General features: G+C 72.4%; 41 protein-coding genes and 5 pseudogenes. 18 read left to right on the top strand and 28 right to left on the bottom strand.

Features of this window, described 5'->3' with window-relative positions:
- The first annotated feature begins 551 nt into the window (after positions 1-551).
- The gene (locus tag NQU54_RS28725) at positions 552-1760 is read left to right on the top strand and encodes a type ISP restriction/modification enzyme (protein ID WP_257633601.1); all 1209 of its coding nucleotides are present in this window, start codon (positions 552-554) and stop codon (positions 1758-1760) included.
- Positions 1761-1990: 230 nt separating this feature from the next.
- On the opposite strand, the gene NQU54_RS28720 is transcribed toward NQU54_RS28725, so the two are convergent.
- Positions 1991-2254 (bottom strand): hypothetical protein, encoded by a 264-nt coding sequence (locus NQU54_RS28720; RefSeq protein ID WP_069868903.1) that lies wholly within the window; start codon positions 2252-2254, stop codon positions 1991-1993.
- A 222-nt stretch (positions 2255-2476) separates the two neighbouring features.
- Here NQU54_RS28720 and NQU54_RS28715 point away from each other — a divergent pair, with 222 nt between their 5' ends.
- The 4 genes from NQU54_RS28715 (at position 2477) to NQU54_RS28700 (ending at position 9050) form a co-directional block, all read left to right on the top strand.
- Positions 2477-3991 carry a DUF4331 domain-containing protein gene (locus tag NQU54_RS28715; RefSeq protein WP_079257087.1) on the top strand — a complete coding sequence of 505 codons (1515 nt, stop codon included), beginning with the start codon at positions 2477-2479 and terminating at the stop codon, positions 3989-3991.
- Between the two features lie 173 nt (positions 3992-4164).
- Entirely contained in the window at positions 4165-5526 is a 1362-nt protein-coding gene (locus NQU54_RS28710) for a tetratricopeptide repeat protein (RefSeq protein WP_257633600.1), read from the top strand.
- Positions 5527-5780: 254 nt separating this feature from the next.
- On the top strand, positions 5781-7355 hold the full coding sequence (locus NQU54_RS28705) for a HoxN/HupN/NixA family nickel/cobalt transporter (RefSeq protein ID WP_372506066.1): 1575 nt from the start codon (positions 5781-5783) through the stop codon (positions 7353-7355).
- Positions 7356-7400: 45 nt separating this feature from the next.
- Positions 7401-9050, top strand: a complete 1650-nt coding sequence (locus NQU54_RS28700; protein WP_257633598.1) for a serine/threonine-protein kinase — start codon at positions 7401-7403, stop codon at positions 9048-9050.
- Here NQU54_RS28700 and NQU54_RS28695 read toward each other — a convergent pair.
- Complete coding sequence (locus NQU54_RS28695; RefSeq protein WP_257633597.1) at positions 9039-9845, bottom strand: SGNH/GDSL hydrolase family protein; 807 nt, start codon at positions 9843-9845, stop codon at positions 9039-9041. The two genes, NQU54_RS28700 and NQU54_RS28695, sit on opposite strands and share 12 nt — an antisense overlap.
- Before the next feature lie 458 nt (positions 9846-10303).
- Between NQU54_RS28695 and NQU54_RS28690 the strand changes: the two genes are divergently transcribed.
- The 3 genes and pseudogenes from NQU54_RS28690 to NQU54_RS28680 all read left to right on the top strand — a co-directional run.
- Positions 10304-10657, top strand: coding sequence for a hypothetical protein (locus NQU54_RS28690; RefSeq protein ID WP_257633596.1), 354 nt, complete (start codon positions 10304-10306; stop codon positions 10655-10657).
- On the top strand, positions 10657-11760 hold the full coding sequence (locus NQU54_RS28685) for a GNAT family N-acetyltransferase (RefSeq protein ID WP_257633595.1): 1104 nt from the start codon (positions 10657-10659) through the stop codon (positions 11758-11760). Before NQU54_RS28690 ends, NQU54_RS28685 begins: the two co-directional genes overlap by 1 nt.
- A 163-nt stretch (positions 11761-11923) precedes the next feature.
- Positions 11924-12460, top strand: a pseudogene (locus tag NQU54_RS28680) (lipopolysaccharide biosynthesis protein); the annotation flags it as partial.
- A gap of 20 nt (positions 12461-12480) precedes the next feature.
- Here NQU54_RS28680 and NQU54_RS28675 read toward each other — a convergent pair.
- A pseudogene (locus NQU54_RS28675) lies at positions 12481-13814 on the bottom strand (xylan 1,4-beta-xylosidase).
- 247 nt (positions 13815-14061) lie between these two features.
- On the opposite strand from NQU54_RS28675, the gene NQU54_RS28670 reads away from it, so the two are divergent.
- On the top strand, positions 14062-15174 hold the full coding sequence (locus tag NQU54_RS28670; protein ID WP_257633610.1) for a DUF5925 domain-containing protein: 1113 nt from the start codon (positions 14062-14064) through the stop codon (positions 15172-15174).
- A 273-nt stretch (positions 15175-15447) separates the two neighbouring features.
- Here NQU54_RS28670 and ddaH read toward each other — a convergent pair whose 3' ends face one another.
- Positions 15448-16236, bottom strand: coding sequence for a dimethylargininase (ddaH, locus tag NQU54_RS28665; RefSeq protein WP_257633609.1), 789 nt, complete (start codon positions 16234-16236; stop codon positions 15448-15450).
- Positions 16237-16357: 121 nt separating this feature from the next.
- A pseudogene (locus NQU54_RS28660) lies at positions 16358-16726 on the bottom strand (GntR family transcriptional regulator); the annotation flags it as partial.
- 148 nt (positions 16727-16874) lie between these two features.
- Between NQU54_RS28660 and NQU54_RS28655 the strand changes: the two are divergent.
- The gene (locus NQU54_RS28655; RefSeq protein ID WP_257633594.1) at positions 16875-17804 is read left to right on the top strand and encodes a GNAT family N-acetyltransferase; all 930 of its coding nucleotides are present in this window, start codon (positions 16875-16877) and stop codon (positions 17802-17804) included.
- 5 nt (positions 17805-17809) lie between these two features.
- On the opposite strand, the gene NQU54_RS28650 is transcribed toward NQU54_RS28655, so the two are convergent.
- The gene (locus tag NQU54_RS28650) at positions 17810-18403 is read right to left on the bottom strand and encodes a TetR/AcrR family transcriptional regulator (RefSeq protein ID WP_257633593.1); all 594 of its coding nucleotides are present in this window, start codon (positions 18401-18403) and stop codon (positions 17810-17812) included.
- 112 nt (positions 18404-18515) lie between these two features.
- A complete protein-coding gene (locus NQU54_RS28645) occupies positions 18516-19055 on the bottom strand; it encodes an NUDIX hydrolase (RefSeq protein ID WP_372506065.1) in 540 nt (179 codons plus the stop codon).
- A 98-nt stretch (positions 19056-19153) separates the two neighbouring features.
- On the opposite strand from NQU54_RS28645, the gene NQU54_RS28640 reads away from it, so the two are divergent.
- Positions 19154-19498, top strand: a complete 345-nt coding sequence (locus NQU54_RS28640; protein WP_257633592.1) for a helix-turn-helix domain-containing protein — start codon at positions 19154-19156, stop codon at positions 19496-19498.
- A gap of 19 nt (positions 19499-19517) precedes the next feature.
- Here the strand turns inward: NQU54_RS28640 and NQU54_RS28635 are convergent, their stop codons facing one another.
- Both NQU54_RS28635 and NQU54_RS28630 read right to left on the bottom strand, forming a co-directional pair.
- Complete coding sequence (locus NQU54_RS28635) at positions 19518-20264, bottom strand: SAM-dependent methyltransferase (protein WP_257633591.1); 747 nt, start codon at positions 20262-20264, stop codon at positions 19518-19520.
- Between the two features lie 339 nt (positions 20265-20603).
- Positions 20604-20762: a hypothetical protein gene (locus tag NQU54_RS28630; RefSeq protein ID WP_257633590.1), complete on the bottom strand. Its 159-nt coding sequence runs from the start codon at positions 20760-20762 to the stop codon at positions 20604-20606.
- A gap of 153 nt (positions 20763-20915) precedes the next feature.
- Between NQU54_RS28630 and NQU54_RS28625 the strand changes: the two genes are divergently transcribed.
- From NQU54_RS28625 to NQU54_RS28615, 3 genes are read left to right on the top strand one after another with little or no spacing between them, the layout of a single operon-like run.
- Complete coding sequence (locus tag NQU54_RS28625) at positions 20916-21782, top strand: helix-turn-helix domain-containing protein (RefSeq protein ID WP_257633589.1); 867 nt, start codon at positions 20916-20918, stop codon at positions 21780-21782.
- Positions 21742-21951, top strand: a complete 210-nt coding sequence (locus NQU54_RS28620) for a DUF397 domain-containing protein (RefSeq protein WP_257633588.1) — start codon at positions 21742-21744, stop codon at positions 21949-21951. Before NQU54_RS28625 ends, NQU54_RS28620 begins: the two co-directional genes overlap by 41 nt.
- Positions 21948-22676, top strand: coding sequence for a type 1 glutamine amidotransferase (locus tag NQU54_RS28615; RefSeq protein ID WP_257633587.1), 729 nt, complete (start codon positions 21948-21950; stop codon positions 22674-22676). Before NQU54_RS28620 ends, NQU54_RS28615 begins: the two co-directional genes overlap by 4 nt.
- A gap of 9 nt (positions 22677-22685) precedes the next feature.
- Here the strand turns inward: NQU54_RS28615 and NQU54_RS28610 are convergent, their stop codons facing one another.
- From NQU54_RS28610 to NQU54_RS28585, 6 genes are all read right to left on the bottom strand, one after another.
- A complete protein-coding gene (locus NQU54_RS28610; RefSeq protein ID WP_257633586.1) occupies positions 22686-23462 on the bottom strand; it encodes a sulfite exporter TauE/SafE family protein in 777 nt (258 codons plus the stop codon).
- A 509-nt stretch (positions 23463-23971) separates the two neighbouring features.
- Positions 23972-25198 (bottom strand): type III PLP-dependent enzyme, encoded by a 1227-nt coding sequence (locus NQU54_RS28605; RefSeq protein WP_257633585.1) that lies wholly within the window; start codon positions 25196-25198, stop codon positions 23972-23974.
- A complete protein-coding gene (locus tag NQU54_RS28600; protein WP_257633584.1) occupies positions 25195-27096 on the bottom strand; it encodes an IucA/IucC family protein in 1902 nt (633 codons plus the stop codon). Before NQU54_RS28600 ends, NQU54_RS28605 begins: the two co-directional genes overlap by 4 nt.
- A gap of 100 nt (positions 27097-27196) precedes the next feature.
- Positions 27197-29443 carry an IucA/IucC family protein gene (locus NQU54_RS28595; protein ID WP_257633583.1) on the bottom strand — a complete coding sequence of 749 codons (2247 nt, stop codon included), beginning with the start codon at positions 29441-29443 and terminating at the stop codon, positions 27197-27199.
- A complete protein-coding gene (locus NQU54_RS28590; RefSeq protein ID WP_257633582.1) occupies positions 29440-30759 on the bottom strand; it encodes an ATP-grasp domain-containing protein in 1320 nt (439 codons plus the stop codon). The genes NQU54_RS28595 and NQU54_RS28590 overlap by 4 nt, the downstream gene beginning before the upstream one ends.
- 100 nt (positions 30760-30859) lie before the next feature.
- The gene (locus NQU54_RS28585) at positions 30860-32962 is read right to left on the bottom strand and encodes a carboxyl transferase domain-containing protein (protein WP_257633581.1); all 2103 of its coding nucleotides are present in this window, start codon (positions 32960-32962) and stop codon (positions 30860-30862) included.
- Between the two features lie 230 nt (positions 32963-33192).
- On the opposite strand from NQU54_RS28585, the gene NQU54_RS28580 reads away from it, so the two are divergent.
- The gene (locus NQU54_RS28580; RefSeq protein ID WP_257633580.1) at positions 33193-34254 is read left to right on the top strand and encodes a lytic polysaccharide monooxygenase; all 1062 of its coding nucleotides are present in this window, start codon (positions 33193-33195) and stop codon (positions 34252-34254) included.
- Between the two features lie 284 nt (positions 34255-34538).
- On the opposite strand, the gene NQU54_RS28575 is transcribed toward NQU54_RS28580, so the two are convergent.
- On the bottom strand, positions 34539-35060 hold the full coding sequence (locus NQU54_RS28575; RefSeq protein WP_257633579.1) for a MarR family winged helix-turn-helix transcriptional regulator: 522 nt from the start codon (positions 35058-35060) through the stop codon (positions 34539-34541).
- Positions 35061-35181: 121 nt separating this feature from the next.
- On the opposite strand from NQU54_RS28575, the gene NQU54_RS28570 reads away from it, so the two are divergent.
- Entirely contained in the window at positions 35182-35598 is a 417-nt protein-coding gene (locus tag NQU54_RS28570) for an organic hydroperoxide resistance protein (protein ID WP_093705889.1), read from the top strand.
- Positions 35599-35726: 128 nt separating this feature from the next.
- On the opposite strand, the gene NQU54_RS28565 is transcribed toward NQU54_RS28570, so the two are convergent.
- The 3 genes from NQU54_RS28565 to NQU54_RS28555 form a co-directional block, all read right to left on the bottom strand.
- The gene (locus NQU54_RS28565; protein WP_257633578.1) at positions 35727-36638 is read right to left on the bottom strand and encodes an esterase/lipase family protein; all 912 of its coding nucleotides are present in this window, start codon (positions 36636-36638) and stop codon (positions 35727-35729) included.
- Positions 36639-36943: 305 nt separating this feature from the next.
- Entirely contained in the window at positions 36944-38095 is a 1152-nt protein-coding gene (locus NQU54_RS28560) for a DNA polymerase Y family protein (RefSeq protein ID WP_257633577.1), read from the bottom strand.
- Positions 38092-41679 (bottom strand): DNA polymerase III subunit alpha, encoded by a 3588-nt coding sequence (locus NQU54_RS28555; protein ID WP_257633576.1) that lies wholly within the window; start codon positions 41677-41679, stop codon positions 38092-38094. Before NQU54_RS28555 ends, NQU54_RS28560 begins: the two co-directional genes overlap by 4 nt.
- Positions 41680-41942: 263 nt before the next feature.
- Between NQU54_RS28555 and NQU54_RS28550 the strand changes: the two genes are divergently transcribed.
- Positions 41943-42395 (top strand): PPOX class F420-dependent oxidoreductase, encoded by a 453-nt coding sequence (locus NQU54_RS28550; RefSeq protein WP_231981509.1) that lies wholly within the window; start codon positions 41943-41945, stop codon positions 42393-42395.
- A 385-nt stretch (positions 42396-42780) separates the two neighbouring features.
- Complete coding sequence (locus NQU54_RS28545; protein WP_257633575.1) at positions 42781-43224, top strand: subtilase-type protease inhibitor; 444 nt, start codon at positions 42781-42783, stop codon at positions 43222-43224.
- Positions 43225-43356: 132 nt separating this feature from the next.
- On the opposite strand, the gene NQU54_RS28540 is transcribed toward NQU54_RS28545, so the two are convergent.
- The 9 genes and pseudogenes from NQU54_RS28540 to NQU54_RS28500 all read right to left on the bottom strand — a co-directional run bounded on the left by NQU54_RS28540 (position 43357) and on the right by NQU54_RS28500 (position 53865).
- The gene (locus NQU54_RS28540; RefSeq protein WP_257633574.1) at positions 43357-44433 is read right to left on the bottom strand and encodes a S1 family peptidase; all 1077 of its coding nucleotides are present in this window, start codon (positions 44431-44433) and stop codon (positions 43357-43359) included.
- Positions 44434-44777: 344 nt separating this feature from the next.
- Positions 44778-45728, bottom strand: coding sequence for a slipin family protein (locus tag NQU54_RS28535; protein WP_257633573.1), 951 nt, complete (start codon positions 45726-45728; stop codon positions 44778-44780).
- Positions 45729-46017: 289 nt separating this feature from the next.
- The gene (locus NQU54_RS28530) at positions 46018-46923 is read right to left on the bottom strand and encodes a S1 family peptidase (RefSeq protein WP_257633572.1); all 906 of its coding nucleotides are present in this window, start codon (positions 46921-46923) and stop codon (positions 46018-46020) included.
- Positions 46924-47266: 343 nt separating this feature from the next.
- Positions 47267-47914 (bottom strand): annotated as a pseudogene (locus NQU54_RS28525) (LLM class flavin-dependent oxidoreductase); the annotation flags it as partial.
- 220 nt (positions 47915-48134) lie between these two features.
- Positions 48135-49109, bottom strand: a pseudogene (locus NQU54_RS28520) (LLM class flavin-dependent oxidoreductase); the annotation flags it as partial.
- Complete coding sequence (locus tag NQU54_RS28515; RefSeq protein WP_257633570.1) at positions 49106-50068, bottom strand: ABC transporter substrate-binding protein; 963 nt, start codon at positions 50066-50068, stop codon at positions 49106-49108. The pseudogene NQU54_RS28520 and the gene NQU54_RS28515, both read right to left, overlap by 4 nt.
- Positions 50069-50109: 41 nt before the next feature.
- Positions 50110-50862: an amino acid ABC transporter ATP-binding protein gene (locus tag NQU54_RS28510; RefSeq protein ID WP_251773662.1), complete on the bottom strand. Its 753-nt coding sequence runs from the start codon at positions 50860-50862 to the stop codon at positions 50110-50112.
- Positions 50863-50867: 5 nt separating this feature from the next.
- Complete coding sequence (locus NQU54_RS28505; protein WP_069868818.1) at positions 50868-51758, bottom strand: amino acid ABC transporter permease; 891 nt, start codon at positions 51756-51758, stop codon at positions 50868-50870.
- Between the two features lie 223 nt (positions 51759-51981).
- Positions 51982-53865 (bottom strand): FAD/NAD(P)-binding protein, encoded by a 1884-nt coding sequence (locus NQU54_RS28500; RefSeq protein ID WP_257633569.1) that lies wholly within the window; start codon positions 53863-53865, stop codon positions 51982-51984.
- Positions 53866-54023 lie beyond the last annotated feature (158 nt).

Below are 54023 nucleotides of genomic sequence, written 5' to 3'. Positions count from 1 at the left end.
CCGGGGTGGGCCTGGGCCCAGGGGCCAGAGGGCTGGGGCCCGTGGCCGGTCGCGCCCGCAGCACGGCGGAGCCGCACATCGACACAGCCCGCGCCCCTTCGTGGCCACCGGAGGGCGGCGGACGATGTCGCTCCGGCAGCTCCGCTCGCCCCAGCCGCGTCCAGCGGCGGCCGCGGCGCCTGCGGCGAGCCATTCCCCTCCCCGCCCCTTCCCACAACCGGGGCTCCACCCCAGACCCCGGGGCCCAGGGCCCAGGGGCCAGGGGCCAGAGGGCAGAGGGCTGGGGCCAGGGGGCTGGGGCCTGGGGGTCTGGGCCCAAAGGGCCTGGGGCGGAAGCCCCCGGGCCTGAGGCAGAGCCCCCCGAGCCTGGGGCGGAGCCCCAGGGGGCTGGGGCGGAGCCCCAGTTTCGGGAAGGGGCGGGGAGGGGAAAGATCCCAGCCGGTCCGACGCCCCTCACCCAGCCTCTGCCGTGGCCACGGCGGGCGGAGCCACCGAGCGGCGACCGGACGACGTCGGGCAGCCCCCTGGAAGGACAGGGCGGCATCGATACCATGCCGGGCGTGGGAGAACGTGAGGCGCCGCCGCTGGGGGACCTGATGCCGTGGGCCGTGGGGCCGCTGCGGCTCGGGCGGGCCTGGGTCATGGGGCCGGACGCGGCCTCGCTCGGGGCGCGCTGGGAGCGGCTGACACGGGCCGGGGACGAGGCCGGGCGGGCCGCGCTGTTCCGCCCGACCCGCGCCCGTACGCTGCACAGCTCCGTACCGCAGCTGCCCGGCCAGGCCACCTCCACCGCCCGGCTGGCGCGCGCGGACGGGCCGTGCCCCGAACCGGTGCGGATCGCGCACGGGCCGTTCGACCAGCAGTGGCTGATACCGGATCACCGGCTGATCGACGCCGCCCGCCCCGAGCTGTGGCGGGTGGCGGACGACCGGCAGATCCATGTCGTCGAGGCCACCGGACCGGACCCGGACCCGGTGCTCACCTTCTCCGCGCTGCTGCCGGACGGCCACTCCCCGGCGGGCCGCCCCGGCCGTATCCGTCCGCTCTACCGCCGCCCCGGCGGACAGGAGCCCAATCTCGCCCCCGGGCTGCTGGACCACCTCACCGCGCGGCTCGGCCGCCCGGTGACCGCCGAGGACTTCCTGGCCTGGACCGCCGCCTCGGCGCGCGGCGCCCCGTGCGCCGTCCCCCTGACCGCCGACCCCGAGGTGTGGGAGTCCGGCGTGGAGCTGGGCCGCCGTGCGCTGTGGCTCCATACGCGCGGGGCGCACAGTGGCGAACGCCCGCGTATGCCGGGCGGCAGGCGCCCCTATGTCCGTGCCGCGCTTCCGTCGAGCGGGCTGCCGGACTCCCTGGACTACGACCCGGACGAAGAGGCCCTGCTGCTGGGCGAGGGCCGGATCTCGCCGGTGCCACGGGCCGCCTGGGAGTTCCGGGCGGCCGGGGTACGGGTGCTGGAGACCTGGTTCGAGCAGCGCCCCGCCCCATATGAGCCGGGCACGCTGGAGGCGATCCGCCCGGCGGACTGGCCGTCCGTCTGGACCTCGGAGCTGCTGGAGCTGATCACCGTGCTGGCGCTGCTCGCCGAGCTGCGCCCGGAGCTACGGGCGCTCGCCGACCGGCTGGCGGACGGCGCGCTGATCGACGCGGAGGAGCTGCGGGAGGCGGGGGTGCTGCCGGTGCCCGGGGCGGCCCGGCGCCCGGCGTCCGTGCTGGACCACCACGAGGAGGGCCCGGAGGGGCAGTTCGCCCTGCTCTGAGCCCGCATCTCGCTGAAACTCCGAGATGTGAGCGGAAACTCTGAAATGCGGGCGGCGCGCCCGTCACCGGCCACGGCCGCGCGGTGGGGGCGCGGCCGTATCCGGCCTCTCGTCGGCATCCCACGGCAGCAGCATGGGGTGGATCACAGCACGGACTCACCGGCTGGAGCGAACCGGATGACCCCGTGCCTGCCCGGGATGACGACGAAGACGCCTACGGGCCGGCTGGATCAGCCGTGATTGCCGAACAGCGAACGGCGCAGCCGGCGCAGCGGCGCGAACAGCGACACCCGCGCACCCCGGCTGTTCTTCGCGCGCGTGTGATCGCGCGCGATCAGCTCCTGCATCAGCACCGCAGCACTCTCCGCCTCCCGCTGTGGGACGGCAGGGCCGCCCATCACCGCGAGATGGCGCTCGAGGCGCGCGCTTGACGCACCGCTTCCGCAGTTGATCGCAGGCACTCGTGGCCTGCTCCGTACCGTTATCTGCTCCATGACACTCCCCACCCGTACGAGGGCACCCGCCCCGGGCAGAGTAACCCTACCTCCCCGAGCCGTCACCCACGCATCCCAGGTTCCGGATTCACCACCACGTCAAGGGTGTTGACGATACCTATCACGCGCAAACAAATTCCCGGGCAGACCAATCCATCCGCTCACCAGGCCCGAATAGCCGTTTGAAGGACTGCTCCAACAAGCGTGCGAAGGACCTACAGGATGACCGCAATCACCAAGAGCCTGGCCGCGCTGGTCAGCTGTGCACTGGCCGCCGGCGGGCTCACCGCCGCCGGTGTGGCCGTACTCCAGCCGGGGACGGCGCAGGCTTCGAGCCACCGTGAGGCGCCGCTGATCTCCGGTCAGCCGCAGTACGACGCCACGGATGTCTACGCGTTCGTCAGCCCGGACAAGCCGGACACGACCACCATGGTCGTCAACGTGCTGCCGTTCCAGGACCCGGCGGGCGGCCCCAACTTCTACAAGTTCGCCCATGACGCCCGCTATGACCTGCACGTCGACAACGACGGCGACGGCCAGGGCGATCTGCTGTTCCGGTGGACCTTCAAGGACCACGTCAAGAACGGCGACACGTTCCTCTACAACACCGGCCCGGTCAACTCGATCGAGGACGCGACCCTCAACTTCACCCAGACATACGACCTCGAGGTCATCAAGCTGAGGCAGCAGAAGGCCGTCGCGCGCGCGACGCTCGGCCACGATCTGCCGGTCGCCCCGTCGAACGTCGGCAAGGCGTCCATGCCCGACTACCAGAAGCTCCGCGACCAGGCGGTGCGGAAGATCGGCTACAGCGGGGGCTCGACCGCCTTCGCCGGCCAGTCCGACGACCCCTTCTTCCTCGATCTGCGCGTCTTCGACCTGCTGTACGGCGGCGACATGTCCGAGGTCGGCAATGACACCCTCAAGGGCTACAACGTCCAGTCGATGGCGCTCCAGGTGCCGACGTCGGCGCTGGCCGAGTCCAAGGACCAGCCGGTGATCGGCGTATGGGCCACCACCCACCGCCAGACCGCCGACGGCGACTGGACACAGGTCTCCCGGCTCGGCAGCCCGCTGGTCAACGAGGTGGTCATCCCGCGCAAGGACAAGGACAAGTTCAACGCCTCCGCGCCATGGGACGACGGGCAGTTCCTGAAGTTCGTCCAGGACCCCGAACTGCCCAAGCTGGTCGAGCAGATCTACAAGATCAAGGCGCCCGACGCCCCGCGCGACGACCTGGTGCAGGCGTTCCTCACCGGTGTGCCCAAGCTCAACCAGCCGCCCGACGTCCGCCCCGCCGAGATGCTGCGCCTGAACACCTCCATCCCGCCCGCGGGCAGCCCCAAGCGGCTGGGCGTCCTGGACGGTGACAACGCGGGCTTCCCCAACGGCCGCAGGCTCTCCGACGACGTCCTGGACATCGCGCTCCAGGCCATGGAGGGCGAACTGCTCGGCAAGAAGAACGACCTGGGCGACGCGGTCGACGAGAACGACCAGAAGTTCGGCGGCTCCTTCCCGTATCTGGCGCCGCCCAGCTCCGGCTCGGACGCCAAGGCCGTCCAGAAGAGCGCCGGGCAGTCGTTGCTGAACGGCGGTTCGGGCATCGATTCCTCCTCCGACGACAACATGCTGCTGGCCGGGTCCGCGGCGGCCGGCGGCGGGGCCGTGCTGCTGCTGGGCCTCGGATTCCTGTGGATGCGGTCGCGCCGGCGGGCTCCCCGTCCGCGCCGGCACTGAACCACGGGTGCCATCGGGCCCGTACCACCGGGCGCGGCCCCGCCGACACCCGCGCGGCGGCCGCGCCCACGTTCCTCCCTTCCCCGGCCTGTCCCCCATCCCCTCCTCAGCCCATCCCCTCCGTTCGCCCGCCCCGCCGCGCGTTCGTGCTCATGCGAAAGGCAGCTGTCACCATGGCTCTTCGGCCATTCCTCCCCCATACGGCCCGCACCGCGGCCGTGGTGGTCGCGCTCGCGGCGGGGCTGACCGCCGCCTCGGTCGGGATCGACGCCTCGGACGGATCGGGCGGGTCCGGCGACGGCCAGGCCACCGCCCGCGCGGTGCGCCCGGCCGCCGCGCGGTACGAGCAGCTCAGCGGCGACGGCCTCGCCCGGCAGATCGACGCGATGCAGACCCATCTGCGCGCCGAGCCGAAGGACGCGGAGAGCTGGGCCGGGCTGGGCTCGGCCTATGTGGAGCAGGCCAGGACCAGCGGCGACCCCACCCGCTATCCGCAGGCGGACAAGGCGTTCGCCCGGTCCCTGTCCCTCCAGCCGCGCGACAACGACGTGGCGCTCGCCGGGCGCGCCTCGCTCGCCGCCGCCCGCCATGACTTCCACGGTGCGCTGCGCGACGCCGACAAGGCCCTGAAGGTGAACTCCTACAGCCAGGGCGCGCTGGCCGTCCGGGTGGACGCCCTCGTGGAGCTGGGCCGCTACAGGGACGCGTACACGGCCGCCGAGAAGGCCGACTCCCTGCGCCCCGGCATCCCCGTCTTCACCCGCCTCGCCTACGTACTCGAACTGCGCGGCGATCCGGCCGGGGCGCGCCGGGTGCTGCTGCGTGCGCGGGACTCCGCGACCTCGCCGAGCGATATCGCCTACGTCTCGACGGCGCTCGGCCAACTGGCCGGGAACCAGGGCGAGTACGACGCGGCACGGCGGGCCTACGCCACCGCGTTGCGCGCTGTGCCCGGCTATCTCCCGGCGGTGGAGGGCCGCGGCCGCACCTCGGTCGCGGACGGCCGTCAGAAGGCGGGGATCCGCGATCTGGAGGCGGTCGTACGGCGCTATCCGCTGCCCGCGGAGCTCGCGGCGCTGGGCGAGGCGTACGAGGCGCGGGGCGACCGGGCCATGGCCCGCCGGCAGTACTCCGTGGTGGACACCTGGTTCGCGCTCGCACGGGCCAACGGGGTGGCGACCGACCTGGACAGCGCGCTGGTCGCGGCCGACCACGGCGATGCGAAGGAGGCGCTGAAGGCGGCCCGCGCCGAATGGGACCGGCGGCGGACGGTGCACACCGCCGACGCGCTGGCCTGGGCGCTGCACCGCAACGGCGAGGACGAGGAGGCGCTGGAGTACGCCGAGCGCGCGGCCGAGCCGGGCTACCGCAACGCGGCGTTCCTCTACCACCGGGGCATCATCGAGAAGTCCCTCGGCGACGGCCGGTCGGCGCGCCGCCATTTTAAGGCCGCGCTCGACCTGAACCCGGGGTTCTCGCCGACGGGGGCGCGGGCGGCGAAGGCGGCGCTGAAGGGGCTGGGGGGTGCCCGATGACTCTCCCCCACCCCGCCCCTCCCCGAACCGGGGCCCAGCCCCCGACCCCCCACCCGGGGCTCCGCCCCCAAGCCCCCACCGGCGAAAACCCGAGCACGACCCCGAAACGGCACATCCGTTGTCGGCTGACAAACCCTCCCCAAACCGAGGACGAGGCCCCTGCCACCCACCCGAAGCCCCGCTGGCCAAGCGTCGGCGGAGCGCGGAGCACGGCCCCGAAGCGGAGCGGGCGTTGGCGGGTGGCGGCTGCCGGGGTGTTGGTGGGGGGTGTCGCGCTGGTGGTGTTGTCCGCCGGGAGTGCCGAGGCGCATCCGCTCGGCAACTTCACCGTCAACCGTTACGACGGGCTGGTGGTCGCCCCCGGCACGCTGCGGATCGACCATGTCGAGGACCTCGCCGAGATCCCCTCCGCCCAGGCGAAACCGGAGATCGACCGCGACGGCGACGACGCGCTGTCCGGGCGGGAGTTGGGCGCATGGGCGGCGCGGCGGTGCGCGGACGCGGCGGAGGGGGCGCGGCTGACGGTCGACGGACGCGAGGTGCCCGTACGCGACGGGCGCGCCCTGGCCCGTCAGCGCCCCGGCCAGGCCGGGCTGCCGACGCTGCGGGTGGAGTGCCGGCTGACGGCCGCCCTGGGGCACGGCGAACGGGCGGCGGTCGGGTATCGCCCCCGGGACATCGGTACGGGCCCTGGCTGGCGGGAAGTGACCGCGCGGGGCGACCGTATGACGCTCACCGACTCCGATGTCCCCAGGGCGTCCGCCTCCCACCGACTGACCCGCTACCCGTCGGGGCAGCTCTCCTCGCCGCCCGATCAGCGGTCGGCCACGCTGAACGTCACGGCGGGCGGTCCCGCGCTCGCCGCCGCGGCGGAGGCGGATTCCGGCCGGGACGGCGCGGTGGGCTCATCGGTGCTGCCGCGCGGTGTGGACCGGTGGACGCAGGCGCTGACCTCCATGGTGGCGCGCCATGACATCACCTTCGGCTTCGCCCTCACCGCCTTCGCCACGGCTGTGGTGCTGGGCGCGATGCACGCCCTGGCCCCCGGCCACGGCAAGACGATGATGGCGGCGGCCGCGGCGGCGGGCGGGCGCGGCGCGCTGCGCGATGTGCTGGCGCTGGGCGCGTCGGTGACGGTGACGCACACCTTGGGGGTGTTCGCGCTGGGGCTGCTGGTCACGGCGGGTTCGGCGGCCGCCCCTTCGGTGATCTCGTGGCTGGGCATCGCGAGCGGCGCACTGGTGGCGGTGGCCGGGGCGGGGCTGCTCCGCAAGGCGCTGCGCCGCCGTCGGCACGTACAGGCCCATCACCACGGCCACGACCATGCGCACGGCCATGACCATGAGCACGGCCACGGCCATGAGCACACGTACGGCCACGACCGCCCACACGACCATGCGCACCCCCACCCGCACAGCCACGCCCATACGGTCACCCATGACCACGGCGACGGCCACGCGCACACCCACGAGGTGCGCCCAACCCTGCGCGGCACGCTGCTGCTCGGCTTCGCCGGGGGCATGGTCCCCAGCCCGTCGGCCGTCATCGTGCTCGTCGGCGCGGCCGCGCTGGGGCAGGCGTGGTTCGGCTTCGTGCTGGTGGTGGCGTACGGGCTCGGGCTGGCGCTGACGCTCACGCTGGCCGGGTTCGCCGCGGTGCGCCTGGGGGCGCGGGCCACGGAGCGGCTGGCGGCGCGCAAGGGGTCCGGGGGCCGGATCGACCGGCTGCTGGGTGCGGTGCGCCGTGCCTCGCCCGTGGGGACCGCCGCCGTCGTGCTCGCGCTGGGGTGCGGATTGGTGTTGAGGGGGGCGGCAACCACGCTCGGCTGAGGTAGATTCAGCCCGAATTGCTCGGTTGAGAGGGAGGGCTCGGCCATGAGCGAAGAGGGTGCCGGGCGGCGGGGCGAGTGGGTGGGCGGGGGACGTTACCGTCTGCTGGGCGAGCTGGGCCGGGGCGGTATGGGCGTGGTGTGGCGGGCGTACGACGAGGCGCTGGGCCGCGAGGTCGCCATCAAGGAGGTCCGGGCTCCGGCCGGGCTCGGCGACCGCGACATCGAGCGGCTGTACGCCAGGCTGGAGCGCGAGGGCCGGGCGGCGGCGCGGGTCTCGCACCGCAATGTGGTCACGGTGTACGACGTGGCCATGGAGGGCCGCCCGTGGATCGTGATGGAGCTGGTGCGCGGTCTTTCGCTGGCCGATGTGCTCGACGCCGAGGGGCCGCTGCCGCCCGCGCGGGCCGCGCGCGTCGGCGCGGAGGTGCTGGCAGCGCTGCGCGCCGCGCATGCGGTGGGTGTGCTGCACCGGGACGTCAAACCGGCCAATGTGCTGATGGCCAATGACGGCCGGGTGGTGCTCACCGACTTCGGGATCGCGGTGGTGGAGGGCGATTCGGCGCTGACGCTGACGGGCGAGCTCGTGGGTTCCCCCGAGTTCCTCGCCCCGGAGCGCGCCCTGGGGCGGCCGCCGGGGCCGGAGGCGGATCTGTGGTCGCTGGGCGTGCTGCTGTACGCGGCGGTGGAGGGGGTCTCGCCGTTCCGCCAGGACACCCCGCTGAGCACGCTGCGCGCCGTGGTGGACGAGTCGCTGCCCGAGCCGCGCCGGGCCGGGCCGCTCACGCCCGTACTGGCGGGGCTGCTGGACAAGGATCCGCGGCGGCGGCTGCCGGCGGCGGAGGCGGAGCGACTGCTGCGGCTGGTGGCCGCGGGAGGCACGCCGGGCGGCGGCTCGGTGTCAGCCGCGGGCGCGTTCGGACGGGCTCCCACGGCGGAGACCGAGCCCCTGGGCCGGTTACCGGGGCCCGGTGCGGCGCCCCCGTCTCCTCCGCCCGGTGCGTATCCCCCGGCTCCGGACGGCCCAGGGCCCACCGATGAGCCGCCGCCTCCACGGCGGCAGCGGGCGGCGGTGGCCGCGTTGGTGGCCGGGGCGCTGCTGGCCGTGCTGGCGCTGACCGGGCTGGCCTGGGCGCTGCTGCGGGACAACGGCTCGGGCCATGAGGGCGGCGGGGGCGGCGGCACGGGCACGGCGAGCCCTGCGGACGGCGGGTCCGGGGACGACCGGGGCGAGGACGCGGAGAGCGGGGACGGCGGGCGCAACGCCTCCGACGCCCCTTCCGGCGGTACGACCCGGCCGCCCGCCCTGTCCGTGACGGTCGTGGTGAAGCCGGTGCGGGCGGAGTATCAGGGCAGTTGTCCGCCCCCGGAGGGGAGCGCGCCGTCCTTCACGGCGACGATCACCGTGAACCGCGCGCCCGCGACGGTGGAGTACCGCTGGATCACCGGGAGCGGGAAGGTGTCCGATCCGGGCTGGAAGACGGTCGCGTTCGGCGGCGACAGGTCGCGGACGGTGCGCCACACCGAGCTGTCGTATTCGGCGGGCGGCAGCCATGAGGACTGGATCGCGGTGGAGACCAGGACGCCCGAGGACGGCACCTCCGGGCATGTCTCCTTCTCCACGGTCTGCGAGGAGGCCCCGGCGACCGAAACCTCCTCCCCTGCGAGTCGTGGCGAAGGCAGGTCAGGCGGCTGAGCTGAAGACCGGGAGGTAGCCACCGGAATGTCCGGCGGCGTTGGGGTGGTAGGACTCGTCGATGGGGATGGTGACGCTGTTCAGCCAGGCGCTGCCGGAGCAGATCTCGTGTCCGGTGAAGGTCGTGGTGACGTCGCCGAAGCTGAAGCCGTGGTCGGCGGCGCGCTTGGCGGTGACGGAGTTGAGCGCATCGGCGCCGCTGTTGATGGCGGCGCGCTCGGCCTCGCTGAGGCCCACGATGCAGGAGCCGTTGAGCTTGTAGAACCGCGGGTAGCCGAGGACGACGACATGCGCGGAGGGGGCCTTGGCGCTGATGGCGTTGTAGACCTGGTCCAGCTTGCCGGGCAGGGTGTTCTGGACGAAGGTCTTGGCGCTGTTGACGGCGTTGATGCAGGTGGACTCGGACTGGAGCACACAGGTGGTCATGATGTCGGCGAAGCCGGCGTCATTGCCGCCGATGGAGATGGAGACAAGACCGGTGCCCGAGCCCAGCGGACCAAGCTGGTTGTTCAGCACATCGCCGGTCTCGGCGCCGGAGCAGGCGGTGAAGTTGAAGCTCGAGGGGGCGTGCGAGGCGGCCCAGAGCGCGGGGTACGCCTTGGTGCTGCGCTTGCAGCTGCCGCTGGCGCTGTCGTAGCTGCCCGCGCCGACGCCGGACGCATAGGAGTCACCCAGCGCCACATAGGCGGGGCCCGCGCTGTTCTCGGTGGCCTGGGCCGAGCCGGCCCCGGTGAGGGCGAGGACGGCACCGACGACGAACGCACCCATCGTCGCCGTGAGTCTGGACAGTTTCATTCGATCTCCCTAGCAGGATCACTGCTGTGCCGATATGAGGCGCGATAGCCCGACAAACGGGCAATCACGTTCGAAACCGTCAGTCACACCGTGTGGGGGTTGGGTTCGTTGCGGCGGTGTGACATGGATATGTCATCCCGCGCAGGCGGCCGATCTATGCGTGTAGTTGGCAAAAATCTTTCGATACATGGCCGATAGGTCCATAGGTCCGGCGAAATCCGGATGAGTCATCACGCGACGCCCGAACGCCCCCGGCGCACCACCGGCGCTTGGAGCGCGACCAGCCCTGATGAGCGCTCAACCGACCGAGCGCGTATGCCATCTTCGTACACTTTCTCCGCCTTGACGGCATCCGTCGACTGCGCAACATTGAAGCCCGGCATCCGGCGCTTCGGGGGGCAAAGTCGCCAATGCGTACCATCACTGACAACAGACCGGCGGGTGGGAATTGGCCGCCGGTGATCGTGGGCGCCGCGGTCGGGCTCGCGGGCATCAGCGCCGCGCTCGCGCTGGCCGACGTCCACTCGCCGCTGCGGGCGCCGTTCACGCTCTTCTTCCTGCTCGCGGCGCCCGCGCTGGCGATCGGCAGCGCGCTTCGCGGACTCGACGCACTGATCCGCCCGGTGCCGGCGGTGGCGGGCGCGCTCGCGCTGAATCTCCTGGTGGCGCAGGCGATGCTCGCGCTGCGGCTGTGGTCGGCGCGGGGCGGGGTGGCGGCGGTCGGGGGGCTGAGCCTGCTGATCCTGCTGCCGAGCCTGCTTGGCCGCCTCGCGCGACGACGATGTATGACACAAAGTCAGGACTGGACGTAGTGGACATTGGCGTATACCGCCCGGGGGAGCTGACCGGCGCCGACCGGGCGGTGTGGACGGCCATGCAGTCACAGGCGCATCTGCTGGGCGCGCCGGAGCTGGCGAACCCCTTTCTGTCACCGGAGTTCACGCTCGCCGTCGGCCGGTGCAGACGCGGGGTGCGGATCGCGGTGGTCCGCGAGGAGGGGGAGCCGGTGGCCTTCTTCCCCTTTCAGCGCACCCGGCTCGGGGTGGGGCGGGCGATCGGTCTGGGCCTCTCGGACGCCCAGGGCCTGGTGCACCGGCCCGGGTTCCAGTGGGACGCCCGGGAGCTGCTGCGCGCATGCGGGCTCGCCGTCTGGGAGTTCGACCATCTGGTGGAGGGGCAGAAGCCGTTCGAGGTGGGGGCCCGGGGTTCCTTCCCCTCCCCCGTGATCGACGTGGAGCGCGGCTATGAGGCGTATCTGACCCGGCTGCGCGCCCGCTCGCCGAAGTTCACCCGCACCACGCTGGCCAAGGAGCGCAAACTGGGCCGGGACGCGGGTGAGGTGCGCTATGTGCACGACGAGCGCGATCCGGCCGTGCTGTCCAGGCTGATCGGCTGGAAGTCCGCGCAGTACCGCAGGACGGGGCGCAGCGACCGGTTCGCCCGCCCATGGATCATCCGGCTGGTGGAGCAGCTGTTCCACACCCGGAGCGCTTCCTGCCAGGGGCTGCTGTCGGTGCTGTACGCGGGCGGGCGGCCGGTGGCCGCGCACTTCGGGCTGCGTTCGGAGCGGGTGCTCGCCTGCTGGTTCCCGGCCTACGACCCGGCCTACGCCAAATTCTCGCCCGGTCTGGTGCTGCATCTGCGCATGGCGGAGGGGGCCGCCGCGCAAGGTGTGGACTATCTCGATCTCGGGCGCGGTGAAAAGGAATACAAGAACTCCCTGAAAACACGCGATCTCAGCGTGGTGGAGGGGTGGGTGACGCGCCGCCATCCGGTGGCGCTCGGCCATAGCGCGCGGCGCGCTCCGGTGCGTGCGCTGCGCAATACGGTGGTTTCCCGGCCGGAGTTCTTCGGGCCGGCCGACCGGCTGCTCAAGCGTATGGGCGGTCTTCGGGAAAGAAACACACAAGGCTGACGAACAAAAATACCAAGGGGGTGGCGCCGCAATCGGCTTGCCATAGAGTTCGCGACGTCAATACCGTCGCACTTCCACCCGTGTTCGGGACATCATCACAGGCGGCTCCAGGGGAGGGGCTTCACAGCGTCGCGATGGTTCCGGGGACGGGAAACGCGGCAGCGCCCCCGCGATGCCGTGGGGCGCCCGCGACATGGAGCGGTCCGCTACGAGCCCACCCTGGCCCCGCGCGATCCGGTGCTGGTCGATGGCCTGGTCACGGCGTTGCGCGAGGCCGGGCCGCGTTCCTATCTGATGGTGGGTCGCGGCCAGTCCACCTATCTCACCCTTGACTCCGGCTACGACGAGCACTGGCAGGAGCTGCTGCGGCGCTCCCTGGACCGGCGCGCCGAGCTGCGCCGGGTGTTCGGCAACGAGGACGCGGCGCTGTACGAGCTGAGGCGGCAGCCGCGCGGGCCGGTGGCGGAGCCCGCTCCGGGCCCGGCCGGTCCGCTGGTCACCTGGACGCCCTGGTCGCTGGTGGGGGCGCTGGCGGCGGTGGCGTTGATGGTGCTGCACGGCGGTGCGCGAGGTGGTGCGGGTGGCGGTGCGGCCGAGCGTACGGCGGCTGCACTGGCTCCAAGGCTCCTTCTGGTTCGCGCTGCCGCTGCTGATCGTGGTGGTGGCCGCGCTGGTGCAGCGCTTCGTGACGATGGCGTGAACCACCGTGCCACTGCCGGATCACCGCCTGAGCCAGCGCACCTCGTAGCCGTCCATCCCGAACGACCGGCCGTCGATCTTCGCCTTGATCGGCCGGTCGAGGGTGTTGACGACCAGCACCGCGTCATCGTCCGCGAGCACCTGGACGTTGGGCCGGTCGTCGGCGGCGATGTCCACGGAGCGGAAGGCGGTGCCGGGCGGGAACTCCCGGGCGAACCGGCCGAGCAGCCCCATCATGGGCAGCGCCCGGCCGCCGCCGTCCAGTTCGGTGGGGCGCCACAGACAGCCGGGGCAGTCGGCGTCCATGGTCTCCGGGTTCCAGTAGAAGGCCGCGGCGGTGCCCCCTGGGCCAGCCGGATCATCGCGCTTGCCTGGGCGGCGGTGCGGCGCTCCTCGCTCCAGCCCGCCCGCTCGTCGTCCCCGTCGGCCGGTTCGACGTACCACTCGGCCCACCACACCGGCAGCCCGGTGGTCTTGCGCAGCCAGCGGGTGACGTCCCGGAACTTCCGGGTGGCCCCGAACGCGTCCGGGATGAGCCGGTCGCCCTCGCGGGTGTAGCTGGAGCCGTCCACGACGGCGAAGTCCGCGCCCGCCTTGTGTTCGTTCCAGTACGTGATCGCGTCGGCGGAGCGCTGGTCGAGGGTGCCCCGGGGGCCGCTCACCGCTGCGGGGCCGTCGGCCTCGCCGGGGGCGTCGCTGTCGGCGACCACATACGGGCCGCCGACCTGGTTCTTCGCGTTCTGCTTCTTCGGCTCCCGGTAGACGAGGTTGTAGAGCCGGGTGTAGCCCACGTAGTTCCAGCGCTTCTTGTCGTCGTCGTAGAAGCCCTTGAACTCGTTCCAGACGATGAAGTGGCGCACCTGCGGATAGCGCCGGGCGATCTTGCCCGCGAGCGCGGCGAAGTCCTTGTAGTGCTCGGGGGTGGGCGCGGTCTCCAGGGACTTCCGGGACCAGTCCGTGCGCCCCGGCTCGCCGCCCTTCATCCAGTCGGGGGCGCAGCACAGGGTGAGCACGGGCGCGGTGCCGGTCTTGCGCATCAGGGCCACGCGGCGGTCGAGGTCCGAGAAGTCGTAGTGGCCGGGGGACGGCTCGGGGTTGCCCGCGCCCCAGCCCATGATGTGCTGGTTCTGCGGCATCGGATGGCCGGACAGCAGGGCGGCCGCCGCCTTGCGGCCGCTGTCGGTGCCCTGGTCGGCGCTGTACTGGGTATGGGTGAATCCCCAGCCCGGGGCCCCGGCGCCGCCCTTGCCGCGCGCCGACTCCGATCCCCGCGGGCCCTCGCCCCCGCCGGATCGTCCCTCGCCCCCGCCGGACGGCCCGGAGCAGGTGGTCGCCAGCAGCGCTGGCGTGGCCATGCCGACGCCGAGCGGCGCGCCGGTCCGCCGACGCCTCTTTTGCCATAACCTGGCCAACCCGCCCCGTTCCCTTCCCTGACGCCCCACAACGGGTAAGAGTATCCGTGAACGCCCCCATTCCGGTGGGGTTCCCTGGAACAGCTCGGTAAACGGCCGCAAACCTTGGTGCGCCCTCGCCCCCCGTCCTGGATCATGGGGCGGGTGCGCTGACCGACCCACCAGGCCCCCCGTTCTCAGGAGGCAGACCCTGCCTACGACACCCGCCGAAAAGTCCCTTCCCATCAGGCTGAACGTCGATGACAGCGATTCGCCGTCGGATGTCGTCGACGCGCTCTTCCTGGGACGCTTCGCGACCGGCGAGCAACCGTACGCCCGAAGCCACTCCGTCGACCGGGTGAGGTCGGGCGCGACACTGCTGCCGCCGTCCGCGACCGTGCTGCGCGCGGCCCGTGACGACGACCGCAGCGCGACGCTCGCCGAGGGCGACGGCTGGACCCTGCTGATCTCCCGGTGGAACCGGGGGGCGGATGTGACCGTGACCGCCGTCGACGACGCCCTGGCCGAGAAGGTGCTGCACCAGGCCGTCGACGGCGCGGAGGACGAGCCCGAGCCCCAGCCGGAGAACGTGGCGATGGGCTTCTGGTACGTCTCGCCGCGGCGCGGACCGCACCGCACCACGCGGCAGATCTCGGCCGGGACGTGGGAGGAGATCCGCGGCAACTACACGGCGCCGGTCGCCGAGGCCATGGACACGCTGATGAAGGTCACCCCGGACGACATCGCCGGCCGCCTCCTGCTGCTGCACGGCCCGCCCGGCACCGGCAAGACCTCGGCGCTGCGCACCCTGGCCCGGTCCTGGCGGGACTGGTGCCAGGTGGACTGCGTCCTGGACCCGGAGCGGCTGTTCACCGACGTCGGCTATCTGATGGACATCGCGATCGGCGAGGAGGACGGCACGGCCAAGGGACGCTGGCGGCTGCTGCTCCTGGAGGACTGCGACGAGCTGATCCGCGGCGAGGCCAAGCACACCGCCGGTCAGGCGCTGTCCCGGCTGCTGAACCTGACGGACGGTCTGCTCGGCCAGGGGCGCAATGTGCTGGTCGGGGTGACCACCAACGAGGACCTGGAGCGGCTGCATCCGGCGGTGGTCCGGCCCGGCCGGTGCCTGGCCCGGATCGAGGTCGGCAAGCTGACGCGGGCGGAGTCGGTCAACTGGCTGGGGGGGGAGGTCGACGACCGGGACGGTGTCATCGGGCGGGACGGGGCCACGCTCGCGGAGCTGTACGCGCTGCGGCGCGGCACCCGGCCGGCCGCCGTGCCGTCGCAGTCGGGGGAGTCGAACGCGGGGCTGTATCTGTGAGACGGGCGCGGGGGCCGGTGCGGGACGGTCCCCGGGCGCCGGCGTGAGACGGACGCCGGGCGCCGGTGCGGGACGATCCCAGGGCGCCGCTGTGCGACGGGCGCCGGGGGCCTGACGCCCGTCGGCGCCCGGCCCCGCCGTTCGGCTCCCGCAGCCCACGCGCCAGCCGTACGGCACCGCAAGCCGCTCGCCAGGCATACGGCACCGCAGGCCGCTCGCCAGTCCTACGGCACCGCAGCCGTACGTCAGCCGTACAGCTCCCGCAGCCACCCGTCAGCCGTACAGCTCCCGCAGCCGTACGGACAGGCAGGTCACACAGCCCTCCATCTTCTCGAACTCGCTGATGTCCACCGGCACCGGCTCATAGCCGAGATCCGCGAACCGCTCGGCGGTGCGCGGCGCGCTCGCCGCCATCAGCAGCTTGCCGCCGCCGAGCAGCACCACATGGGCGCCGGACTCCTCGGGGACGGGCAGGAAGCGGTCGAACGCGCCCGGGTCGTCCACCAGCGGCGGGTAGCCGATGACGGTGCCGTCCGGCAGCGCGGTGACCGCCGACTTCAGGTGGAGCACCTTGCTCACCGGTACGGCCACCACCCGCGCGCCCAGCGGCTCCAGCGCGGCACGCAGCTGGCGGACGCCGTCGCCGTTGGTGCGGCCGCCGCGTCCCACATAGACGGTGTCGCCGATCTTCAGGACGTCCCCGCCGTCGAGCGTCCCGGGCTCGCGGATGCGGTTCAGCGAGCAGCCGAGCCCGGTGACGGCCTCCTCCGTGGTCGCGGTCTCGGCCCTGCGGGGCTCGGCGCCGGGGCGGGCGATCACCGCGACGTTCTTGTAGACGACCATCGTGTCCTCGACGAACACCCCGTCCGGGCAGTCGTCCAGCGGCGGCAGCTCGATCGTCTCCCAGCCGTGCGCGCGCAGCGCCACCACATAGACCTCCCACTGCCGCAGCGCCAGCGCGGCGTCGACCGGCGTGCGGTCGATATGGGTGACGAGCCCGTCGGCGAGGCGCGGGCTGGGGCGCCGGACAAGGGCTTTGCGGCTGGTCGCGCCGCCGGTCATCGGGTTGGGCATCGCGCTGGTCATGGGGGACAGCATGTCAGGCGGGGCCACCCGCGGAGCCGTCAGCCGAGCCATCGGCGGAGTCACCGGCAGAGTCGGCGGCAGGGTCGTCAGCCGAGCCACCGTAGGCCGCCCGCAAGGCGTCCTCGACGGCGGCGAGGGCGGCCGCGCGGTCCAGGCCCAGCCGCCGCGCCCGCTGGGCGTAGCTCTGGGCCGCCTCGGCGGCCTGGCGCCGGGCCGCGTCGCCCGCCGCCGCAATGAAGGTGCCGTGGCGGCCGCGGGTCTCGATCACACCGTCCGCCTCCAGGGCCCGGTACGCCTTGGCGACGGTGTTCGCCGCCAGCCCCAGCTCCTCGGCGAAGCCGCGTACGGTGGGCAGTTTGTAGCCCACGGGAAGCACGCCGGAGCGGGCCAGTTCGGCGATCCGGGCGCGGATCTGCTCGAAGGGGGCGGTCGCCGCGTCCGGGTCGACGGTGATCTGCAAGGCCACGTGGGAACTCCTGGGGCGGGTGTGCGGATGGTGGTTTGTGGCACCCATTGTGTGCCAGGCCGAGGGGCAGCGCATCGCCGGTGATCTGGCCCACGAGCTGCGGAAATTGGGAGGCGGGGCGGTCTGACAGGCCGTAGCCTGCGCAACCATGACCATGACTGTGCGCGATTTCCGTGCCATCGACGCGGAGGCCGTCGCGGCGGCGCGGCAGGCCGCCTTCCCCTATCTGGTGACCACGCCCCGGACGGTGGTCTGGGAGTCGGAGAACGCACCCGTCGAACAGCACTACCGGCTGCTGGTCGCCGAGGCGGACGGACAGGTGGTGGGCGCGTGCGAGATGGGCGTCTTCCACGACAGCGGCGAGGCGGGGCTGGCCTTCGCCAATACGACGGTGAACGCGGGGGCGCGCGGGCGGGGCGCCGGTTCGGCGCTGGTGACGGCCGCGGAGGAGTATCTGTCCGGGCTGGGCACGGCGAAGGTCTTCGCCTGGACGCTGGACGAGCCGGGGTCGGTGACCTTCGCCGAACGCCGTGGCTACCGCCGCAGCCGCTGCTCCCGGGTCCAGCGGCTGGACCTGACCACGGCCGACCTGCCGCCACTGGGCGCGGGCGGGGCGCCGGACGGGGTGGAGCTGCGCACGGCGGCGGACTTCGCGGACGATCCGCGTCCGCTGTACGAGGCGGACGCGGAGTGCACGGAGGACGAGCCGGGCGATGTGGACACGACCCGGCTGCCGTACGCCGAGTGGCTGGCCCTCAGCTGGGGGCACCCCGCGCTCGACCGCGAGCTGACGTCGGTGGCGGTGGTGGACGGCATCGTGGCCTCCTACAGCGTGGCCCACACCGACGGCCGGGGCCGCTACTGGTCGGGTATGACCGGCACCCTCCGCGCCTTCCGGGGCCGCGGTCTGGCCAAGCTGACCAAGAACGACTCGCTGCACCGCGCCCGGTCGGCGGGCTGCCGGGAGGCGTTCACCGGCAACGACGGGGACAACGGCCCGATGCTGGCGGTCAACAAGTGGTTCGGCTACGAACCGGCGGCCACGGAGTGGCGCTACGTCCGGGAGCTCTCGGCGTAACCTCCTCAGCGCGCTCTGCCCAGCCCCGCGATGAGGAGCCCGACCAGGTGGCGGGCGTCGTAGCGAAGGTTGCTGCCGGCGCCCGCGCAGAGGCTGCCGACGCCGCGCATGAGCTCGTAGGCGTCCTGCCCGGGGCGGATCTCGCCCGAGGCGACCGCGGCGTCCAGCAGCTGGGTGCACACGGGCAGGAGCCGGTCGAGAAAGTACGAGTGGAGGGGGTCGAAGCAGGAGTCGTCGGACTGGAGCACGGCGGCGAGGCCGTGCTTGGTGACCAGGAAGTCGACAAAGAGGTCGGCCCACCGGCCCAGCGCGGCGTGCGGGGTCTCGCCGCTCGCCAGCAGGGCGGGACCGGCCTCGGCCAGCGCCTCGACCTGGTGCCGGTAGACGGCGACGATGAGATCCGCTCGGGTCGGGAAGTGGCGGTAGATCGTGGCCGTGCCGACGCCCGCCTTGGCCGCGATATCGCGTATCGGCGCTTCCACGCCCGAGCTGACGAAGACCGCGGCGGCCGCTTCGAGCAGGGCCTTCTCATTGCGCCGCGCATCCGCCCGCTTGGGCCGGGCCGCCGCGCGTCCCGCGTCCTGATCGTTGTCGTTCACCGCACCCTTCCCTTCGCGGCCGAGTCTAACTAAACGGAACAACGTCCCGTAATCCCTGACGCGCGAGGTCGGAGCGAGGTCGGAGCGACATCAGAGCCGGGTCGGAGCCGAGTCAGAGCGGGCTCAGGCGGCTGGGTCCCCCCGGGGCGTGGGCGATGGGGTCGTCCGGCTCATGCCAGTGGAGGGCGAAGCGGTGGCCCGCGCGATACGCGTCGAGGCCCGCGCGGCAGTACGCCACCATGTCGTCCGGCAGCGCGTCCAGCGGGAACCAGCCGAGCTCGGAGCACTTCTCCGGCTCCCGATTGACGGGCTCGGGCCCGCCCTCCCCCACCTCCGCCTCGAAGAACCACCCCGTCCGGGCCGCCCCGGTCGGCGCCTTGTGCTGAAGCACGAGGACGACCCGCACCTCGTCCGGGGCGAGGCTGAGCCCGATCTCCTCGGCCGTCTCGCGAAGCAGCGCGGCACGGACGTCCTCACCGTCCTCGACATGCCCGGACGGGGCGTGGAGCAGCCCATCGGCATAGCCCGTGTTCGCACGCCGAGCGAGGAGGACGTCGGCGCCGCGGCGCAGGATCAGATGGACATCGACAATCTCGGCATGGCGCCGGGCGGCGGCGTCCGAGCGATCAATGGTCGAGGCATCGGCACACATACCCCGATGCTCGCACCCCCCACTGACAGCGCCCCTCTCGCGGATGAGCACCGCTCGACGCACCCCTCGTCGCACATATCGCGAATATCGCGCACGACATGAACGACGCCTTGCACAGCCGCTGGAAGCGGGCGAGCGAGCGCAAGCTCGCCGAGGGGTACCAGGAGGCCGCCGAGGTCGAGCAGGAGCGCCAGGAGCACCGCCTGTCCATGGCGCTGGCCAAGGTCGTCTACGACCGCCGTACGGAGCTGGGGTTGTCCCAGACCGAGTTGGCCGCCCGGACCGGGTTGACCCAGGCCAAGATCTCCCGGATCGAGGGTTCCGACAGCGTGCCCACGCTGCCCCTTCTCGCGAAGCTGGCCAAGGGGCTGAACGCGTCTTTGAACATCGCGATCGACGAGGCCGATACGCATGTGACGCTAACCGCCCACGAAGCCGCCTAGGCCGGCATCGCCGTGGTGGTCAAGGGCTTCGGCGCAGTACGAGGGTGACGAAGCCGAGGGTGCCGCGGTAGCCGTTCAGCCACTCGGAGCGGTGTTCGGCGGCGGCCTTGTACGTGTCCAGGGCGTCGGGTTCCTCGCGGTGGTCCAGGGCCCAGCGGGACAGCGAGCCGGTCCATGACCACTCGTAGTCGTCCCACTCCCCGGCCGTGCTGACATGGCCGTAGACGGGCGTCCAGCCCTCGGCGACGACCCGGTCCACGGTGGTCGGGAGATCCGCGTAGTCGTCCCAGGTGGCGCCCAGCGACGAGAGGGCGGCGGCGTCGGGTTCGCGCTCCCAGAAGCCGTCGCCGACGACGAGGTGGCCGCCCGGGGCGAGGAGTTCGCGCGCCGCGGTGAGGGTGGGCAGCAGCCCGCCGAAGGCGTGCGCGGCGCCGACGCTCAGCACCACGTCGAAGCGGTGCGCCGAGGCGAAGGCGGCGGCGTCCATCTCATGGAGGACCAGCCGGTCCGCGACCCCGTCCTTCTCGGCGCCCTCGCGCGCCTGCTCCAGGGCCGCGGCATGGATGTCCACCCCCTCGGCGCGCATCGACGGATTACGGACCAGCAGCCGCCGCAGCCATGCGCCGCCGCCACAGCCGAGGTCGAGGGCGCGGTCGGCCTCGTCCGCCACGGCCCGGTCGAGCAGCCTTGCCACCGAGTCATCGGCGAGCGGGGCGGCGATCGGGTGGTCGGCGTGCGCGAGCTGGGATCTGCGTTGACGGTCCATCCGCCCAGCTTGGCAAGGCCCGGCTCCTCACCGCATCTGCTTTCCCTGAAGGGCTGCCGACAGCGGCCGAACGCCCTTGACGGGCCATATGTCTATGCGAACCGTAAGGAGCGCACCCTCGAGCCGGGGGTGCGGGTGACGATCCCTACGGAGCTGGTCATACGCGCGAGCTGTGGCCCGGCCCCGGAGCTTCGATAACTCTCAGCCATCGCCAACGCCCCGCCCGTGCCTCCGCGATCGCGGCCAGGACGTCCGATGTGCTCAGGCTGGCGCTGGCCTCGGCCTCGGCACGGGCTGCGGCCTCGGCAAGCGTGGGCCTGGGGGCGTGACGCGGCTGCGTCACAGGTCCGCGCCCTGGCGGTGGCAGGGGCAGCGGCAGGGCGGGTACTGGCTGGACCGCAGGGGTTCGAGCTTGTCCTTGACCACGACGACCACCCTGCCGAGCTCCTGCGTGACCACCGCGCCGTCCGGCGAGACGCGGTAGACGCGCATCGTCATCCGTGGAGCGGTGGATTCGGTGTGTGAGAACACGTTGACCTGTCTTTCCGGTCGGCTAATTACGTTGTGTGCACACAGCGTTGCCGTCCGGCACGTAGGCTGGAAAGAGGCGATACGTCCCAGCCAAGATCGCGGGACTAGAGGGGATGCACCATGACGTTCCAGCCACGCGAACTGTTTCCCGACCGCTCGGCACGCGACCTCTTCGGCGCGGAGATCCGCCGCCACCGAGAGAAGGCGGACATGTCGTTACGGCGACTGTCCGAGGTGCTGAACTACAGCAAATCGCATCTGGCACGGATCGAGGCGGCGGAGTCCCTGCCGTACGACGACCTTCCGGCGAAGTTGGACGCGTGCTTTGGGACGGATGGGATGTTCGCGCGCATCTATGCGCTGGCGAAGAATGAGCCGTTCCCGGGGAAGTACCGACGAGTTGCTGAGGTGGATAGCCGGGCGATCGTGGTCGAGGAGTACACGTGCGTCACCATCCCTGGGCTACTCCAGACCGCCGAACTCGCGAGGGAGTCGCTGCGGATCGGACACCGCCACGCTCCGGACGCGGAAATCGAGGCGTTGGTCAAGGCTCGCCTCGACCGGCAGGCACGATTGAATCAGCCTCATCCGCCGGAGTGCTGGTTCATCGTGGATGAAGCGGCGTTGCGCCGCCCGGCGGGAGGACCGGAGGTGATGCAGCGCCAGATGGAGTCCCTGCTTGAGCGCGGGACGCATCCGTTCGTGACCCTTCAGGTCCTGCCGTTCAGTGCGGGCCATCATGTGGAAGCGGGCAATTCCCTCACGCTCTACACGCTGCCGGACGGGCCGATGCTGGCCTACAAGGAAGGCAGTCACTTCGGGACGATCATCGAAGATAAGGACGTAGTTGCGAAGCTCCGGAAGAACTACGATCTGCTACGGGCCATGGCCCTCTCGCCCCGTGACTCCGAGGCGATGATCCGAGCTGCGATGAAGGACTGGACTCATGGCGACGACACCAAACCTGAGCACCACCGCCTGGCGTAAGAGCAGCTACAGCAACAACGACGGAGGGATGTGCGTCGAGGTCGCCGACAACCTCCCCGGCATCGTCCCTGTCCGCGACTCCAAGAACCCCGAAGGCCCCGTCCTCATATTCCAGAACGATGCGTGGAGCACCTTCATAGCGAGCCTGAAGAACCAGGCAGGGATGTGAAGTCGCTTCGCCTCCTCGTCGTCCGCAACGCGGACCGCAGTGGGCCGGGGCGGTTTCGGCCGTGGTGGGAGGAGATGGGGCTGACGGTCGTCGAAACGGACGGCGCGTCGGCCCCCGCGTCCCCGGAGGGCTTCGACGCGGTGGTCCTGCTCGGCGGTGGCTTCCTGCCCGATGCCGACGCGTACGCGCCCTGGCTACCGGCCGAACGGGAACTCGCCAGGCGTGCCGTCGCCGAGGCGGTCCCGTTGCTGGGGATCTGTCTGGGGGCCCAGGTGCTCGCCGTCGCGGCGGGAGGGACCGTGCTCGGCGATCACGGTCGGCCCGAGCGGGGCTCGTGTGCGGTCCGGTTGCGGCCCGAGGCCGACGCCGATGCGCTGTTCGCCGGGGTTCCGCGTGAGTTTCGCGCCATCCAGAACCATCGTGACCAGATCACCGCGCTTCCCCCTGGCGCCGTCTGGCTCGCGTCGAGCGACGCCTGTCCGGTGCAGGCGTTCCGGATGGGTGAGCGGGCCTGGGGCGTGCAGTTTCATCCGGAGGCCGGGGCGGACCGCCTCGACGGCTGGGACGAAGCCGCCCTGGCCGACGCGGGCCTGGACCTGCGCGCGCTCCGGGCCGACGCCGAGCGGGTCGAGCCGGAGTCCGTGCGTACGGCGCGGCGGCTGGCGGCGAACTTCGCCGATGTGGTCCGCCGGGCCGCGGACGCACCGCCGACCCGGGCCTCGTAGCTCCGTAGTTCAGCGCAGCAGCAGTTGAAGTCCGCCCAGGACCGTGGCCCCGATCACCAGTTGCTCAAAGAGCCGCTGGTTGATCCGGTCCACGCACGCCTTGCCGATGTACGCACCGGGCACCACGAAGAGCGCCAGCAGCGCGTCCAGGAGCAGGGAGCGGCCGTCGATCAGGCCGAGGCCGACGCTGAAGGGCACCTTGGCGACGTTGACGATCAGGAAGAACCAAGCCGAGGTGCCAAGGAAGCCCAGCTTCCGGAAGCCGGCGGAGAGCAGGTAGAGCGACATCACGGGGCCGCCCGCGTTGGCCACCATCGTGGTGAAGCCACCGAGCACCCCGTACGAACCGGCCTTCAGCCGTGCGCCCGCCCCGTCGTCGGCGGTATCGGCGGCCGGGCCCTCGGGGGCGGCCGCACGGGCGGCCGCACGGCGCCGCCACACCGTGACCCCGGCCATCAGCAGCAGGATCGCCCCGATGGAGGTCCGCACCTCCGCGTCCCCGGCCCACAGCATGAACACCGCGCCCACCACGACCCCGGCCGCGACGGTGGGGAACAGCCGCAGCAGGGTCCCCCAGTGGGCATGCCGCCGGTAGGTGCGTACGGCGAGCACATCGCCGACGATCAGCAGGGGCAGCAGCACACCGGTGGACTCCCGGGCCGGAAGCACCGCCGCGAAGATCGCGAGGCTGACGGTATTGGCGCCGCTGACGGCGGACTTCGAGAAGCCGACGAGTATGGATGCCACCGCGAGCGCGGCGAACTCCCAGAGGGTAACGGTGTACATGCCATGGAATCATTCCAGGCCCCCGCAACCCCCCGGAGCGAGCGGATCTTTTCCCCTCCCCGCCCCTTCCCGCTACCAAGGGCTTCGCCCCTGGACCCCGGGGTCTGGGGTGGAGCGGCTCGGTGTCGAGCGTGACGCCGACCCAGCGTAGCCGCTCTCAGCGATCACTACCTGTGGGCGGCCCCTTCCCGCAGCATCGCTATGCGGCTCCGCCGCGTGGCAGGGGCTTCGCCCCTGGACCCGGGGCCTGGGGCGGAGCCCCACCTTCCAGCCCCTCCGGCGCCTGAGGAGCGGGGCCTGGGGCAGAGCCCCGCCTTTCAGCCCCTCCGGCGTTTGAGGAGCGGGGTCTGGGGCGAAGCCCCGCCTTTCAGCCCCTCCGGCGTTTGAGGAGCGGGGTCTGGGGCGAAGGGAGCACCGCCTGTGACACCAAGGTGCACACATGGTGACAAGGCGAACGCGGGGCGGGCTGCTGGAGCTGGTGGATTGGCTCGAAGAGGAGCACGGGCCAGTCACTGAGGAGGAGCGCGCCGCTCCAGGTAGTGGAAGCCCGGCCGGGGGTGCATCAGGAAGTCGTGGTGCGAGATGTTCCACGCGTACGCACCCGCCATCGCGAAGGCGACCCGGTCCCCCGCCCGTAGCTCCGGGACCTGGACCCGGCGGGCCAGGACGTCCTTGGGGGTGCACAGCTGGCCGACCAGCGTGACCGGCTCCTCCCGTACGGCCGGGCGGGCCCAGGGCCGGGTCCAGGTGGCCGTGGTGTCCATGGGCAGCACCTGGAAGGGCTGGTCGTGCTGTTTGGTGGCGGGGGTGCGGATGTGGTGGGTGCCGCCGCGCAGCACGGCGAACGCCTCGCCGCCGCTGTGCTTGATGTCCAGCACCTCGGTGACGTACCAGCCGCAGTAGACGGTCAGCGCCCGGCCGGGCTCGATCCGCAGGGTGCGGCCGGGGTGGCGCAGGGCGAGGTCCGCCATGCCCTTGCCGTAGGCGGCCCAGTCGAAGCGGCGGTCGGGATGGGCGTAGTCCACGCCCATCCCGCCGCCGACGTTCACCTCGGTGAGCTCGTCCAGGCCATGGCGTTCGGACAGCTTCCGCGCCCAGTCGGCGATCGCGGCGGCCACGGTGAGCTGGGCGGGGGCGTCGAGGCCACTGGCGAGATGGGCGTGGATGCCGCGCAGCCGGAGGGGGCCGCGTGAGCCCGCCCCGGAGAGCAGGGGGAGGCACCGCTGCACGGCCTCGGGGTCGAGGCCGAAGGGGCTGGGGCGGCCGCCCATGGCGAGCGCGGCGCCGCCCAACTCGTCACTGGCCAAAGGGAGATTCACGCGCAGAAGGACGTCTACGGCGTCGAGCCCCGCGTCCTCCGCCGCCCCGGCCAGCAGCCGCAGCTCCTGCTCGCTCTCCACATGGAACCGCTCCACGCCCAGCGTCAGCGCCCGCCGCAGCTCCCCCTCGGTCTTGCCCGGCCCGCCGAACGCCAGCGGCGCCCCGGGCACGGCCGCGCGGACATGCTCCACCTCACCGCCGGAGGCGACCTCGTAACCGGTGACGTGGGGGGCGAGGGTCCGGAGGACGGGCGGCGCCGGGTTGGCCTTCGCGGCGTAGTACAGCTCAAGGCCCGGCGGCAGCGCGTCCCGTACGGCCCGCGCGTGCGCGCGGAGCGCGGGCAGGTCGTAGACGTAGGCGGGAAGGTCGTCGCCGGTGAGCTCCGTGGCGAGGGTACGGACGGCGGAGGTGATCAACGGCTGCTCCCGGGGTGGATGACATGGGCGGATTCGGATACGTGGGGCCCTTCGGGCCCGTGCCCCGCCTCGCACGCGTGGGCTGCCTCGGAGACGTGCCCCGCCCCGGACACATGCGCCGCCTCTGACACGCACCCCGCCCCGGGCACATGCGCCGCCTCCGACACGTGGGCCGCCTCCGACAACAGCTCGGAGGCGAGGGGGCTGGCGATGCGGACATAGCCCGCGTGGCGGTCGGCCCGACGGGCCCAGCGGGTGAGGAGGTTGGCCTTCGCGGGCAGCGGCACGCCCGCCACGAGCGCGCGCAGCGCGGGCGGGTGGTCATGGGCCGCGGAGCGCTCGCACAGCACCCGGCGGACCGCCGACCACAGCGCGGGCTCCAGACCCGGGCAGCGGTCGGCGAGGGCGGCCACCATCTCGGCGACGTGGTTGACCAGCAGGCAGTACACCACCCGGTCCCAGCCGCGCTCCCGCTCGTACGTCAGCGGGCGGGCCACGGCCTCGGGCAGCGCGGCGAGCGCGGCGGCGTGGTGCTCGGGCACCAGCTTGGTGCCCTCCAGATCGCGGAAGAGCACCTGCCGCGGGGTGCCGTCGGCGGGATCGACGCCGATGACGACGTTCTGGAGGTGGGGTTCGAGAACCACGCCGTGGTCGAAGTAGGCGGCCAGCACGGGCGGTACGAGCAGATCCAGATACGCCTGCCACCACGCGGAGAGCCGGTCGGGGCCGACGTCGGGGAGGAGCCGGGAGATCTGGGCGCCGCTGGTCGGGTACTCATCGGCGACGGCCGCCGCGAGCAGCGCGGTCAGCCCCGGCCGCAGCCGGGCGGCAAGACCCTCGCGGACGATCACCCCGAACCCCTCGATCAACTGCCGCTCACCGCCGAGGTCCAGCGTCCGGTACGCGGGTTCGCGCAGCAGCTCACAGCCGGGGAAGCGGGCGGCGAGATCGGCGGCGACCGGCTCCAGCAGCCGGGTCAGGGCGACGGCGCCGGACAGTTCGTAGTCGGCGTTCTTGCGCAGGCAGTTGGTGATCCGCACATTCAGGCTGAACTTGAGGAAGTCCCGGCCGTCGTAGAGCGTGCGGACCGACGCGGTCGGCGCGAACTCCGCGCCCCCGGGCCCGAGGTCCAGCACCTCGCCCCGGGCGAGCGCCGCCCGCAGCACCCGGTGCTCGCGCAGCATCGCGTACTGCCAGGGGTGCGCGGGCAACAGCCGGAAGCCCTCGGGGACGGCGCCCTGCCCGTCCTCCCCGCGCTGTCCGCCCTGCCGGTCGAGCGCGGCGAGCGCCCCGGGACGCGCGGACTCCTCGCGGACGTACTCCTGGCGTACGGCGAGATGGCGCAGCGGAAAGCGTGCCCCGGCCTCGGGCGCGAACCGCGACCAGGAGTCGGCGCTGCCGGTGCGGGCCTTGGGGGTGGGGTGGAAGCGGTGGCCGAAGAGCAGGGACTGCTCGGAGGCGAGATAAGCGTCATGGGCGGTCGTATCGGCAGCGGCAGGTGGCGCGCTCCGCTCTCCCCTGGCTTCCAAGGCCGCCGTCATGCCCGCGTGGCTGGAGGCGACCTGGTCCAGGAATTCGTCGTTCCGCACCCCCGTACGCAGTTGGAGCTCCCGTTGGACGCACTCGGCCAGCTCACGCCAGGAGACCTCGGCCCAGGCGCCGTCGCGCTGTTCGCTGACCGGCCCGGTGAAGCGGTGCGCCCCGATGAGGGAGGCGCGCCGCAGCCCGACGCGCAGCAGCACCCCACAGCGCGGCAGCCTCAGCCGCAGCCACCCATCGGCCACGACGCTCTGGCGCTCCGGCCCCGACACCTCACGGAGCAGACAGTTGAGGAGGGTGTGGGCGGTGGCGTGGTCGGCCGAGGCCATGGTCGCGGCGGGCGAGGAGGTCATGGGCATGAGGCGGCTCCAACGAGTGCGGAGGAGAGCGGTACGAGGGAGGTACGGGAGGCGGTGCGGACGGGGTTCGGGGGTAAGGGGGGCTGCTCGGGCGCGGCGGTCATCCGCCGCTTCCCCGCGGCAGATAGTTGGGCCCGGTGACGTAGTGCTTGTTGATGTCCGCGGCGCCCGAGCGCTCCTTGGTGAACAAGGTGCCGGCGGTGACCATCGCCTTGACCGGCAGCCGGTCCGCGTCCAGCACGCGTTTGCGCAGCAGCGCGGCGGCCGCGCCCGGCCGGGTGACGGCGAGCCGGTCCACGGCGTCGGTGAGCCGGTCGCGCACCCGCCGCAGCAGCGTGTCGAGCGGGGCCCGGCCGAGGCGGGCGAGTTCGAAGACGGGGGCGGCGGCGCACAGATGGACGGTGATGGTGGTGAACACATCGGCCACCGGCCCGTCCCCTGACGTCAGGATTCTGCGGTCGTCGAATCCGCACAGATCGGCGGCCGGTCCTCCGCCGATCATGGCGGCGAGCCGTATCGCGTGGACGCGGGGCCCGTCGTGGTCCTTGATGAGCAGCCGGAGGCGGGGCACCGCTCCGGCGTGCTCGCCGCCGTCCTCGAAGACCAGCGAGGTGTTCTGCTGATGGGACTCCAGCGCGATGCCGTACGCGAAGAGGGTGGTGTGGAAGTCGAACAGCAGCGTGAAGTACTCGTCGAGCAGGGCGAGGACGTCCCCGCCGTAGTGGCGCTCGGCGAGCCCGTCGATGACGAGCGTGCCGTCCGGGGCGGGGGCCAGCAGCCCGGCCAGCGGCACGACCGTGGCGTTCTCCAGACCGGGCGGGTAGCGGCGTACGAGCGTGGCCAGCAGCTCGTGTCCGGCGTGGAGGTGGGTGGTCTCGTCGGCGAGCAGCACGGTGGCGCCGAACCGCGGCTCCCGTGTCATCACCGCCTCCAGCAGCCGCTGGGCCACCTCGCCGTCGATGAGCGTGCCGGGCTTGATGGACCGGCGGTTGCGCAGCCCCAGGGTGGAGGTGGTGAGCGGCAGTTTGAGGTGGACGAGGGGGTCGTCGGCGACGGCCACGGTCCGCATGGAGAGCGTGGGCCGTACGTCCAGCAGCCCGCGATCGGCGAGCCGGGCGACCCCGTCGAGCCCGGCCACGCGCAGCGCGGTCTCCAGGGGGCGGCCGACGGTGAGGGGGTGTACGGGGAGGGCGAGTCGCTGCCCGTCGCCTGGTCCCGCGCCAGGCCCGAGCTCGGCGGGTGTGGGCCACCAGGCGGGCAGCCGCGCCGGGTCCCCGCCGACCGCCTCGCGGGGGAGGACGAGCCAGCGCAGCGGGAAGGTGGGGTGGAACTCGGGTGCGTGGGCGCGTAACTGGTCCTCGGTGAAGACGGACCGGCCCCGGCTGGTCGGGTAGACCGGATGGTCCCGGAAGGCGGCGAGCGTGTCATACGCGACGGCCCCCGACATCCCGGCCCACCGCACGCCGTGCCGCGCGGCCAACTCGGCGACGACACCGGGCCGGACGCGGGTGTGCAGCCGCATGGCAGCGAGGGCCTGTCGGCACTCCGCCACGAAGACGTCGTACAGCGCCCGGTCCTCCCCCGGCACAGCCGCCCGCAACCGGCCGAGGACGGCGTCGAGGCTGGTGAGGCTGGTGAGGCTGGTGAGGACGGTGCGGGGGGAACGGCCGGGGGTGCCACCCGGCGCCCCGGGTTCGCCCGCGACACTCGGCGCCCCGGAGTCGCCCGCGACACTCGGCGCCCTGAAGTCGCCGCCGCCCCCGGCGCTCTTGACCGGCGGACGCTCGCTCGCCGGCTCCGGACCGCGCCGCGCCCGCGCCGCACGGTTTTCGGGCTGATGGTGTTCGGCCTGACGGCTTTCGGGCTGACGGCTTTCGGGCTGACGGCTTTCGGGCCGGCCGACCGAGCCGGGCACGGTGGGCGGCTCGGCGCCCGCGGGGACCGAGCCCCGTCCCGCCACGTCCACTGCCCGGCCCGGCCCCAGGCCGTAGCCGTGGGAAGGGCCGTCGGTGGCGACGGCAGCCGGTCCGGTGGTGGCAGCCGGTCCGGTGGTGGCAGCCGGTCCGGTGGTGGCCGCGGTCGCGGCGGTGGAGGTGGGGGTGGAGGCCGGTTCCCGCGCGTCCTTCGCGGGGGCGCACAGCAGCAGGGGTGGGCGGCGGGTGCGGATGTCGCATTGGAAACCCTCGGGTTCCACGGGCAGCAGCACGCTTTCGCCCCCCTCGAGCGCGATGCGCAGCCAGTCCCCGTCGGCGCGCCGCACCGTAGTGGCGTGGCTGCGCAGCTTGTAGGCGTCCTCCCGGAGGAGCGTGTCGAGCACCCGTCCGAGAAGGTCCTCTTCCTCTGTCACACGATCTCCCATCGGTGGGCCGCGAGGAACTCCGCCACCGCCGCGTCGATCCGCCCCTGATCGGTGCCGGTGGCCCGGAGCACGCCGAGGAAGTCGCGATTGGTGCGGTGGAGCGGATGTTCCTCGCCGATCCCGCGCAGCGGCCGGTAGTCCAGCCGTACGCCGTCGCGCTCGGTCACACTCGCCGGAGGGGCGGAGGCGAGCCGCCCGGCGCGGTCGGCCATGACGTACTCCATGCGAACCCTGCCGTCGGTGCGCGCGCCGAGGTCGTCCGGCAGCGGCTCGCCCATATGCGTACGGAGGATGTGCTCGAAAAGGGGGATGCCGAGAAGTTCGGCAAGGACGAGATCGCACTGGTCGCCTATGGCGCGGTAGTTGACCTCGATGAGGCGGGCCCGGTCCCCCTGGACGACGTACTCGGTGTGGCACACGCCGAAGCCGACGCCCAGCGCGCGCAGCTGTGCCAGCACCTGGTCGGTGTGCGGCTGCGGGGGCGGGGCGGGCAGCAGGTGCAGCCGTTCCTCGATGAAGTGCGGGGGCGGCGAGAGCTCGGTGCGGAAGGCGCCGAGGACGTGCAGGGTGCGGCCGTCGCCGAGGGTTTCGAGGGTGCGCAGCTCACCGTCGAGGAACTCCTCGACGACCAGGGCCGCCCCCGGCCGCCGGGCCCGTATCTCGGCACAGCGCCGCACGAGTTCGTCCGCGTCGGCGACGAGGACGACGTCCTCGCTGGCCACGCCCTCGCGTGGCTTGACCACGCAGGGGTAGGGCGCGTCGAGCCCGGCGAGGGTTGCCGGGTCCTGCCCGGTGGCGAGTTCGGCGGACCAGACGGGGTCGGCGACGTCCGGGCCCGCGGTGGCGAGGGCCCGGCGCAGCTCGGCCTTGTTCTTGGTGCGCAGCGCGGCGCGCCAGTCCTTGCCCGGGAGGCCGAAGTACTGGGCGGCGAGGGCGGCCTGGGCCTGGAGGTGGTCGCTGTTGGTGAAGACGGCGGTGGGGCGGCCCTCGGCGGCGATACGGCTGATGACCTCGGCGTAGTCCCGTACCGCACAGGGGACGATGTCGAGCGCGGGGAACGGGCGCGCGGCCGCGCCGTCTTCGTCCCATCGACCGTAGGCGCGTTCATGGGCCTCGGGCTGATCGGTGAGGAGGGTGACCGCGAGGCCGAGCCGGGCCGCCGCGGGGAGGAAGCCCTCGGTGACGGAGTCGGTGGGGTTGAGCGCGAGGAGGTGGAGCCGAGGCGGCCGCGGGGCGGCCGGGAGGCCGCCGCGGGCAGGGGAGGGGAACGGCCGTGACGCCGCATCGAGATCATTCTCGTTCACGGCCCGAGATTAGGTTAGGCATGCCTAAGACCGCTAATTCGACGTTCCGGTCCGCCCCGTTTGGCCCTGATTAGCCGTCAAAGATCATCAACAGTCGGTGTCAACGGGGCAGCCCTATGCGTCGATGGCGCACCCGGCGCGCGGCGAGCCGCTCGTCCGGGTCCTGATCACGCAGGGCCGCGAGTTCGGCGCCGAGGAGATGGCCGAGCCGACGGAGGAAGGCATCGGGGGTACGGGATGCGTCGAGGGCACGGGAGCCGTCCCCGCCCCGGGCGTCATCCACGTCCCGGGGGCCGTCCCCGCCCCGGGGACCGTCCCCGTCCTCCTCCTCCACGATGCGGTCGACGATGCCCTGGGCGAGAAGGTCGGCGGAACGTACGCCCTGGCGGGCGGCGACCTCGTACGCCCGCTCCGTGGTGCGGTGGAGGATCGCGGACGCGCCCTCCGGCGGCAGCGGCGACAGCCAGGCGTGGCGCGCCGCCACGACCCGGTCGGCGGGGAGCAGCGCGAGCGCCGCGCCACCGGCGCCCTGGCCGAGCAGCAGACAGAGGGTGGGCGCGGGCAGGGTCACCATGTCGGCGAGGCACCGCGCTATCTCCGCCGCGAGCCCGCCCTCCTCGGCCTCACGGCTGAGCGCGGCGCCCGCGGTGTCGATGACGGTGAGCAGCGGCAGCCCAAGCTCGGCGGCGATGTGCATCCCCCGCCGCGCGGTCCGCAACCCGGCGGGCCCCAGCGCCTGCCCCTCCCCCGGCCCGTCGGTGGTCTCACCCTTACGGGCGCTGCGCCGGTTGTGGCCGAGAACGACGCAGGGCGTCCCGCCGACCCGGGCGAGCGCGAGCAACAGCCCGGGATCGTGCTCCCCGGCCCCGGTACCGCTGAGCGGACTCACATCCTCGGCGGCGACCCGCAGCAGATCCCGCACCCCGGGCCGCTCAGCCCGCCGCGAAGCCCGTATCGACACCTCCGCGGACGGCCCGCCCGCGCCCTCCGGCGCCCCGGCGAAGACAGCGACCCCGGCCTGACCGTGACCGGCCACCACACCCTCGGCCGCCCCAGCCGCCTGTGCCGTGGCGGCGCCATCCGCGCCCCGCTCGGCACCGCACCCGCCAGGTACAACGTGTCCGGGGGCGGCCGACGGGGGCCCGGCCTCCGCGTCCCACCGGCCCCCCGCCACCTCGCCGTGTGCGGCCGCTCCCTTCGCCTCCGCGGCCTCGGCTCCACCACGCCCGTTGCCGGATGTGGCGGACGGGCCGCCCCCGGCCGACGAACCCCCGCGCCGCCCCGGTGGGCCGTCGGGCGCATCACCCGGCGTGCCGGTCCCCGCCTCGGCGGCGGTCCCGGCTGAGCCCCGGGCGACCGCCGATGCGGGCGGGGCGGCCGCATCGGGCACCGCCTGCGCTTCGCCCAGCGCACCGGGGTCGGGCGCGGGCCCGGAGGCCGTCGCGCCCCCGGCCGCGGCCTCGCCCGCGCAGAGGACCCGCAATACTCGGGCGGCCACGCCCGAGAGGCGGCTCAGCGGCAGGACCGCGTCGATCAGCCCGTGGTTCATCAGGTTTTCGGCGTTCTGGACGCCGGGCGGGAACTCCTCCCCGTACAGGGCCTCGTGGACCCGTGGGCCCATGAAGCCGATGAGGGCGCCCGGCTCGGCGGCGGTGACGTGGCCGAGGGAGCCCCAGGAAGCGAGGACGCCGCCGGTCGTGGGGTGGCGGAGGTGGACGAGGTACGGCAGGCCCGCCGCCTTGTGGTCCGTGATCGCCGCGGCCACCTTCACCATCTGGAGGAACGCGACCGTGCCCTCCTGCATCCGGGTGCCGCCCGACGCCGGTGCCGCGAGCAGGGGCAGCCGCTCCGCCGTGGCCCGCTCCACGGCCCGTACCAGCCGCTCCCCCGCGGCGACCCCTATCGAGCCGGCCAGGAAGCGGAACTCGCAGGCGATCAGGGCCACCCTGCGCCCCTCGATACGGCCCTCACCGGTGATGACCGACTCGTCCAGCCCGGTGCGCTCCCGTGCCCGCTCCAGGTCGGCCCGGTAGTCGGGGTCGTCCGTGGTGATCTCCACCGGCTCGTCCCAGCCGGACCAGCTGCCGGGGTCGGTGATGGCCTCGATCAGCTCGCGGGCCGAGGCACGGGAGACGCGGGAGGCGCGGGAGGCGGGGGCACCGTCGGCGGCGCCGGAGCCGCGGGGAGCGTTCGTTCCGGTCATATGTGTCACCTTTCCACGCCACCAACCCTCGGCAATCATCGGCGATCACCTTGAGTACCCCGGGGCCGGCCCAGTCTCAGCTCCGCCTGAGCTGCTCCTTAACGGCGCCATAAGACCGGCGGGAGAGCCGGTGGGGCGGGCTAGCGTGCTGCGCGTCACCCCCCACCCAATGCCGCGCGTCGCCCCCACCGAATGCCGCGCGTCACCCCCCACCGAAGGAGCCCCCGACGATGACCGCTCGTGCCACCGCTCACCGCAGAAGCGCCCGGATCGCCGTGCTCGGTCTGGTGCCGCTCGCCCTCACCGCGCTGAGCGCGGACCCGGCCGACGCGCACGGTTCGATGCAGGACCCGGTCAGCCGGGTGTCGGCGTGCTTCGCGGAGGGCCCGGAGAGCCCGGACTCGGCCGCCTGCAAGGCGGCCGTCGAGGCGGGCGGCACCCAGCCGCTCTACGACTGGAACGAGGTCAACATCCCGGACGCCGCCGGGCGCCACAAGGAGATCATCCCGGACGGAAAGCTGTGCAGCGCGGGCCGCGACAAGTACAAGGGCCTGGACCTGCCGCGCGCCGACTGGCCCGCCACCGCCATGACGGCCGGTGAGCACACCTTCACCTACCGGGCCACCGCACCCCACCGCGGCAGCTTCGAGCTGTACATCACCAAGGACGGCTACGACCCGACGAAGCCGCTGACCTGGTCGGATCTTGAGGCGGAGCCGTTCGCCAAGGTCACCGATCCCACGCTGAAGGACGGGAGTTACGTCTTCTCGGGGAACGTGCCCGACAAGTCGGGCCGCCATCTGATCTACAGCGTCTGGCAGCGCTCGGACAGCCCGGAGGCGTTCTACACCTGCTCGGATGTGACCTTCGGCGGAAACGGGGCCGGAGCCGGGGCCGGGGCCGCGAAGGAGGCCGAGACGAAGGCGAGTTCCGCGCCCGCCGCCTCCGCGCCCAATGACGCGCAGATAGCCAAGGGCGCCGAGAAGTCGACGGTCGATCACCACGGCCACGGCGGCGACAGCGGCACCGAGGCCAGCCACCAGCCGAAGACGGCAGGCGAGAAGGGCACGGAGGCGAATCACCCCGAGGCCAAGAGCGCCGAGGTCATGGCCGCGGGCGCCGAGCAGCAGGGCGGGGGCGACGCCGACGGGCAGCGTCTCGCCGAGACCGGGGGCGACGGGTCCACCGGCCCCATGGCCATCGGCGGCGCCGCGGTGCTCGCCAGCGGCGCGGCCGTGCTGTTCGCCGTCGCCAACCGCCGCAAGGCGGCCGTACGCCGAGGCCGCGGCTGAGGCCGTACGCCGCTGTCACGGCTGAGGCCGTAAGGCCGTAGTCGCGGCCGTTCGGACGGAGTCGGTTCCGGGGAGGATGACGTCACCCCCGGGACCGGCTCTTACCGTTCTCCCCCGCCCGGCCGTTCTGCTGATTCCGCCGGCGCTGGCGGTCGTGGCCCTGTGCTTCCAGGCGTTCCCGGGTTTCCGTAAGCCTCAGCGGTCCCGGAAGTCTGAGAAGTTCCAGATCTTCCGCACTCGCAAAGGCACCGCCAGAGGCGAGGAGAGCTCCGGATGACCTCTGCCTACAGCTTCTCCTCATCCGCCAGCGCCGCGTCAAGCGCCGCCGTCAGCCGCCGCACCCGCGCCTGAAGCTCCACCGCCTCCTCCAGGCCGAGACCGCTGGCCTCGATCGCCTTCAGGGGCACGCCCTGGGCGCGCTCCTTCAGCGCCGCCCCCTCCGCCGTCAGCCGGACCGTCACCGAGCGCTCGTCCTGTGCGCTGCGCTCGCGCCGGACGAGTCCGGCCGACTGCATCCGCTTGAGCAGCGGCGAGAGGGTGCCGGAGTCCAGCCGCAGGTACTCCCCCAGCCGCTTGACCGGCATCTCCCCGTACTCCCAGAGCACCAGCATGGCCAGGTACTGCGGATAGGTCAGCCCCGTGTCGCGCAGCACCCGGCGGTAGAGGCCGTCGAAGGCGCGGGAGGCGGCGTGCAGGGAGAAGCAGAGCTGCCGATCGAGGCGGAGCAGTTCATCGGCGGACGGCGGCTCCGGGGCGGTACGGCCGGTGGTGGCGGGGTCGGCGGTGCGATCGGACTGGCGTGACATGCGTCCAGCGTACCCTTTAGTTGTGCACAACTTAATTGTGTGCTGTACTTCTGCCCGGAGGCGGGGCACCCCGAGTACCCACCTCCCTCCGAACTGCTCGAACACGAAAGGGATGGTCTTCATGGACGCGCTCTACACCGCGGTGGCCACGGCGAACGGACGCGACGGCCGGGCCGTGAGCTCCGACGGACAGCTGGACCTCGCACTCGCCATGCCGCCGGCCCTCGGTGGCAACGGTGAGGGCACCAACCCGGAGCAGCTCTTCGCCGCGGGCTACGCCGCCTGCTTCGCGTCGGCGCTCGGCCTCGTCGGCCGCCAGGCCAAGGTCGACACCAAGGACATCTCCGTCACCGCCGAGGTCGGCATCGGCAAGGACGAGGCGGACGGCGGCTTCGGGCTCAAGGTGACGCTGCGCGTCGAGCTGCCCGGCGACCTCGAGAACGAGACCGGCCACAAGCTGGTCGAGCAGGCGCACCAGGTGTGCCCGTACTCCAAGGCGACGCGGGGCAACATCGAGGTCGAGCTCGTCGCCGAGTAACCGAACGACGGCCGGACCGGCCGGACCGGCACCGCGGGAGGCGGACCGGTCCGACGCCGACGCGCCCTGCTCGTACGGAACGAGGCAGGGCGCGCCATGGCGGAGGACGATCCGTACGCCGTCAGGCGTCAGTCGTCCGACGCACAGGTGGTCGGGGTGGCGTGATCCGGATCGAGGGCGTTGACGGCCTCGTGGAAGGCCAGGCCGTCGGTCAGGCCGATGGCCAGATGCTCGGAGATGTCGGTTGGGCACAGGTCCTGGATCAGGACGTTCCTGACGTTCGGACCGGAGAGGAACTGTGCCTGGTAGGGGGTGGCGACCTCGTCGTACTTGGTCGCAATGACGGTGTAGCGCACTCCGGGGACGGTGTCGCCGCCCTCGTTGAGGCGCCGCAGGAAGTCCGAGTCGACCACCTGGTCCATCAGCCCCGGGGCGCCCTCGGCGATGAGGTCACCGGCCCCGGGGAAGTAGTCCAGCAGCCTGGTGAGCCCGGACAGGGTGGTGCCGTGGTTGGTGGGGGCGATGCCGACCAGGGCGTTCACCTTCGGCGCGCCGCCGAGGAACTTGAGGTAGTAGCGGGGCATCATCCCGCCCTGCGAATGCCCGACCATGTCGACCTTGGCGGCGCCGGTGGCGGCGAGCACCCGGTCCACATAGGCGGACAGCTGTTTCGCCGACTCGTCGACCGCCCCGAGACCGTGGAAGAGCGGGACGGCGGGCAGTTGGCCGTAGTCGAGGGAGAAGACGCAGTAACCGCGCTGGACCAGATACGGGGCGAAGCCCAGCCAGTTGTCGACGGAGTTGCCGAGGGTGCCGTGCACCAGGACGACGGGGCGGGGGTGTTGGGCCGAGGGCTTGCAGGAGTAGTCGTTCCAGCCACTGCTCACCGCCTGTCCCTGCGCCTGCCCCCGCGCCGCGGTGTCCGTGGCGAGCGCGGCGGTGGGCGTCGCCGCGGTCGCCGCTACCGCGAGGGCCAGGGCGGGCAGTAACGTGCGGGGCTTGGTCTTCCGGATTCGCCGGATACGCCTCCGGGGCAGCATCACATGAACTCCTCGCTGGTGGGGGGAGAGAGTCGCGCTGACGATGCGCTTGCGCTTGTGCTGCGCCCTGCGATCCGGATCACAAGAATTTGGTGCGCTCAATCGAAGCTACGCGCGAGTAGCAAAGGCATCCAGCCATCTGCCGGTGAAGGAACGTCTACGCCCTTTTCACGCGACGTCCAGGAATCCGGTGGGTTACGTGACAACCAGGAAACTGGTGGGGTTACGCGACATCCATGATGCCGGTGAGGTTACGCGACGTTCAGGAAACCGGCGGGGCATACGAGGCCCAACAAGGCGGCGGCTTACGCGACATCGAGGAAACCTGCGGGCCGGACCGCGGAGATGCCGAAGCGGGCACGGGCCCGGTCCGCGGCCGCCTCCAGCCGGCGTGACTTCTCGTCCGCGGGGTCGAACGTCAGCTGATGGGCGGCGAGTCCGGCGTCCATCAGCCCCTCGACGCGCAGCGCCACGGACCGGACACGGGCCCGCTGCAACCCGAGCGCGTCATGCAGCGCGTACGCGGCGGCGGTCAGCGCCGGGGTGTGCGCGGTCGGTTCGGCCAGGGTGCGGGTGCGGGTGGTGGTGGAGCGGTCGGCGTAGCGGACGGTGACGCTGATCGCGGCCGCGACCTGCCCGCTCGTCCGCAGCCGGACCCCGAGCCCGTCGGCGAGGGTGAGCAGCGCGCGGCGCCTGCGGACGGGGTCCAACTCATCGCGCCGGAAGCGGTGTTCGGCGCCCATCGCACGGGCGGGGGCGTTCGGGGTGACCGGCGCCGGGTCGATCCCGCGCGCCCACGCGTGGACGCGGCGCGCGGTCGCCACACCGAGGATCCGCTGCAAGGTGGACAGCGGCGCGGCGGCGATCCGCGCGGCGCTGTCCAGCCCGTACGCGCTCAGGGTGCGCGCGGTCGCGGGTCCCACCCCGGGCAGGGCGATGGGCGGCTTACGGGCGAGAAACTCGGCGACGGCGTCCGGATCGCCGGGAACGGTACGGACGGCCCCGGCCGCCCGGCCGGACCGCCCGCCCCCGGGGCCGCCGGGCTCCTGGGCCCCCTGGGACTCCTGGGCTTCGTGGGCGGCCATGCGGGCGAGCAGGGGGTTGGCGGCGACGCCGACGGTGCAGTCCACGCCGTACCGGGCCAGCGCCCGGACCCGTACGATCTCGGCCAGCCCCGCCGCGTCCCGCCCGAAGTACCGCAGCGCACCCCGCACATCCGCGAGGGCGGCATCGGGCGGCAGCGCCTCGACGACGGGCGTCAACTCCCCGAGCAGGGTGAGCAGCCCCTGGTAGACGTCCTCCGGGGGCACGGGATGGAACCGCACATACAGCACATGCGGCGTCTCGGCCCGCGCGCCGAGCGGGACGCCACCGGCCAGCGGGACCACACCGGCCAGTGGCGCGGCGGGCCTTCCCTCGGCGCCCGGCAGGGCAAGGGAGTGATGGCCGGAAGTCATCCCGCGCTCCCCGGGCTCGCATGCCACAGCTTGCGGCCGGTGGCGGCCTGGTCGCCCGCGGGCTGGAGGTCGGCCCACGGGTGCATGGCGTAGCCGGTGGACATCTCGATGCGGCGGCCGGAACCGGCGTCCGCCCCGGCCGTCTCCGGGCCCGTCCCCGCCAGTTCGGCGGCGACCGCCTCGAGACCGCCCTCCTTCCTGAGCCGGGCCAGCTCGGCGAGGTTCCACACGGCCGAGCCCACGACGCTGAGGCTGCGCGGGCCGCGCCGCTGGACCACGCCGCGTACGAGCAGCAGCCAGGAGTGGAAGACGGTGTGCGCGCACGCCGCGTGGCTGTCGTCGAAGAAGGCGCAGTCGACCAGCCCCGTACCGTCGTCGAGCGTGGTGAAGATGACCCGGCGCCCCGAGCGGATCGGCGGGGTCTGGGTGGCGGCCTTGGCGCCCGCGACGAGCACGACCTCCCCGTGCCGCGCGTCGCGCAGCCGCTTCGCGGGGATCGCGCCCAGCTCCTCCAGGAACTCCCGGTGGTCGCCCATCAGATGGCGGGAGACGTCCATGCCGAGGATGCCGAGTTCGGCGCCGAGGCGTTCGCCGGCGTCGAGGTCGGGGAGTCCGGCGGGGGCGGCGGGGCCGGTTTCGGCCAGCGGAAGCTGGCCCTCCGCGTTGCGCCGGGCGGCGCCCCGCTGCTGCCGGTGCAGCTCGGCGATGTGCAGCAGCAGATCGCGGCGGCTCACGCCGAACGCGTCCAACGCGCCGACCTGGGCCAGCCGTTCGGCGACCGGCCGTCCGGGGTGGGCGCGCAGCCACAGGTCCTGGAGCGAGGAGTACGGCTGCCCGGCCGCGATCCGCTCGGTCTCGGCCTCGCTGATGCCGTGGACGTCGCTCAGCGCCAGCCGGATGCCGATGCCCCCGCTGCTGCGTTCACCCGCCTTCCCGCGCTCATCTCCCCTATTACGTTCATCCCTCTTATCGCGTTCATCCCCCTTGTTACGGATGCCCCGAGAATCGCCAGACGTCAGTTCGATTCGATAGGCGGCCCCCGACCGGTTCACATCCAACGGCAGGATCGGCACCCCGCGCCGCCGCGCGTCCGCCAGCAGCAGCCGCTTCGGGTACATCCCGGGGTCATGTGTGAGCAGCCCGGCGTAGAAGGCGGCCGGATGGTGCGCCTTGAGCCAGGCGGACTGATACGTCGGGACCGCGAAGGCGACGGCATGCGCCTTGCAGAAGCCGTACGAGCCGAACGCCTCGACGATCTCCCAGGTGCGCGCCAGCACCTCCGGCGAGTAGCCCCGCTTCTCCGCCTCCGCGTGGAACCAGGCCCGTACCCGCCCCTGCCGCTCGGGGTTGGACAGCGCGCGCCGCGCCTCGTCGGCGAGGTCCCGTTCGCATCCGGTCATGATCGACACGATCTTGATGATCTGCTCATGGAAGACCACGACCCCATAGGTCTCGCGCAGCGCGTCCTCCAGATCGGGATGCGGATAGCGCGCGGGCTTGCGGCCGTGCCGGGCCTCGATGAAGGGCCGGACCATGTCGGCGGCGACCGGGCCCGGCCGGAAGAGCGATATGTCGACCACGAGATCGTGGAAGGAGGTGGGCTGAAGCCGGCCGAGCAGATCGCGCTGACCGGGCGATTCGATCTGGAAGCAGCCGAGCGTCTCGGTGGAGCGGATCAGATCGTAGGTGGCCGGATCGCCGGGCCGCACCTGCCCGGGGTCGTCGATGTCCACGACCCGCCCGGTGGCCCGCCGGATCTCCGCGACCGCGTGCGCCATCGCGGACTGCATCCGCACCCCGAGGACATCCAGCTTGAGCAGGCCGAGCTCCTCCACGTCGTCCTTGTCGAACTGCGACATGGGGAAGCCCTCACCGCTGGTCGGCACGATGGGCGTACGGGCCAGCAGCCCGGCGTCCGAGAGCAGCACCCCGCAGGGGTGCATGGCGATGCCACGGGGCAGCCCGTCGAGCGCCTCGACCAGCTCCCATAGCCTGCCGAAACGTTCCTGCTCGGCGGCGACCGCCTTCAGCTCGGGCAGTTCCGCGAGCGCCGCACGGGCGTCGCGGGCGCGGATGTGCGGGAAGGACTTGGCGAGCCGGTCCACCTCGGCCGGATCCATGCCGAGCGCCGCGCCCACGTCCCGTACGGCATGGCGCACCCGGTAGGTCTCGGGCATCGAGACGGTCGCGACCCGCTCGGCCCCGAACCGCTCGAAGATCGCGCGATAGACATCGAGCCGGCGCGCGGACTCCACATCGATGTCGATATCGGGCAGCGCGGCGCGCCGCACCGAGAGGAAGCGCTCCATCAGCAGGCCGTTGGCCACGGGGTCGGCGTGGGCGATGCCCAGCAGATGGTTGACGAACGACCCGGCGCCGGAGCCCCGGGCGGCCACCCGGATGCCGAGCTCCCGGGTGTCGTCGACGACCTGCGCGACGGTGAGGAAGTACGAGGCGAAGCCGAGCCGTTCGATGGTGCGCAGCTCGTCCTCCAGCCGCTCCCAGCGCGCCCGGTCGCGGTCGTACCCCAGCAGCACCATGGCGGCGGCGCAGCGCGACCGCAGCACCCGCTCGGCGCTCCGCCGCCCGGCCCCGACCAGCCGGGGCTCGGGGAAGTGGACGCTGCCCAGGCCGATGTGGTCCTCGGGGTCGACCAGACACGCGGCGGCGGTGCGCCGGGTCTCCTCCAGCAGCCGGTGCGCGGCGTCCCGCCCCATCCCGGCCGCCTCCACGATCCGCTCGGCCGCCTTCGCCATGTCCCGGGGCCCCTTGAGCCAGCGCTCACCGCTGTCGAGCATCCCGGGGTCGCGCGGGTCGATGGGCACGAGCCGGCGGGCCGAGTCCAGGACGTCGGCGACCGGCCCCTCCCCCGGGTCGGCGTAGCGGACGGCGTTGCTCAGCACGGCCGGAATGCCCTGGTCGGCGGCGAAGCCGACGGTACGGGCGGCGAGCCGCAGCGAACCCGGGCCGGTGCCGCTCCGGCCGTGCCATACGGCCTCCAGCCGCAGCGCGTCACCGAAGAGTTCACGCCAGGGGGCGATCAGCCGCGCGGCCCGGTCGGGGCGCCCGGCGGCCAGGGCCCGGCCGACATCGGAGTCCGGGCCGAGCAGCACGGTCAGCGGGGCGAGCGCGCCGGGGTCGGCGGCCAGATCGCGCCAGTGCAGCAGGGGCGGCCCGGCGCCGTTCGTCCGGGCGGCCCCGGGGTGGGCGAGCCCCGCGTGGGCGGCGGAGACCAGCCCGCACAGCGCGGCCCAGCCGGCCGCGCCGTCCCGGCCGAGGAAGACCGCCCGGGGCGTGGACTCGTCGATGAACGCCCCGCCGCGCACCGGCGTACGGCGCCGGGCGGTGCGCCCCGGCTCCGGGGCCTCCATCCGTACGGCGAGGTCCACCCCGAAGAGCGGCCGCACCCCCGCGCGCTCACACGCCCGGGCGAACCGCACCGCTCCGGCGAGGCTGTCGCGGTCGGTCAGCGCGATCGCGTCCATACCGCGCTCGGCGGCACGCTGCGCCAGCCGCTCCGGGTGCGCGGCCCCGTACCGCATGGAGAACCCGGACGCGGTGTGCAGATGCGTGAAGCCTGGCATCCGCACCTCCCGCTGCTCACACCCCCTGACCGACCCTGCTTGTCCCACGCCCCACCATAACCCCATTCTCGAACAGACGTGCGAGTCGGCTCGACCGCGCTTCCCCCTCCACCATAAGCGCCTAAAACGGCCCTTAATCCCGCGTGTCGCCTTGTGAACGCGGCACGCGGAGGCGAGGCACGGGGGCGATGCGCGGCGGCGCACGGAATCCGACGGGTCAACACCACTGGGCCGGTCACCGGCCCATGCGTATGCTGATCACCATGACGGAGGGATCCCTGCTCGACCTGTTGCGGGAGCAGCGCACCGGCGCGCTCATCACCCTCAAGCGCGATGGACGGCCGCAGCTGTCCAATGTCGCCTTCGCCTATGACCCCGCCACACACCTGATCCGGATCTCCGTCACCGATGACCGCGCCAAGACCCGCAATCTGCGCCGCGATCCGCGTGCGAGCTTCTACGTCACCAGCGCGGACCACTACTCCTACCTGGTGGCCGAGGGCGATGCCGAGCTGACGCCGGTCGCCGCCGACCCCCATGACGCCACCGCCGACGAGCTGGTGGAGGTCTACCGCGCGATCCAGGGCGACCATCCGGACTGGGAGGAGTTCCGCACCGCGATGGTGGCCGAGCGACGGCTGGTGGTGCGGTTGCGCGCGGAGCGCGGCTACGGCTGGGGGCGGCAGACCGGACCCCTGAGCGGAGAGCTGGGCTGACCCCACTCCGCCGGTCGGCTTGTCCTGGCAGGTTCTCGTCCTGGCGCGGTGCGCGGCGGCCCTCACCCCAGAGCCATCATGGACATCGCCCAGCCTCGCTCAGCTGAGTGCTCTTGAATCGATTTGAGCGCATTGCCACCTCGCTGAGCACGCCATCCGCAGGAGCGCGAGACGGCGACGGGACCCCCGAGGGGCGCGCGCCCGCGCGGCGTCGCACACCCGGTCACCACGCGGCGTTCCGCGTCCGGACACCCCCCGCACGCGACAATTAGCCACCGAACGACTACTTGTAGCGACCGGAAGTGCTCGATCGACGTGCGTTCCTGATGCGCACCGCGTAAGACTCCGTCCGGTATCTGCAACGACGAGCAAGGGAGTGTTCGAAATGCGGAAGACCACTGGGGCGATCGGACTGGGAGCCGCCATGGCCGTAAGCGCCGTGCTGGGGATCGGCACGAGCGGCGCGGCGAACGCCGAGCCCGCCAAGCCGAAAAGCCTGTACCCGCCCTCCGCACTGGTCCTCACGGTCGGCTGGGGGGCCGACGCGGCCACGGCCGAGGTCCAGCGGGCGGTGACGCTGAGCTGTCGCCCCACCCCCACCGGCACCCACCCGGCCCGCGCCAAGGCATGCGCCGAACTCCGCTCCGTGGGCGGCACGTTCGGCCGACTGCGGACCGGGGCGGAGCCCGGCCGGATGTGCACCAAGGAGTGGCACCCCATCACCGTCACCGCCGAGGGGATCTGGGACGGCCGCCGGGTGTCGTACGAGCACACCTTCGCCAACAACTGCTTCAAGAGCGCGGCCCCGACGGTGGTCTTCGAGTTCTGACCGGCTGAACGACCCGCGGGTGAGCGACCCGCGGGTGAACAAAGGGGCAGGCCCCCGGACACCGTCCACGGGTGTCCGGGGGCCTGCTCCGTTCAGATGCGGGCGGACCGCGGGAGCGAAGCGCTCGTCAGGTCAGCCGATCTCGGCGCCGAACGCGTCAAGCGCCTCGGGCACCGGCTGGAAGAAGGTCTCGCCGCCCGAGGAGCAGTCACCGCTGCCGCCGGAGGTCAGACCCAGCGCCGTGTCGCCCGCGAAGAGCGCGCCGCCGCTGTCGCCGGGCTCGGCGCAGACGGTGGTCTGGATCAGCCCTTCGACCGTCCCCTCCTGGTAGTTGACGGTCGCGTTGAGGCCGGTGACCTCGCCGTCGTGCACCTGGGTGGTGGAGCCGCTGCGCGTCACCGTCTGGCCGACGGTGGCGTCACCGGCCTTGCTGATCTCCTGGGTGCTGCCGTTGTAGAGGTCGACCGCGCTCGGGTGGTCGGTGTCCTTGGTGTACTTGACCAGGCCGTAGTCGTTGCCCGGGAAGTCGCTGCCCTCGTTGGTGCCGATCTCCTCGCCACCCTGCGAGTCGGACCAGCTGCTGATGGCCTCGGTGCAGTGACCGGCGGTCAGGAAGTACGGCTCGCCGCCCTTGACGACGTTGAAGCCCAGCGAGCAGCGCCCGCCGTCGCCCCAGATGGCGTCGCCGCCGGCGATGAAGGTGGAGAACTTCCCGGCCGAGCGCTTCACCTCGACCTTGCCGCCGAGCGCGTCGGCGACCTTGTTCAGGGTGGCCATGCGGGCGCCCTTGACGGTGCTGTCCGCGGTGACGACGACCTTGTTGCTTCTGGGGTCCACCGACCAGGAGGTGCCGGGGATGGTGGCCTTCTCCTTCAGCGTCTGACGAGCCGTGCTCAGCTCGGCCAGGGTGTTCTTGACCAGCTTGGCCTCGGCCCCGGCCTCGCGGACCTGGTCCACGACGGCCTTGTTGACCACGTTGACGACGAGCTTCTTGGTCTTGGCGTCGTAGTACGAACCCGCCGTGTCGCTCTTGAGCGAGGAGGTGAGGTTCTGGGCGAGCTTTCCGGCGGCGCCGACCGAGAGGGTCTCGGGCTGGGGCTCACCGGGCGCGGCGTTGGCGCTCTGAAGGGTGATGCCCGTGGCGACCAGGGCCGCTATGCCGGCTCCGGCGATGGCGACACGACGCTTGGGTATGCGGCGGTGCTTCAACTCTCTGCCTTCCAGTGGGGGGTTGGGCCCGTCGGCAGTGGGGTGCCAGGGCCCGGAGGGCGTAACGACATGGCGCTTCTCCCCACTGGGGGGGCGCGTCCATGCCAAATTGCGCCGTTGAGTATTCCCATCGCCACCGGGTGCGCACAAGGGTGCGTTCGCGTCATCGGCGTGAAATTCACACCGCGGCCTCATGTCCGGACATGGCGGTGCCCGCACACCTTCTAGGTGTACGGGCACCGAATCAGGTATCCGGACGGGCCGTCAAACCAGGGGTATCACCCCGGCTGATTCCCATCCCTCACGGACTCCCGCGACGGCTCGGCGGTCCACCGCCCGGCGGCTCACCGTTCAACCGTATGCGGCTCCGGCTCCGGCTCGCGCTCGGTGAGCGTCGGCATCGCCTGCCGTGCGGGCTGCGCGGGCTGGGCGGGCTGGGCGGGCGCGGCCTCCCGCTCCGGGGTGGTGGCCGGACCGGCGGCCGGGGCGCCGCCCTCCGCACCACCGTCCGTCCGGGCCGCCGCCCCCTGGATCTCCTGCTGCCCCCGCTCCAGGAAGCGCAGCAGTTCGACCGGGATCGGCAGCACCAGTGTGGAGTTCTTCTCGGCGGCGACCGCCATCACCGTTTGCAGCAGCCGCAACTGGAGGGCGGACGGAGTGTCGGCCATCTGGGAGGCGGCCTCGGCCAGCTTCTTCGACGCTTGCAGCTCCGCGTCCGCGTTGATCACCCGGGCGCGGCGCTCCCGGTCGGCCTCCGCCTGGCGGGCCATCGACCGCTTCATGGTCTCCGGCAGCGACACGTCCTTGATCTCCACCCGGTCGATATGGACGCCCCATCCGACCGCCGGGCTGTCGATCATGAGCTCGAGGCCCTGGTTGAGCTTCTCCCGGTTGGAGAGCAGATCGTCCAGATCGCTCTTTCCGATGATCGACCGCAGCGAGGTCTGGGCCATCTGGGAGACCGCGAAGCGGTAGTCCTCGACCGCGATGAGCGCCTCGGCCGGGTCCACGACCTTGAAGTAGACGACGGCGTCGACCCGCACGGTCACATTGTCCCGGGTGATGCCCTCCTGGGCGGGCACGGGCATCGTCACGATCTGCATATTGACCTTCTGGAGCCGGTCGACGACCGGAGTGATCATGGTGAACCCCGGCCCCCGGATATCGGAGCGCAGCCTCCCGAGCCGGAAGACCACCCCCCGCTCGTACTGCTTGACCACCCGGGCCGCGGCGAGCGCGCCAAGGGCTCCGAGGCAAGCCAGTACCACTATCAATGTCACGAGCGCATCGACCATCACGGCCACCTGCCGTCCGTATCGCGAACAATGCCCCTCGTGGGGTACTGATGTCCACGATAGTCCGCCCGCCGAACAGTGGGGAGGGTCGCGGAACGGACCCGTCCGGCGACCCGGAAAGGGCCTGGTCCGGCGGCATGGACAGGGCCCGGCATGGCGGCACGGAAAGGGCCCGGCCCACGGTCCGGGGCGACCCGGCCCGACGGCGCGGAGAGCCCCCGTCCGGTGGCACGGACGGGGGCTCTCGCTCAGCCTGGTGCGCAGATGATCAGCGAAGGAACGGCGCCGATCAGTAGACGCTCACGCCGTACGCGTTCAGCGCCTCGACGACCGGCTGGAAGAACGTGGTGCCGCCGGAGGTGCAGTTGCCGCTGCCGCCGGAGGTGAGGCCGAGGGCGGTGGAGCCGGCGTAGAGCGGGCCGCCACTGTCGCCGGGCTCGGCGCAGACCGTGGTCTGGATCATGCCGTAGACGATGTCACCGTTGCCGTAGTTGACCGTGGCGTTCAGCGCGGTGACCCGGCCGCTGTGGGTGCCGGTGGTGGAGCCGCGCCGGGTGACCGTCTGGCCCACGGTGGGGTTGGCGGCCGAGGTGATGTCCTGGCTACCGACGGTGCCCTCGGGGCTGACCGAGCCGCTGTACCGGACCAGACCGTAGTCGTTGGTCGGGAAGCTGGAGCCGGCCGTCGGGCCGATGGTGGTGGTGTGGCCGGAGTTCGACCACCAGGTGCCGGCACCGTCGGTGCAGTGACCGGCGGTGACGAAGTAGTTGGCCCCACTGCTGTTACGCACGTTGAAGCCGAGGGAGCAGCGCCAGCTACTCGCGTAGATCGCGTCGCCGCCCGAGATCAGCTTCTGAATCTTGCCGGGGGTCCGCTTGACCTCGATCGCGTCGGCGCTCGTGCCGGCGGTGTTCTTGATCTTGGCTATCTCGCTCTGGGACACCGAGCTGTCGGCGGTGACCACGAGCTTGTTGGTCGCCTTGTCGACGTACCAGGCGGTACCCGCGACATCGGCCTCGAGGACGGCGCTGCTCGCCGACTTGGCCTCGGCCGCGCTGAAGGTGCGGGCGCCGTCGCTTCCGGCGTAGGCGGCGGGGGCGGCGAGCGCCGTTCCGGCCACCAGGGCGGAGGTCGCGGCAATCAGGGCGATGCGTCTCGCCCGCTTGGTGTGGGGGGCGTTGCGCTTGATCCTCAACTCTTCCTCCGGGGGAATCGGGGGTCCGCTTGGGTGGGCAGGCCCGTGAGGCGCAGTCAATGAGCACGCCGGTGACCGATACGACCCGATTCGGCGTGCTCCTGACAAGCGCTTCCGGAAGTATTCGTGGCCGTGGACGCACCGCGCAAGAGGACAATTCGGAACAGCCGCCGAACACACGCCACATAGCCCCGGCGGGTTCAGGCCGCCGGGGCTTGTGCTCCCATCCCTTTGGGCATCCGGTGAGACGGACGCGCGGGCGATCGGGTTCCGTTATGGCACCGGCGTATCGCATCCCCGCTGCCGGGCCGGTGCGCGTCGGCTCAGCGCCGCTCCCCCGGATGTAGAAGGCGCGCCCGGCCTCCAGCGAGCCGTGCCGGGTGAAGATGACGTCGGCGGTGGAGGCGGCGAACTCCCGGCCCTCGTCGGAGTCCCCGGCCTGGATCACCACCGGATGGCCCTGCGGCGAGCGTGGCACGCCGAACTCGCCCTCGATGGTGAAGTGCCGGCCGGTGTGGGCGAACGGACGGGGCGTGCCGTCCGGCGTCCAGGAGTCCCACAGCTCCCGTGCGGCGGCGACGAACTCGGCGGCCCGGGTGTAGCGGTCGGCCCGGTCCAGGAAGCCGCCGCGCCGGAAGTTCTCACCGGTGAAGGCGTCGGAGGAGGTGACCACGTTCCAGGCGGCGCGGCCCCCGCTGAGATGGTCCAGGGAGGCGAACCGGCGGGCCAGTTCGTACGGTTCGTTGAAGGTGGCGTTGACGGTGGCGGCCAGTCCCAGCCGTTCGGTGACGGCGGCGAGCGCGTTCAGCACGGTGAACGACTCGGGCCTGCCGACCACATCGAGGTCGTGGCTCCGGCCGTTGTGCGCACGGGAGACTGAGCACGAGGCCGGGTTAGCTCGATCGTAATGATGGTCGGCTCGTGGGCTCGCGGCACCGTGGGCCAGGCGGGTTAGCTGATCGTGCGATCTGGGACGCCGGTACGGCGCCAGTGTGCGGGGCCCCGCTCCACCAGAGGATGGTTCGGGGCCTCCCCGTCACCCCTGGCCGTACCTACATGGCCAGGTCGCACAGGGAACTGGCCTCCCGTGCTCGGACCACGCACAGGATGCGTGTTGCCGCCCCGGGGTTGAGTACGCCAGAGACCAGTGCGCCCACAACCGTTCGGGGCGTGCGGCTGATCGGGCTCACTCCTGCTCAGTCTTCAGAAACGGTGATGTGGAAGCCGTTCACAGTACCGGCGTCATGCCGTACGGCGATCAAGCCCCGCGAGTTCCACCGGGCCCCCGCGGTACAGCGGAGGTCCGCCGGACGTGTCGGTCGGCGGGACCGGCGCGCCGCCCGTGGCCGGGGAGTTCCCGTGCGCGCCCTCCCCATGGCGAGGTCCACGGCGACGGCGGCGAGCACGGTGAGCGCGCCGGGCTCCCGGCCGTGCGCCACCGCGCGGCCGCGCAGTTCGTCGCGGATACGGCCCGCCTCCTCCGGGGAGGTGGCGCGGACATAGGCCACATCGGCGTACCGGGCCGCGGTCTGCCAGGTCACCGGGTCGGTGGCGGCGACGGCCACGACCGGGTGGCCCTGTGGCGGCCGGGGCACGATGGCGGGGCCGCGCACCGAGAAGTGGGCGCCCTCGAAGTCCACGTAGTGCAGCTTGTCGCGGTCGATGAAGCGGCCGGTGGCGGTGTCGCGGATCTCGGCGTCGTCCTCCCAGCTGTCCCACAGCCGGGCCACCACATCGGCGACCTCCCCCGCCTCGGCCCACAGCTCCCCGGCGGGGGCGGCGGGGCGGCGGCCCACCAGCCGCGCCTCGGCCTCCGTCGCCGAGACCTCGACCCGCCAGCCCGCCCGGCCGCGGCTCACCCAGTCCAAGGTGGCCACGGAGGAGGAGACATGGAACGGCTCGGTGTGGGTGGTGGTGACGGTCGGCACCAATCCGATCCGCCCGGTGGCGGGCGCGACCCGCGCGAGCACGGCGAGCGCGTCGAGCCTGCCCCGGCCCGGCCCCGGCGGGCCGAAGGTGTCGTCCAGGGTGATGAAGTCGAGCGTGCCGCCCTCGGCGAGGCGGGCGAGCTCCACGTAGTACGGCGCCTGGTACTGCCCGTCGCCGTCGATGGCGGCGGCCAGGTGCAGGGTGCCGGTCGGTACGGCCACGGTCGGGGCCTTCCTCGGTCGGGGATCAGAGGTCACGGCTTGGGCAGGCCGGGCGGGTTGATCTCGGACTTCCTCACCGCCTCGCTGGAGAGCCCCCACCGCTTCAGGACCTTGGCGTACGAACCGTCCTCGATCACGTGGTCCAGGGCCGCGGCGTAGGCGTCGACCAGTCCGCTGCCCTTCCTGGTGGTGGCCGCGATCTTGCCCTGCACCTGGTCGCCACCGCCCGAGAACCGGCCGATGATCTGGGTCTGGCCGGCCGAGGCGACGTGGTAGGCGGAGGTGGGGTTCGGGCCGAAGTAGGCGTCGATACGGCCGGACTGGAGGGCGAGGTAGTAGTCGGTGTCCTTCTGGAAGTACTTGATGTCCACGGGCTTACGGCCCGCCTTCTGATTCTGCTTGCTCCAGTCGACGAGGATCTTCTCCTGGTTGGTGCCGGAGGCGACCGAAACGGTCTTGCCCGCCACGTCCTCGGGGCCCTTGACCCGCCAGGAGGTGCCCTTCTTGGCCTCGAAGGCGAGGTCGTCCAGCCGGTAGGTGGCGAAGTCGTACTTCTCCTTGCGCTCCTCGGTGACCGTCACGTTGGAGAAGACGCCGTCGAACTTGGAGCTGTCCAGGCCGACGAAGAGGTTCTCCCAGGAGACCGCCTGGAATTCGGGCTCGAGTCCGAGGGTGTCGGCGACCAGCGTGGCGATGTCGATCTCGGAGCCGATCCGGGTCTTGTCGTCGGTCGCGTAGAAGCCGAGCGGGGCGGAGGCGTCGGCGCTGCCGCCGATGCGCAGGGTGCCGCGCTGACGGATCGAGGCCGGCACCTTCGCCGCGATCGAGTCGACCTTCTTCCCTCTGATCCGGTGCTGGTCCGGGCTGATGTTGATGGCGTTGTTCCTGCCCTTGGAGCCCACCGTCTCCTGGGCATCGCCGTCGCCGCAGCCGCCGAGCAGTGCGGAGGCGGTGAGCGCGGCGACGGCGGTGACGAGGGTGCGGCGAGTCTTCACGGGGGTGCTCCTTGCGTAGCCGTGGCGGAACATCGGTGGCCTCAGAGGACCTTGGAGAGGAATGTCTTGGTGCGGTCATGACGCGGGGAGTCGAGCACTTCGGCGGGGGTGCCCCGCTCGACGATCCGGCCGCCGTCCATGAAGACGACGGTGTCGGCGACCTCCCGCGCGAAGCCGATCTCATGGGTGACGACGATCATCGTGGTGCCCTGGTGGGCCAGGTCCTTGATGACGTCGAGCACCTCACCGACCAGTTCGGGGTCGAGGGCGGAGGTCGGCTCGTCGAAGAGCAGCAGCTCGGGCTCCAGGGCGAGGGCGCGGGCGATCGCCACCCGCTGCTGCTGCCCGCCGGAGAGCTGCCGGGGGTAGGCGGCCGCCTTGTCGGCGAGGCCGACCCGGGCGAGCAGCGTCTCGGCGGAGCGCACTGCCTCCTTCCTGGGGCGGCGCAGGGCCGAGACCGGCGCCTCGACGATGTTCTCCAGCACCGTCAGATGCGGGAAGAGATTGAAGTTCTGGAAGACGAAGCCGATCCGGGTGCGCTGTTTGAGGATCTCGCGTTCGCGCAGCTCGTAGAGGCGGTCGCCCTGGCGGCGGTAGCCGACGAGCGAACCGCCGACGCTGATCCAGCCGCTGTCCACCTTCTCCAGGTGGTTGATGGCGCGCAGCAGGGTGGACTTGCCCGAGCCGGAGGGCCCGAGGACCACGGCCACCTCCCCGGAGCGCACCTCCAGGTCGATACCGCGCAGCACCTCCAGCGACCCGAAGCTCTTGTGGACGGAGCGGATGTCGACCATGGCGGTCATCGGGTGGCTCCCCGCGAGAAGTGGCGCTCGACGTAGTACTGCGCGACCGAGAGCACGGTGGTCAGGATGATGTACCAGACGGTCGCGACCATCAGCAGCGGCACGACCCGGCCGTTGCGTCCGTAGATGACCTGCACCTGGTAGAAGAGCTCGCCGATCGCCATGACGGAGACGATCGAGGTGCCCTTGAAGAGCGAGATGACCTCGTTGGCGGCGTTCGGCAGGATCGACCGCATCGCCTGCGGGAGCACGATCCTGCGCAGCTGCCGCAGCCGGGGGATGCCGAGCGCGGCCGCCGCCTCCAGCTGTCCGCCGTCCACGGCGAGGACTCCGCCGCGCACGATCTCCGCGGCGTAGGCCGCCTGGTGGAGCGCGAGTCCGAGCACCGCCGCGCTCATCGCCCCGACCAGACCGGCGGTGTCGAAGGAGAAGAAGCCGGGGCCGAAGGGGATGCCGAAGTCGAGCCGCTTGTAGAGATAGGTGAGGTTGAACCAGAAGAGCAGCTGGACGATGAGCGGGATGGAGCGGAACGCCCAGATATAGGTGAAGGCCACCGACTTCAGGAACGGGCTCTTGGACAGCCGCATGAAGGCGAGGACGATCCCAAGGGCGAAGCCGAGCGCGGTGCCGTAGAAGGTGAGCTGGATGGTGATCCAGACCGCCTTGAGGATGGTCCGGGTGGTGAAGAAGTCGGCGAAGACGTCCCACTCCCAGCCGGAGTTGGTGATCAGGCCGTGGGCGAACTGGGCCACCAGGACGGCCGTGACGACCACGGCGGCCCAGCGCCAGGGGTGGCGCACCGGGACGACCTTGAGGGCGGAGTAGTCCTCACGTTCGGCACCGCCTTCGGCGGCCTTGCCGACAGGTGGATCGGACGTCAGCGACATGGAGGGTCCTTCGGGGGGAGAGAGCTGAGGGTGGTGCGGGGTTGGCCTTGCGGGGCCGTGCTCGGACCGATGGCTGTGCCGGGGCCGCTCAGGCCGACGGCTGTGTCGGGGCCGCTCAGGCCGATGGCCGCGCGGGGGCCGCTCAGGCCGACGGCTGTGCGGGGGCCGCTCAGGCCGACGGCTGTGCGGGGGCCGCTCAGGCCGACGGCTGTGCGGGGGCCGCTCAGGCGGTGAGCGAGGCGCGACAGGACAGGTCGCGCAGACAGCGCAGCAGGGCCCGCGCGGTCGCGTCGTTCTGCCGGAACGCGGGCGCGTTGGTACCGGGCCGGGCGAAGGCGCCGGAGGCGCGGGCGTCGGTGTGCGGGCCGAGCGCGAAACGGCGCGGATGCGGGCGGCCGGCCCGGTCCAGGATCCGGGCGTCGGCGGGGCTGACGGCGAGCAGTCCGGCCGGGGTGGCGGCGGCGCCGTCGCGGTGCAGGGAGCGCAGCAGGGTGTCGCGGGAGCGGTCCACGGTCGGCTCCGGCAGCCGGGCCTCGACCAGCGCACGGGCCTCCACGACATGGCCGGGCACACTGGCGGAGCTCGCCCGGAACACCCCGCGCAGCGGATCGGCGGCCACGGCCGTCTCGGCGCCGAGGAAGCGGACCACTCCGGCGCGGGAGAGCGCGAGCAGCTGCTCGAGCCGTGGGCCGGGCGGGCCGGAGGCGAGGAAGCTGAAGAAGCCGTGCCACCAGCCGCCGATGTCGCCGAACCGGATCAGCTGGCCGTAGACGGAGAGCAGGGCGAGGAAGACGGCCAGGTCGGGGCTGTACGCGGGGTCGTGTCTGCGGGCCAGATCGGCCTCGATATGGCCGCGCAGCGCCTGCTGGAGGGCCTCGTGATCATCGAACCGCAGCCCGGTCAGCGGGCGGTCGAGGGCGTCGAGGTCGAGCCGGTCGGCCGGGTCGGGGACGGCCGCGGCGACCAGGGCGGCCAGTTCGGGGCTGCCGGGCGGGCAGGCGGCGTACTTCTCCTCGAACGCGGACCACGGTCCGGCCGTACGCTCCGGATGGGCGGTGAACAGCCGGTGGTAGTGGGCGAAGCCCAGCTCCTTGGCGATCAGCGGCCAGATGTCGCGCCGGAAGTCCGGCCGCCCGGGGCGCGAGAGCAACTCCTCGACCTGGGCGGGGCCGAAGAAGCGCGGCACCGGGGGCCGTTCACCGCTCAGCGAGTAGCCGATCTTGGCGTGGTACGGAACGCCGCGCCGCGAACCGGCGTACAGCACGGGCTCACGCCCGGAGGGCCGGTAGACCAGCTCCCCGTCCGGACCGCGCTCATAGCCTCCGCCGCGCCCCTCGGTGAGCAGCACCATCAGATCGACGAAGGCGAGACCGAGACCGCGTACGAGCACCGGCTCGCCGGGGCGCAGCGCGTTCAGATCGCTGTCGGCGGTGAACTCCGGCGGGAGGTGGACCAGTCCGTGCTCGGCGGCGAACGCGGTGAGCGCCCGCTGCTCGGCATCGGGTTCGGCGTCGAGGTGGCCGAGGGCCAGGACCACGGCGTCGGCGGTGAGCGGGGCGGTGCGCCCCTCCAGCCACACCTGCTGGCGCCCGTCGTACGGCCCGGTGACACGAACGGCACGGTCCCGGTGCTCATGGACGGTGGTTCCGGGCGGCAGGGCGGCCACCGACCGCTCGTACACCCAGCCCAGATAGGCGCTCTGGAGGCGCCGGGTGGCGAAGCTGCGCCCGGTGAGGGCGGCGGCCTCGGCGGCGAGTCCCGGCGGCAGGGCGTGGGACGGCCCTTCCTCGCGGAGCCGCCCGGCCCATTCGGCGAGGGAGGGGCCGGGGCATATGGGGCCTTCGCGCTCCACCGACGCGTCGGTGAACATCGTGACGTCCTCGGCCATGGAGTTCATCCACAGCAGCGGGGACTGGTCGGGGCGCCAGATACGGCCGCCGCCTGGCGGATGCGGATCGACCAGGTGCAGCTCGAACGGGGCGCCGTCACCGTGCAGTTCGGGGGCGTTGGCGGCGATGCGCTCGATCAGACCGGTGGCACGCGGACCCGCGCCGACGATGACGACCGTGGCGGGTGAGCGGGGCGGATGGTCCGGATTCGCGGACATGCGAGGGCTCCGTGAGTTCTGAAGCGAACACACGCATGGCCCTCACACACGGCCGAGCCCCTCAGCTCGGCAGACGAGCCCCTCAGCTCGACATGAGCCCGAGATTAAGGTGTCCACACCGTGGGCTGTCAAGGCTGTCCGAACTATGAACAGCACGT

It is taken from the genome of Streptomyces malaysiensis subsp. samsunensis, assembly GCF_024519315.1.
Lineage (GTDB): Bacteria > Actinomycetota > Actinomycetes > Streptomycetales > Streptomycetaceae > Streptomyces > Streptomyces malaysiensis.
The sequence above is the reverse complement of the archived record's forward strand: the minus strand, read 5'-3'. Positions and strand labels throughout refer to the sequence as shown.

What these genes read in the sequence shown, in the direction of transcription:
- NQU54_RS28725 (WP_257633601.1), top strand. Translation starts at nt 552, where the DNA reads ATGCCGGGCGTGGGAGAACGTGAGGCGCCGCCGCTGGGGGACCTGATG.
- NQU54_RS28720 (WP_069868903.1), bottom strand. Translation starts at nt 2,254, where the DNA reads ATGGAGCAGATAACGGTACGGAGCAGGCCACGAGTGCCTGCGATCAAC.
- NQU54_RS28715 (WP_079257087.1), top strand. Translation starts at nt 2,477, where the DNA reads ATGACCGCAATCACCAAGAGCCTGGCCGCGCTGGTCAGCTGTGCACTG.
- NQU54_RS28710 (WP_257633600.1), top strand. Translation starts at nt 4,165, where the DNA reads ATGGCTCTTCGGCCATTCCTCCCCCATACGGCCCGCACCGCGGCCGTG.
- NQU54_RS28700 (WP_257633598.1), top strand. Translation starts at nt 7,401, where the DNA reads ATGAGCGAAGAGGGTGCCGGGCGGCGGGGCGAGTGGGTGGGCGGGGGA.
- NQU54_RS28695 (WP_257633597.1), bottom strand. Translation starts at nt 9,845, where the DNA reads ATGAAACTGTCCAGACTCACGGCGACGATGGGTGCGTTCGTCGTCGGT.
- ddaH (WP_257633609.1), bottom strand. Translation starts at nt 16,236, where the DNA reads ATGACCGGCGGCGCGACCAGCCGCAAAGCCCTTGTCCGGCGCCCCAGC.
- NQU54_RS28655 (WP_257633594.1), top strand. Translation starts at nt 16,875, where the DNA reads ATGACCATGACTGTGCGCGATTTCCGTGCCATCGACGCGGAGGCCGTC.
- NQU54_RS28645 (WP_372506065.1), bottom strand. Translation starts at nt 19,055, where the DNA reads ATGTGTGCCGATGCCTCGACCATTGATCGCTCGGACGCCGCCGCCCGG.
- NQU54_RS28640 (WP_257633592.1), top strand. Translation starts at nt 19,154, where the DNA reads ATGAACGACGCCTTGCACAGCCGCTGGAAGCGGGCGAGCGAGCGCAAG.
- NQU54_RS28635 (WP_257633591.1), bottom strand. Translation starts at nt 20,264, where the DNA reads ATGGACCGTCAACGCAGATCCCAGCTCGCGCACGCCGACCACCCGATC.
- NQU54_RS28630 (WP_257633590.1), bottom strand. Translation starts at nt 20,762, where the DNA reads ATGACGATGCGCGTCTACCGCGTCTCGCCGGACGGCGCGGTGGTCACG.
- NQU54_RS28625 (WP_257633589.1), top strand. Translation starts at nt 20,916, where the DNA reads ATGACGTTCCAGCCACGCGAACTGTTTCCCGACCGCTCGGCACGCGAC.
- NQU54_RS28620 (WP_257633588.1), top strand. Translation starts at nt 21,742, where the DNA reads ATGGCGACGACACCAAACCTGAGCACCACCGCCTGGCGTAAGAGCAGC.
- NQU54_RS28610 (WP_257633586.1), bottom strand. Translation starts at nt 23,462, where the DNA reads ATGTACACCGTTACCCTCTGGGAGTTCGCCGCGCTCGCGGTGGCATCC.
- NQU54_RS28600 (WP_257633584.1), bottom strand. Translation starts at nt 27,096, where the DNA reads ATGCCCATGACCTCCTCGCCCGCCGCGACCATGGCCTCGGCCGACCAC.
- NQU54_RS28585 (WP_257633581.1), bottom strand. Translation starts at nt 32,962, where the DNA reads ATGACCGGAACGAACGCTCCCCGCGGCTCCGGCGCCGCCGACGGTGCC.
- NQU54_RS28580 (WP_257633580.1), top strand. Translation starts at nt 33,193, where the DNA reads ATGACCGCTCGTGCCACCGCTCACCGCAGAAGCGCCCGGATCGCCGTG.
- NQU54_RS28575 (WP_257633579.1), bottom strand. Translation starts at nt 35,060, where the DNA reads ATGTCACGCCAGTCCGATCGCACCGCCGACCCCGCCACCACCGGCCGT.
- NQU54_RS28570 (WP_093705889.1), top strand. Translation starts at nt 35,182, where the DNA reads ATGGACGCGCTCTACACCGCGGTGGCCACGGCGAACGGACGCGACGGC.
- NQU54_RS28565 (WP_257633578.1), bottom strand. Translation starts at nt 36,638, where the DNA reads ATGCTGCCCCGGAGGCGTATCCGGCGAATCCGGAAGACCAAGCCCCGC.
- NQU54_RS28560 (WP_257633577.1), bottom strand. Translation starts at nt 38,095, where the DNA reads ATGACTTCCGGCCATCACTCCCTTGCCCTGCCGGGCGCCGAGGGAAGG.
- NQU54_RS28555 (WP_257633576.1), bottom strand. Translation starts at nt 41,679, where the DNA reads ATGCCAGGCTTCACGCATCTGCACACCGCGTCCGGGTTCTCCATGCGG.
- NQU54_RS28550 (WP_231981509.1), top strand. Translation starts at nt 41,943, where the DNA reads ATGACGGAGGGATCCCTGCTCGACCTGTTGCGGGAGCAGCGCACCGGC.
- NQU54_RS28545 (WP_257633575.1), top strand. Translation starts at nt 42,781, where the DNA reads ATGCGGAAGACCACTGGGGCGATCGGACTGGGAGCCGCCATGGCCGTA.
- NQU54_RS28535 (WP_257633573.1), bottom strand. Translation starts at nt 45,728, where the DNA reads ATGGTCGATGCGCTCGTGACATTGATAGTGGTACTGGCTTGCCTCGGA.
- NQU54_RS28510 (WP_251773662.1), bottom strand. Translation starts at nt 50,862, where the DNA reads ATGGTCGACATCCGCTCCGTCCACAAGAGCTTCGGGTCGCTGGAGGTG.
- NQU54_RS28505 (WP_069868818.1), bottom strand. Translation starts at nt 51,758, where the DNA reads ATGTCGCTGACGTCCGATCCACCTGTCGGCAAGGCCGCCGAAGGCGGT.
- NQU54_RS28500 (WP_257633569.1), bottom strand. Translation starts at nt 53,865, where the DNA reads ATGTCCGCGAATCCGGACCATCCGCCCCGCTCACCCGCCACGGTCGTC.